At 62.1% G+C, this 57281-nt stretch carries 53 protein-coding genes and 2 tRNA genes (1 of these 55 running past the window's edge); 35 read left to right on the plus strand and 20 right to left on the minus strand.

The window, feature by feature from the left end:
• From G3572_RS00810 to G3572_RS00825, 4 genes are all read left to right on the plus strand, one after another.
• On the plus strand, positions 1-735 hold the 3' portion of the coding sequence (locus tag G3572_RS00810; protein WP_164608778.1) for a DUF3422 family protein. Its footprint begins 549 nt before the window's first position; 735 of the gene's 1284 nt are visible here — the last part of the coding sequence; its start codon lies beyond the left edge, outside the window; the stop codon is at positions 733-735.
• Between the two features lie 109 nt (positions 736-844).
• Entirely contained in the window at positions 845-2815 is a 1971-nt protein-coding gene (locus G3572_RS00815; protein ID WP_164608779.1) for a heme lyase CcmF/NrfE family subunit, read from the plus strand.
• 4 nt (positions 2816-2819) lie between these two features.
• Positions 2820-3281, plus strand: a complete 462-nt coding sequence (locus G3572_RS00820; RefSeq protein WP_164608780.1) for a cytochrome c-type biogenesis protein — start codon at positions 2820-2822, stop codon at positions 3279-3281.
• Positions 3282-3349: 68 nt separating this feature from the next.
• The gene (locus G3572_RS00825; RefSeq protein WP_164608781.1) at positions 3350-4126 is read left to right on the plus strand and encodes an enoyl-CoA hydratase-related protein; all 777 of its coding nucleotides are present in this window, start codon (positions 3350-3352) and stop codon (positions 4124-4126) included.
• A gap of 44 nt (positions 4127-4170) precedes the next feature.
• On the opposite strand, the gene G3572_RS00830 is transcribed toward G3572_RS00825, so the two are convergent.
• The 6 genes from G3572_RS00830 to G3572_RS00855 form a co-directional block, all read right to left on the minus strand.
• A complete protein-coding gene (locus tag G3572_RS00830; protein WP_164608782.1) occupies positions 4171-4560 on the minus strand; it encodes a hypothetical protein in 390 nt (129 codons plus the stop codon).
• Complete coding sequence (ilvN, locus tag G3572_RS00835) at positions 4560-5120, minus strand: acetolactate synthase small subunit (RefSeq protein WP_164608786.1); 561 nt, start codon at positions 5118-5120, stop codon at positions 4560-4562. Before ilvN ends, G3572_RS00830 begins: the two co-directional genes overlap by 1 nt.
• Positions 5121-5207: 87 nt before the next feature.
• Positions 5208-6962 (minus strand): acetolactate synthase 3 large subunit, encoded by a 1755-nt coding sequence (locus tag G3572_RS00840; RefSeq protein WP_164608788.1) that lies wholly within the window; start codon positions 6960-6962, stop codon positions 5208-5210.
• A 404-nt stretch (positions 6963-7366) separates the two neighbouring features.
• A complete protein-coding gene (locus G3572_RS00845; RefSeq protein ID WP_164608789.1) occupies positions 7367-8281 on the minus strand; it encodes a calcium/sodium antiporter in 915 nt (304 codons plus the stop codon).
• A 187-nt stretch (positions 8282-8468) separates the two neighbouring features.
• On the minus strand, positions 8469-9119 hold the full coding sequence (locus G3572_RS00850; RefSeq protein ID WP_164608791.1) for a response regulator transcription factor: 651 nt from the start codon (positions 9117-9119) through the stop codon (positions 8469-8471).
• A complete protein-coding gene (locus tag G3572_RS00855; RefSeq protein ID WP_164608793.1) occupies positions 9116-10516 on the minus strand; it encodes a cache domain-containing protein in 1401 nt (466 codons plus the stop codon). Before G3572_RS00855 ends, G3572_RS00850 begins: the two co-directional genes overlap by 4 nt.
• A gap of 220 nt (positions 10517-10736) precedes the next feature.
• Between G3572_RS00855 and G3572_RS00860 the strand changes: the two genes are divergently transcribed.
• The 24 genes from G3572_RS00860 to G3572_RS00975 all read left to right on the plus strand — a co-directional run bounded on the left by G3572_RS00860 (position 10737) and on the right by G3572_RS00975 (position 33884).
• Entirely contained in the window at positions 10737-11822 is a 1086-nt protein-coding gene (locus G3572_RS00860) for a TRAP transporter substrate-binding protein (protein WP_164608795.1), read from the plus strand.
• A 101-nt stretch (positions 11823-11923) separates the two neighbouring features.
• Positions 11924-12871 (plus strand): TRAP transporter small permease subunit, encoded by a 948-nt coding sequence (locus G3572_RS00865; protein WP_164608796.1) that lies wholly within the window; start codon positions 11924-11926, stop codon positions 12869-12871.
• A 15-nt stretch (positions 12872-12886) separates the two neighbouring features.
• Positions 12887-15238 carry a TRAP transporter large permease gene (locus tag G3572_RS00870; protein WP_164608797.1) on the plus strand — a complete coding sequence of 784 codons (2352 nt, stop codon included), beginning with the start codon at positions 12887-12889 and terminating at the stop codon, positions 15236-15238.
• A 140-nt stretch (positions 15239-15378) separates the two neighbouring features.
• Positions 15379-16164 (plus strand): ThuA domain-containing protein, encoded by a 786-nt coding sequence (locus tag G3572_RS00875; RefSeq protein WP_164608799.1) that lies wholly within the window; start codon positions 15379-15381, stop codon positions 16162-16164.
• Positions 16161-17213 carry a Gfo/Idh/MocA family protein gene (locus tag G3572_RS22345; protein ID WP_354003972.1) on the plus strand — a complete coding sequence of 351 codons (1053 nt, stop codon included), beginning with the start codon at positions 16161-16163 and terminating at the stop codon, positions 17211-17213. Before G3572_RS00875 ends, G3572_RS22345 begins: the two co-directional genes overlap by 4 nt.
• A 147-nt stretch (positions 17214-17360) precedes the next feature.
• Entirely contained in the window at positions 17361-18620 is a 1260-nt protein-coding gene (fabF, locus tag G3572_RS00885) for a beta-ketoacyl-ACP synthase II (RefSeq protein WP_164608800.1), read from the plus strand.
• Between the two features lie 3 nt (positions 18621-18623).
• A complete protein-coding gene (gene mltG, locus G3572_RS00890; RefSeq protein WP_164608801.1) occupies positions 18624-19802 on the plus strand; it encodes an endolytic transglycosylase MltG in 1179 nt (392 codons plus the stop codon).
• A 207-nt stretch (positions 19803-20009) separates the two neighbouring features.
• Positions 20010-20345 carry a hypothetical protein gene (locus tag G3572_RS00895; protein WP_164608802.1) on the plus strand — a complete coding sequence of 112 codons (336 nt, stop codon included), beginning with the start codon at positions 20010-20012 and terminating at the stop codon, positions 20343-20345.
• On the plus strand, positions 20296-21639 hold the full coding sequence (locus tag G3572_RS00900; protein WP_164608804.1) for a DNA-packaging protein: 1344 nt from the start codon (positions 20296-20298) through the stop codon (positions 21637-21639). The genes G3572_RS00895 and G3572_RS00900 overlap by 50 nt, the downstream gene beginning before the upstream one ends.
• 53 nt (positions 21640-21692) lie before the next feature.
• Positions 21693-22883 carry a phage portal protein gene (locus G3572_RS00905; RefSeq protein WP_164608806.1) on the plus strand — a complete coding sequence of 397 codons (1191 nt, stop codon included), beginning with the start codon at positions 21693-21695 and terminating at the stop codon, positions 22881-22883.
• A complete protein-coding gene (locus G3572_RS00910; protein WP_164608808.1) occupies positions 22880-23122 on the plus strand; it encodes a GTA head formation protein, RCAP_rcc01685 family in 243 nt (80 codons plus the stop codon). Before G3572_RS00905 ends, G3572_RS00910 begins: the two co-directional genes overlap by 4 nt.
• A 4-nt stretch (positions 23123-23126) precedes the next feature.
• Positions 23127-23675 (plus strand): HK97 family phage prohead protease, encoded by a 549-nt coding sequence (locus G3572_RS00915; RefSeq protein ID WP_164608810.1) that lies wholly within the window; start codon positions 23127-23129, stop codon positions 23673-23675.
• A gap of 34 nt (positions 23676-23709) precedes the next feature.
• Entirely contained in the window at positions 23710-24906 is a 1197-nt protein-coding gene (locus tag G3572_RS00920) for a phage major capsid protein (protein ID WP_164608811.1), read from the plus strand.
• 154 nt (positions 24907-25060) lie between these two features.
• Complete coding sequence (locus G3572_RS00925; RefSeq protein ID WP_164609868.1) at positions 25061-25663, plus strand: head-tail connector protein; 603 nt, start codon at positions 25061-25063, stop codon at positions 25661-25663.
• The gene (locus tag G3572_RS00930) at positions 25660-25998 is read left to right on the plus strand and encodes a head-tail adaptor protein (RefSeq protein ID WP_164608812.1); all 339 of its coding nucleotides are present in this window, start codon (positions 25660-25662) and stop codon (positions 25996-25998) included. Before G3572_RS00925 ends, G3572_RS00930 begins: the two co-directional genes overlap by 4 nt.
• Positions 25995-26393: a DUF3168 domain-containing protein gene (locus G3572_RS00935; protein WP_164608813.1), complete on the plus strand. Its 399-nt coding sequence runs from the start codon at positions 25995-25997 to the stop codon at positions 26391-26393. The genes G3572_RS00930 and G3572_RS00935 overlap by 4 nt, the downstream gene beginning before the upstream one ends.
• Positions 26394-26425: 32 nt before the next feature.
• Entirely contained in the window at positions 26426-26839 is a 414-nt protein-coding gene (locus G3572_RS00940; RefSeq protein WP_164608814.1) for a phage major tail protein, TP901-1 family, read from the plus strand.
• The gene (locus G3572_RS00945; RefSeq protein ID WP_164608815.1) at positions 26839-27159 is read left to right on the plus strand and encodes a gene transfer agent family protein; all 321 of its coding nucleotides are present in this window, start codon (positions 26839-26841) and stop codon (positions 27157-27159) included. Before G3572_RS00940 ends, G3572_RS00945 begins: the two co-directional genes overlap by 1 nt.
• Positions 27156-27395 carry a rcc01693 family protein gene (locus G3572_RS00950; RefSeq protein ID WP_164608816.1) on the plus strand — a complete coding sequence of 80 codons (240 nt, stop codon included), beginning with the start codon at positions 27156-27158 and terminating at the stop codon, positions 27393-27395. Before G3572_RS00945 ends, G3572_RS00950 begins: the two co-directional genes overlap by 4 nt.
• Positions 27352-28005, plus strand: a complete 654-nt coding sequence (locus G3572_RS00955; RefSeq protein ID WP_164608817.1) for an RcGTA-type gene transfer agent tail tape measure protein — start codon at positions 27352-27354, stop codon at positions 28003-28005. Before G3572_RS00950 ends, G3572_RS00955 begins: the two co-directional genes overlap by 44 nt.
• An 11-nt stretch (positions 28006-28016) precedes the next feature.
• Positions 28017-28649 carry a DUF2460 domain-containing protein gene (locus G3572_RS00960; RefSeq protein ID WP_164608818.1) on the plus strand — a complete coding sequence of 211 codons (633 nt, stop codon included), beginning with the start codon at positions 28017-28019 and terminating at the stop codon, positions 28647-28649.
• Positions 28649-29509, plus strand: a complete 861-nt coding sequence (locus tag G3572_RS00965; protein WP_164608819.1) for a phage/gene transfer agent baseplate hub protein — start codon at positions 28649-28651, stop codon at positions 29507-29509. The genes G3572_RS00960 and G3572_RS00965 overlap by 1 nt, the downstream gene beginning before the upstream one ends.
• Before the next feature lie 55 nt (positions 29510-29564).
• Positions 29565-29993 carry an NlpC/P60 family protein gene (locus G3572_RS00970; protein ID WP_164608820.1) on the plus strand — a complete coding sequence of 143 codons (429 nt, stop codon included), beginning with the start codon at positions 29565-29567 and terminating at the stop codon, positions 29991-29993.
• A complete protein-coding gene (locus G3572_RS00975) occupies positions 29994-33884 on the plus strand; it encodes a baseplate multidomain protein megatron (RefSeq protein WP_164608821.1) in 3891 nt (1296 codons plus the stop codon).
• A 5-nt stretch (positions 33885-33889) separates the two neighbouring features.
• On the opposite strand, the gene G3572_RS00980 is transcribed toward G3572_RS00975, so the two are convergent.
• The 5 genes from G3572_RS00980 to epmA all read right to left on the minus strand — a co-directional run bounded on the left by G3572_RS00980 (position 33890) and on the right by epmA (position 41159).
• The gene (locus G3572_RS00980; RefSeq protein WP_164608822.1) at positions 33890-37306 is read right to left on the minus strand and encodes an error-prone DNA polymerase; all 3417 of its coding nucleotides are present in this window, start codon (positions 37304-37306) and stop codon (positions 33890-33892) included.
• Positions 37303-38715, minus strand: coding sequence for a Y-family DNA polymerase (locus G3572_RS00985; protein ID WP_435530942.1), 1413 nt, complete (start codon positions 38713-38715; stop codon positions 37303-37305). The genes G3572_RS00980 and G3572_RS00985 overlap by 4 nt, the downstream gene beginning before the upstream one ends.
• Before the next feature lie 22 nt (positions 38716-38737).
• The gene (locus G3572_RS00990; protein ID WP_164608824.1) at positions 38738-39334 is read right to left on the minus strand and encodes an ImuA family protein; all 597 of its coding nucleotides are present in this window, start codon (positions 39332-39334) and stop codon (positions 38738-38740) included.
• Entirely contained in the window at positions 39318-39998 is a 681-nt protein-coding gene (locus tag G3572_RS00995; RefSeq protein WP_164608825.1) for an SOS response-associated peptidase, read from the minus strand. The genes G3572_RS00990 and G3572_RS00995 overlap by 17 nt, the downstream gene beginning before the upstream one ends.
• Positions 39999-40118: 120 nt before the next feature.
• On the minus strand, positions 40119-41159 hold the full coding sequence (gene epmA / locus G3572_RS01000; RefSeq protein ID WP_164608826.1) for an EF-P lysine aminoacylase EpmA: 1041 nt from the start codon (positions 41157-41159) through the stop codon (positions 40119-40121).
• Positions 41160-41298: 139 nt separating this feature from the next.
• Here epmA and efp point away from each other — a divergent pair, with 139 nt between their 5' ends.
• Positions 41299-41865, plus strand: a complete 567-nt coding sequence (efp, locus tag G3572_RS01005; protein WP_100198035.1) for an elongation factor P — start codon at positions 41299-41301, stop codon at positions 41863-41865.
• Between the two features lie 89 nt (positions 41866-41954).
• Here efp and G3572_RS01010 read toward each other — a convergent pair whose 3' ends face one another.
• Together G3572_RS01010 and G3572_RS01015 are read right to left on the minus strand one after the other, a co-directional pair.
• The gene (locus G3572_RS01010; protein ID WP_164608827.1) at positions 41955-44579 is read right to left on the minus strand and encodes a methyl-accepting chemotaxis protein; all 2625 of its coding nucleotides are present in this window, start codon (positions 44577-44579) and stop codon (positions 41955-41957) included.
• Positions 44580-44629: 50 nt separating this feature from the next.
• On the minus strand, positions 44630-45202 hold the full coding sequence (locus G3572_RS01015) for a PDC sensor domain-containing protein (protein WP_164608828.1): 573 nt from the start codon (positions 45200-45202) through the stop codon (positions 44630-44632).
• A 186-nt stretch (positions 45203-45388) separates the two neighbouring features.
• Here G3572_RS01015 and tgt point away from each other — a divergent pair, with 186 nt between their 5' ends.
• The 6 genes from tgt to G3572_RS01045 all read left to right on the plus strand — a co-directional run bounded on the left by tgt (position 45389) and on the right by G3572_RS01045 (position 50882).
• On the plus strand, positions 45389-46519 hold the full coding sequence (gene tgt, locus G3572_RS01020) for a tRNA guanosine(34) transglycosylase Tgt (RefSeq protein ID WP_164608829.1): 1131 nt from the start codon (positions 45389-45391) through the stop codon (positions 46517-46519).
• A gap of 246 nt (positions 46520-46765) precedes the next feature.
• Positions 46766-47356, plus strand: coding sequence for a hypothetical protein (locus G3572_RS01025; RefSeq protein ID WP_164608830.1), 591 nt, complete (start codon positions 46766-46768; stop codon positions 47354-47356).
• 224 nt (positions 47357-47580) lie between these two features.
• Positions 47581-49989: an endopeptidase La gene (gene lon / locus G3572_RS01030; protein ID WP_164608831.1), complete on the plus strand. Its 2409-nt coding sequence runs from the start codon at positions 47581-47583 to the stop codon at positions 49987-49989.
• A gap of 178 nt (positions 49990-50167) precedes the next feature.
• Positions 50168-50572: an HU family DNA-binding protein gene (locus tag G3572_RS01035; RefSeq protein WP_164608832.1), complete on the plus strand. Its 405-nt coding sequence runs from the start codon at positions 50168-50170 to the stop codon at positions 50570-50572.
• A gap of 13 nt (positions 50573-50585) precedes the next feature.
• Positions 50586-50660, plus strand: a tRNA-Val gene (locus tag G3572_RS01040).
• A gap of 146 nt (positions 50661-50806) precedes the next feature.
• A tRNA-Val gene (locus G3572_RS01045) sits at positions 50807-50882 on the plus strand.
• Positions 50883-51000: 118 nt separating this feature from the next.
• Here the strand turns inward: G3572_RS01045 and uxuA are convergent.
• The 7 genes from uxuA to G3572_RS01080 are packed head-to-tail and all read right to left on the minus strand — an operon-like array spanning position 51001 to position 57238.
• Positions 51001-52161, minus strand: a complete 1161-nt coding sequence (uxuA, locus tag G3572_RS01050) for a mannonate dehydratase (RefSeq protein WP_164608833.1) — start codon at positions 52159-52161, stop codon at positions 51001-51003.
• The gene (locus tag G3572_RS01055) at positions 52158-53582 is read right to left on the minus strand and encodes a mannitol dehydrogenase family protein (protein ID WP_164608834.1); all 1425 of its coding nucleotides are present in this window, start codon (positions 53580-53582) and stop codon (positions 52158-52160) included. The genes uxuA and G3572_RS01055 overlap by 4 nt, the downstream gene beginning before the upstream one ends.
• The gene (kduD, locus tag G3572_RS01060; RefSeq protein ID WP_164608835.1) at positions 53560-54282 is read right to left on the minus strand and encodes a 2-dehydro-3-deoxy-D-gluconate 5-dehydrogenase KduD; all 723 of its coding nucleotides are present in this window, start codon (positions 54280-54282) and stop codon (positions 53560-53562) included. Before kduD ends, G3572_RS01055 begins: the two co-directional genes overlap by 23 nt.
• The gene (gene kduI / locus G3572_RS01065; protein WP_164608836.1) at positions 54279-55103 is read right to left on the minus strand and encodes a 5-dehydro-4-deoxy-D-glucuronate isomerase; all 825 of its coding nucleotides are present in this window, start codon (positions 55101-55103) and stop codon (positions 54279-54281) included. Before kduI ends, kduD begins: the two co-directional genes overlap by 4 nt.
• Before the next feature lie 11 nt (positions 55104-55114).
• Complete coding sequence (locus G3572_RS01070) at positions 55115-55423, minus strand: cupin domain-containing protein (protein WP_164608837.1); 309 nt, start codon at positions 55421-55423, stop codon at positions 55115-55117.
• Between the two features lie 7 nt (positions 55424-55430).
• The gene (locus G3572_RS01075; RefSeq protein WP_164608838.1) at positions 55431-56711 is read right to left on the minus strand and encodes a TRAP transporter large permease; all 1281 of its coding nucleotides are present in this window, start codon (positions 56709-56711) and stop codon (positions 55431-55433) included.
• Positions 56711-57238 carry a TRAP transporter small permease gene (locus G3572_RS01080; RefSeq protein ID WP_164608839.1) on the minus strand — a complete coding sequence of 176 codons (528 nt, stop codon included), beginning with the start codon at positions 57236-57238 and terminating at the stop codon, positions 56711-56713. Before G3572_RS01080 ends, G3572_RS01075 begins: the two co-directional genes overlap by 1 nt.
• Positions 57239-57281 lie beyond the last annotated feature (43 nt).

A 57281-nucleotide genomic window follows, 5' to 3' on the forward strand; every position in this document is an offset into this window, starting at 1 on the left:
GTGTTCGTGCGGCCCGGCACCTCGCCGCGCCGGGTGGGGCGGATCGTGCAGCGGTTGTGCGAGGTAGAGACATATCGCGCGATGTCGATGCTGGGTCTGGTGCGGGTGCGGCATCTGAACGGGCGGCTGAACGCGCTGGACCCGCGGCTTTCGGCGCTGGTGACGGCGCTGGATGGCAACGAGCGCAGCGCCGAGGCGATGCTGCATGACCTGCTGGCCATCTCGGCGGAGCTGGAAAGCCTGTCGGTGAAATACACCTTCCGCTTCGGGGCGACGGCGGCCTATGAGGCCATCGTGAACCAGCGGATCGAGGTGATGCGCGAGGCGCGGATCAACGGGCGCCAGACCTTTGCCGAGTTCATGATGCGCCGCTATGATCCTGCGATGCGCACGGTGAAATCGGCCGAAAGCCGGTTGCGCAGCATGGCGGAGCGGGCGGCACGGGCGGCGGAACTGCTCAGCACGCGGGTGGATGTGGACCGCTCCGCGCAGAACCAGAAGCTGCTGGAAAGCATGGACCGCCGCGCGGATGTGCAGCTGCGCTTACAGCGCACGGTGGAAGGGCTGTCGACGGTGGCGATCAGCTATTACGCGATCAACCTTGCCAGCTATGCGATCTATCCGGTGACCGAGGCCTGGGGCATCTCGAAGGGGATGGGCACGGCGGTGCTGACGCCGGTTGTGCTGCTGGCGGTCTGGCTGATGGTGCGGCGTATCCGGCATCATCTGGATTGAACCGGCCCCGCGCGGCCCTGCAAAACTGTGACCGCGACACGGGCGCGCATCCCATAGCGCCGGATGCGGTTTGGGCCTATGATCTGCACAGCAGCTTGGGAGAGATCGCATGATCGTCGAGTTTGGTCATTTTGCCTTGGTTCTGGCGTTGGCGGTTGCCCTGGTGCAGACCGTGGTGCCGATGTGGGGAGCCTACCGCCGCGATCCCGCCCTGATGGCGGTGGCGGAGCCTGCGGCAATGATCCAGTTCGTTCTTGTCCTGGCAAGCTTTGCGGCGCTGACCTATGCCTTTGTGATGTCGGACTTTTCGCTGAGTCTGGTGGTGCAGAATTCGCACACTCTCAAGCCCATGCTCTACAAGGTGTCGGGTGTCTGGGGCAACCATGAGGGGTCTTTGCTGCTCTGGGTGGTGATCCTTGCGCTGTTCGGGGCCTGCGCGGCGTGGTTTGGCGGCAATCTGCCGCCGACGCTGCGCGCGCGGGTGATTGCGGTGCAGGGGTCCATCGGCGTGGCTTTTCTTCTGTTCATGCTGTTTACCTCGAATCCGTTCCTGCGGCTGGCGGTGCCGCCCTTGGACGGGATGGACCTGAACCCGCTGCTGCAAGACCCCGGCTTGGCCTTTCACCCGCCGTTCCTCTATCTGGGCTATGTCGGGCTGAGCATGGCGTTTTCCTTTGCGGTCGCCGCGCTGATCGAGGGGCGGGTGGATGCCGCATGGGGTCGCTGGGTGCGTCCGTGGACGCTGGCGGCATGGGTGTTCCTGACCATCGGCATCGCGCTAGGGTCCTGGTGGGCCTATTACGAGCTTGGCTGGGGCGGGTTCTGGTTCTGGGACCCGGTGGAGAACGCGTCCTTCATGCCGTGGCTGCTGGCGGCGGCGCTGCTGCATTCCGCCATCGTGGTCGAAAAGCGCGAGAGCCTGAAGGCGTGGACGATCCTGCTGGCGATCATGGCTTTTGGCTTTTCGCTGATCGGCACCTTCATCGTGCGGTCAGGGGTGATCACATCTGTGCATTCCTTCGCCAATGACCCCGAGCGCGGGGTGTTCATTCTGATGATCCTCGGCGTGTTCATGGGCGGCGCGCTGACGCTGTTCGCCTTCCGTGCGGGGGCGATGGAGGCCAAGGGCATCTTTGCGATGGTCAGCCGCGAGTCGGCGCTGGTGGCGAACAACCTGCTGCTCTCGGTGGCGGCCTTTGTGGTGTTCATCGGCACCATCTGGCCGCTGCTCGCCGAGCTGTTCTTTGACCGCAAGCTGAGCGTGGGCGAGCCGTTCTTCAACGCGGCGTTTTCGCCCTTTGCGGTGGCGCTGGCGCTGATCCTGCCGGTGGGTGCGATGATGCCGTGGAAGCGAGGCGAGATCCTGCGCGCCTTTCGCCCCCTGATGCCGGTGGCAGTTCTGGCCTTTGCGCTGGCCGCCCTTGTCTGGTCGATGCAGACAGGACGCACGGCGCTCGGGCCGGTGGGCGTGGGCCTCGGGATCTGGGTGGTGCTGGGCGCGGTGGTCGATCTGTGGAGCCGCACGGGGCGCGGGCCGCTGGCGGGACGTCTGGCCCGTCTCGGGCGCCTGCCGCGCGCCGACTGGGGCAAGGGGACAGCGCATATCGGCCTTGGCATCACGGTGTTTGCGGTCTGCGCCATGCTGGCGTGGAAGACCGAGGATATCCGCATCGTGCAAGAGGGTGGCAGCTATCCCCTGGGGCCTTACGAGGTGACACTCGATTCCGTCGATGAGGTGCAGGGGCCGAATTACATCAGCACCATGGCCACGATGACGGTGCGGCGTGACGGCGCCGTGGTGGCCCGGCTGACCCCCGAGAAGCGCGTCTATCCGGTGCAGAACATGCCCACCACAGAGGCGGCGATCGATTACGGTTTCCTGCGCGACATCTATCTGGTGATTGGCGATCCGCAGGCCAATGGCGGCTATGCGGTGCGCTCCTATATCGAGCCCTTTGCCAATTGGCTTTGGGCGGGCTGCCTGATCATGTCCTTGGGCGGGCTGCTGAGCCTGACCGACCGGCGCTACCGCGTGGCGGCGGGGGCGAGCCGCCGCACCGCTGCGGTTCCGGCGGAGTGAGGGGATGAAACACCTCCTCCTTGCCGCGCTCATGGCCTTTGTGCCGCTGTCCCCTGTCTTTGCGGTGCAGCCCGACGAGGTGCTGGCCGACCCGGCGCTGGAGGCGCGGGCGCGCGCCATCAGCCGCGATCTGCGCTGCCCTGTCTGTCAGGGGGAATCGATTGACGATTCCAATGCCCCGATCAGCCGCGACCTGCGGCTTGTGGTGCGCGAGCGGATCATGGCCGGAGACAGCGACGCCGAGGTGATCGATTTCGTCGTCAGCCGTTACGGCGAATTCGTGCTGTTCAACCCGCGCGCCGAAGGGGCCAACCTGATCCTTTGGCTGGCAGGGCCGGCGGTTCTGCTGCTGGGGGGCATCGGTGCCTTTGGCTATATCCGGCGGCGCGGGCAGGCCGGCGGCGCGGCGGCGGTGCCGCTCAGCCCCGAAGAACAGGCGCGACTGCGCGATCTTATGGGCAAGTGACGCGGCGTTTGGCCTTTTCTTGCCATCCGGTGCGGATAGTCTGACGCGCAGGCGTTGAGGGGGACCCGATGGACTATCAGACGATCAGCGTGACCGAAGCCGGTGGGGTGGCAACACTGACCCTCGACCGGCCCGAGGTGATGAATGCACTTTCCAGCCAGATGCGTGCCGAACTGCTTGACGCGCTGCGCCATGCAGGGCGATCGGCCCGCGTGATCGTGCTGACGGGGGCAGGGCGCGCCTTTTGCTCGGGCCAGGATCTGGGCGACCGCGCCAAGATTGCCGAGATCGACTTGGAGCGCACGCTGCGCGACGAGTATGAGCCGCTCTTGCGCGCGATCATGGATTGCCCGGTGCCAACCATCGCGGCGGTGAACGGGGCGGCGGCAGGGGCGGGGGCCAATCTGGCGCTGGCCTGCGATGTGGTGATCGCGGCGCAAAGCGCCAGCTTCATCCAGGCCTTCACCCGCATCGGGCTGATGCCGGATGCGGGCGGCACCTATTGGCTGCCGCGTCAGGTCGGTTTTGCCCGCGCGATGGGGGCGATGCTGTTTGCCGACAAGATCACGGCGGCGCAGGCGGCGGACTGGGGGATGATCTGGGAGGCGGTGCCGGACGAGGCCTTCGCCGACCATATCGCGGCCCGCGCCGGGGCCTTGGCCAAGGGGCCGACGGTGGCCTATCGCGGGGTCAAGCAGGCGCTGCGGCAAAGCTATGCCAATGATCTGGAGGCGCAACTGGCGCTAGAGGCGCGCCTGCAGGGGGCCTGCGGGCGGACGCGCGATTTCATGGAGGGCGTGGTGGCCTTCCTCGACAAGCGCCCGGCCGCGTTCGAAGGACGCTGAAAGGCAGCCCCCGGCGCGGCGGACGCGCGGGGGCTTCCTTCGGGTCAGCCGCCGTTGCCCTGCGGCTGCGGTGCGGGGCAGGGTTGCAGCAGACGGATGCCGCGTTCGGTCATGATGACCACGACCTCGGACGCTTCCTCGCCCTCCACCCCCAGCAGGGGCGCGCGGGCGGCCAGAACCCGCCCAACGGGTTCGGACATGCCCTCTTCGGTCATGGTGCCTTCAAACAGCAGCACATTCAGGCCGCGCACGCTCTGCGGATCGTCAAGGCGGATCGCCCCACCTTCGCCGCCCGGAAAGTAGCTTTCGCGGTCATAGCGTGCTTCGGCATATGCGCCGCATTGCTCGGGCTTGCCGTAATCGGCATAGGGCTGCGCGACAAGCGGCGTGGCGCAGAGGGCGGCGGCGGCGGCCGAGAGGACCAGCGCCCGCATCACGCGCCCCGCGCCAGCGCGGCGACGCCGGTGCGCGCAATCTCGCGCAGGCCCAAGGGGCGCATCAATTCGGCAAAGCTGTCGATCTTCTCGGGCGTGCCGGTCATCTCGAACACAAAGGATTCCAGCGTGCTGTCCACCACATGCGCGCGGAAGATCTCGGCCAGCCGCAGCGCCTCGATCCGGTGTTCGCCCTTGCCCGCCACCTTGAACAGCGCCAGTTCGCGCTGCACCGAAGGGCCTTCCTCGGTCAGGTCATGCACCTCGTGCACCGGCACGATGCGCGCCAGTTGCGCCTTGATCTGCGCGATGATCTGCGGCGTGCCGCGCGTCACGATGGTGATGCGGCTCAGATGGCCGGTGTGATCGGTCTCGGCGACGGTCAGGCTTTCGATGTTATAGCCGCGTCCCGAGAACAGCCCGATCACCCGCGCCAGAACCCCCGGCTCGTTGTCGACGATCACGGCCAGCGTGTGGCTCTCGATCACCTCGGCATAGGGATCGCGCAGGTCATAGGCGGAATGGCTGGTCGAGCCGGTTTTGATATTGAGCGGCGACATGGGCCTGCCCTTTCATCTGTTCATAAATATCCTGGGGGTCCGGGGGCAAAGCCCCCGGGAGTTCAGCAAAAGATCACGCGGCAGGCTTCACACCAACACCGCGCCCTTCGCCCCGATCACGCCTTGCGTATCGGCATCGCCGAGCAGCATCTCGTTGTGCGGCTTGCCTGACGGGATCATCGGGAAGCAGTTCTCGTGCTTTTCAACCAGGCAATCAAAGATCACCGGACCGTCATAGCGGATCATCTCCATGATCGCATCGTCGAGGTCTTTTGGATCATCGACCTTGATGCCCTTGCAGCCGAAGGCCTCGGCCAGTTTCACGAAATCGGGCAGGGATTCCGACCAGCTTTGGCTATACCGCTCGCCATGCAGCAATTCCTGCCACTGGCGCACCATGCCGAGGCGTTCGTTGTTCAGGATGAACTGCTTCACCGGCGCGCGGAACTGCATGGCGGTGCCCATTTCCTGCATGTTCATCAGCCAGCTTGCCTCGCCCGCCACGTTGATCACCAGCGCGTCGGGATGGGCGATCTGCACGCCGATGGAGGCGGGCAGGCCATAGCCCATGGTGCCGAGCCCGCCCGAGGTCATCCAGCGGTTCGGGTCCTCGAACCCGAGGAACTGCGCCGCCCACATCTGGTGCTGGCCCACTTCGGTGGTGATGTAGCGGTCCATGCCCTTGGTCAGCGCCTCGAGCCGTTCCAGCGCGTATTGCGGTTTGATGATGCTGGTCGAGTTCTTGTAGGTCAGGCATTTCACCGCCCGCCATTCGTTGATCTGCGTCCACCATTTGGCCAGACCGGCCTTGTTCACCTTGCGCCCGCGCGATTTCCAGATGCGCAGCAGGTCTTCCAGCACATGGCCCACATCGCCGAGGATCGGCACGTCGACACGCACCACCTTGTTGATGGAGGAGGCGTCGATGTCGATATGCGCCTTGCGCGAATTGGGGCTGAAATCCTTGATGCGGCCGGTGATGCGGTCGTCAAAGCGGGCGCCGATGTTGATCATCAGATCGCAGCCGTGCATGGCAAGGTTGGCTTCATAGAGCCCGTGCATCCCCAGCATGCCCAGCCAGTTCTTTCCGCTTGCCGGATAGGCGCCGAGCCCCATCAGGGTGGAGGTGACGGGAAAGCCGGTGGCCTCGGCCAGTTCGCGCAGGAGCTGGCTGGCGGCGGGGCCGGAGTTGATGACGCCGCCCCCCGTATAGAGGATCGGGCGTTCCGCGGTCTCGATCATCTCGACCAGACGGGTGATCTGGTCGATGTCGCCCTTCAGCTTGGGCTGGTAATGGCTGGTCTTGATCTTTTCCTTCACCGTGTAATCGGCGGTGGCGAATTGCACGTCCTTGGGAATGTCGATCAGCACCGGGCCGGGGCGGCCCGAGCGCGCGACGTGGAAGGCCTGATGGATAGTGGCCGAGAGGTTGGCGGTGTCTTTCACCAGCCAGTTCATCTTGGTGCAGGGGCGGGTGATGCCCACCGTGTCGGCCTCCTGGAAGCCGTCGGTGCCGATCATGAAGGTGGGCACCTGACCCGTCAGCACCACAAGCGGGATGGAATCCATCAGCGCGTCGACCAGGCCGGTCACGGCGTTGGTGGCACCGGGGCCGGAGGTCACCAGCGCCACGCCCACCTTGCCGGTGGACCGCGCATAGCCTTCGGCCATGTGGATGGCGCCCTGTTCGTGGCGGACAAGGATGTGGCGGATGTCGTTTTGCTGAAAGATCTCGTCGTAGATCGGCAGGACCGCGCCGCCGGGATAGCCAAAGACCACTTCAACGCCTTGATCCTTCAGCGCCTGCACCACCATCCGGGCACCCGTCATCGCCTGTGTCATCGTCCGTTTCTCCGCCTGTGCCAGTCTTGCCTAATCTGTCTGTCGCAACAAAAAGCCCCCGGGGTTTCCGGGGGCGCATGGGAACCTGTTATGGTCAACCGTTACCGGCCCATGCGCCAAAAACCCCCAAGTACGAGAATGTGCAGCATCGCCGCCCCCTCCAAACCTTCCGCTGGGCAAACTATGGCGGCATCTGGGGGGCGTCAACCGCAAAAAACTGAATAATCTGTCGCAAGGGGTGGCTATTTTTGATTTTTTCTTACGTTTGCGTGATAGTCGCGGCAACTTATGAAAAAGAACGCTGCGTTTTGGCCTCTGCCGCGCAAAGGTGAGTCGCAAGGAAAGCCCCGCCGGTGCGGGGCACGGGCGGGGCGAGGGGGGCTTGGGTGGCGCTGCGCGTTCGGTCAGGCCATGATGAGGGCGACATAGCCTGCGTAGATCGCGAGGAGCGCCACACCGGCAAGGCGGGGGATGCCCTTGAGCAGCACCGCGAAAAGCACCAGCAGCAGGGCGGTTCCCGCCACCCAGGGCATGTCAGCGCTGGCAAAGCGCGGATCGGCGGGGATGGGCAGGATCAGCGCGGTGATGCCGAGGATCGAGAAGATGTTGAAGATGTTCGAGCCGATCACGTTGCCGACCGCGATCTCGGTCTGTTTGCGGAAGGCGGCGATCACGCTTGTCGCCAGTTCGGGCAGGCTGGTGCCGACTGCGACGACCGTCAGGCCGATCACCGCCTCGGAGACGCCGAAGGTGCGGGCGATCTCGGTGGCGCTGTCGACCAGAAGCCGCGCGCCGATCACCAGAACGATAAGCCCGCCGATCGTCTGCGCGATGGAGATGGGCATCGAGGACGGCGGTTCGGCATCAAGATCGGGTTCCTCCTTGCCGAGGAAAAAGGCCATGCCCATGAACACGGCCAGACCGGCCAGCAGGATCACCCCGTCAAGGCGCGAGATTGACCCGTCGAGCAGCATGATCCAGAGCGCGGCGGTGGCGACCACCATCACCCCCAGATCGCGCCAGACCTTGCGCAAGGGGATCATCAGCGCGGCGATGGCTGCCGAGGTGCCGAGGATCAAGAGGATATTGGCGACGTTCGATCCCAGCACATTGCCGATGGCGATGGCGGGCTGGCCGGCCATTGCGGCCTGTATGGACACCAGAAGCTCGGGCGCCGAGGTGCCGAAGCCCACGATGGTCAGGCCGATGACCATGGGGGAAAGGTTGAAGTGACGCGCAATGTTCGATGCGCCGCGCACCAGATATTCGCCGCCGAGGAACAGGGCGACGAGCCCGATGCAAAACAGAAGATAGGTCAAGGTTATGTCCCCGTTGGAGGCTGTCAGCCGCAATGTGATCCTGGCATGACTTTGGTGCGCCTGCCCGAAATGCAAGGGGCGGGCGGGGAAACATGCGCGCGAAATCCAGATTTAACGGGCGGTGTGGCCGGAAGGGCAAAGGCAGGAGAGGCGCCCTCGCGGGCGGGGGGCGGCGCTTGCGGCCCGGTCAGCGGCCATGCCCGGTGCCTTGCAGCACGCCATGTTCCATCGCATAGCGCGTCAGCCCCGCGGTGGAGGCGATGCCGAGCTTGCGCTTTATGTTCTTGCGATGCGTCTCCACGGTGCGCACCGAGATGTCGAGGGTCAGCGCGACCTCTTTGTTGGACTGGCCGCGCGCGAGTTCGAGGAGGATGGTCTGCTCGCGGCTGGTCAGCGGCTCGCGCGCGCCGTCCGGCACGGGTTTGAGGCTTTTGCTGGCCCCCGTGCACAGATAGCGGCGCCCCTGCATCACGGTATCTATCGCGTGCTTCACCTCTTCGGTCGGCACGTCCTTGAGCAGATAGCCCATCGCGCCGTGGCTGAGGGCGGTGGAGATGTATTCGCGGCTGTCATGCATCGACAGGATCAGGATGCGGGTGTCGGGACGGCTTTCGAGGATGATCTCTGTCGCGGTCAGCCCGCCGACCTGCGGCATGTTGAGATCGAGAAGGATGACATCGGGGTCAAGCTCGGCCACGCGGTCGATGGCCTGACGCCCGTTGCACAGCGTGCCGACGACAAGGATGTCATCATAGGTTTCCAGAATAGCACGTATGCCTGCGGCCACCATCGGGTGATCGTCCACGATCAGGACGCGGGTCTGGCTGGGTTCGGTCATCCTTGCGCCTCTGCGGTTTCGGTGGGGGGGAGCATGTGGGAGAGCGGCACCTGCGCTTCGATCAGGGTGCCGGTGCGGGTTGACAGGATGCGCAGCGTGCCGTCAAGCCGCTCCATCCGTTCGGCCATGTTGCGCAGCCCCAGCCCCTCGCGGCGGGTGGCGGGCATGCCGTGGCCGTTGTCCTCGATGCGCACGACAGCGCCGGTCTTGGTGCCGCGCACCAGCATCTTGACGCGGGTTGCACCCGAGTGGCGCTCGATATTGGTCAGCGCCTCTTGGGCGATGCGGTAGAGGGCGATCTTGGCCTCGGAATCAAGGCGGTTGCGGAAGGGGTTGGTGACATAATCCACCGTGATGCCCGTGCGCCCGCCAAATTCTTCGGCGAGCGATTGCAGGGCGGGGCCAAGGCCCAGATCGTCGAGCACGCCGGGGCGCAGGTCGCGGCTGATCCGGCGCACCTCCTGGATGGCCCCGTTCAGGTTGTCGATGCCCTGGTCGATGCTTTCCCCCGCGCGGGCATCGCCGATCGAGAGGCGGCGGCGCGCGAGTTCTAGGGTGTAGCGCACGCCGACCAGAATCTGGCTGATGCTGTCATGCAGTTCGCGGGCAACGCGGCCGCGTTCTTCCTCTTGCGTGTCGAAGATGCGCTGGGTGAGCGCCTTGAGCTTCTGGTCGGCCAGACGCCGCTCGCGCAGGTTCAGGAACAGACCCGAGAGGAACACGGCCAGAACGGCGGCGGCGGTGATGGCGCCGATGTAGACGAAGGTGCGGGAGACGCGGGCCTCGGTTTCGGCGCGGGCGGCGGCAACAGAAGTGAGCACATCGTCGATGAACACGCCGGTGCCGATGGCCCAGCGCCAGTCTTGCAGGCCGATCACATAGGTGATCATGCGCCCTTCGGTGCCGGTCGACGGTTTTGGCCAGACATAGCTGTGAAATCCGGCGCCCTGACGCGCGAGTTCGATCAGGCGGTCGACCACGGGGGTGCCTTCCGAATCGTGCAGGCCCGCCCAGCCCCGTTCGATCAGCCATGTCTGGCGGGGGCTGACGATGTTGCGTCCGTCATAATCGTAGACGAAGAAGAACCCTTCGGTGCCATAGGTCATCGCCGCAAGGATCTGGGCGACGCGGGTCTTGGCGTCTTCGTCATCGGGCAGCGCATTGCCGTAGATCGGGCCAAAGGCGGTGCGGGCGATCGAGAGGTAATTCTTGAGTTCGGCGCGTTTGGTGGCGACAAGCTGAGCCTCGAGCATGGCGATCTCGCGCTCGGACATCTCGCGTGCTTCGCGCGATACCAGAAACGACAGCATGGCCATGGCCAGCACCAGCGGAAGCGTGGCCAGCAGAAAGACCTTTTGCCCATAGCTGAGTCTGAATCTGCGGGCGGGGTCGTTCATGCCGGTTCTCGCTTGCCTGCGGGCCAGAGTGCGGGCGGATCGCGCCGCGGTCAATCGCGGCGGTGCAGCACACGGGCCCGTGAGGTGAAAATTTTGCGGCTGACGCAGGGGCAAATGCGTATTTGTCGGTATTTTCGCGCTTTCGATGTCACGCTAACGTGAGCCCGTGAGGATGGGTGAGGCCATCCGAAGCCAATCAACCACTGGGAGGAGAGTGCCGATGGATCGTCGTTCCTTTTTGACGAAAGCTGCGCTGGGGGGCGCGACTGCCGCTGCCGCGACCACGCTGGCCGCGCCGATGTATGCGCAGGGCAACCGCACGCTGACGCTGGTCACCACATGGGGTCGCGGATTGGCCGGGGTGCATGACAGCGCCCAGCGCTGCGCCGACATGATCACCGCGCTGACCGACGGGCAGCTGACGGTGGACCTGAAGGCGGCGGGCGAACTGGTGGGCGCGTTCGAGGTGTTCGATGCCGTGACCTCGGGTCAGGCCGACATGTATCATGGCGCGGACTATTATTTCGTGGGCCAGCATCCGGCCTATGCATTCTTCACCGCCGTGCCTTTCGGCATGACCGCGCAGGAACTGGCGAACTGGTATTACCACAATGGCGGCATGGAGCTGCATGACGAGCTGGGCCAGATCTTCGGCATCAAGTCCTTCCTTGCGGGCAATACGGGCGCGCAGGGGGGCGGCTGGTTCCGCAAGGAGATCAACGGTCCCGAGGATTTCCAGGGGCTGAAGTTCCGCATGCCAGGTCTGGGCGGGCTGGCGCTGGGCAAGATGGGCGCGAGCGTGCAGAACATTCCGGGCTCGGAAGTCTATCAGGCGCTGTCCTCGGGGGCGATCGACGGCACCGAATGGATCGGGCCTTGGGCGGACGAGAAGCTGGGCCTGCAGGAGATCACCAAGATCTATTACCCCGCAGGCTTCCACGAACCGGGCGCGGGCCTGTCGCTGGCCACCAACCGCGATGTCTATGAGAGCCTGACGCCGACGCAGCAGAAGATCATCGAGATTGTCGCGGGCGACGGGCACCAGTGGAACCTGGCGCAGTTCCTGACGCAGAACGGCGCGGCGCTGGCCCGGTTGCAGGCAGCCGGCGTGCGCACGATGGAATTCCCCGACTCGGTCTGGGATGCCTTCGGTGCTGCCAGCCAGGCGGTGCATGACGAGAACATGGGCGACGAGATTTACAAGAAGGTCTACGACAGCGCGATGGCCTCGATGCGCGCGTCGTCGTCCTGGCTGAAGATCTCGGACGGGACCTATACCGCGCAGCGCGACCGCGTGCTGGGTTGAGCGCGGGCGCTGGCGGGAGACATCCTGCCGGCGCTGTGCTTTGTGGCTGACCCCGGGGGGATCCTCCCCCCGGACCCCTCTGGGATATTTTCAGACAGAAAATGAGGGGGGTGGATGTGACGGGGGGCGACGTGCTGGACGCAATCGGTTGGGTGATCGGCAATATTGGCATGGCCTTTGTCAACTTCGGGGTGGCGCTGGCCAATCCGGGGATGTGGCTGAACTGGTCGGACCGCGAGGCGCTGGCGCGGTTCATCTATTACGGGGCCTCGGTCGAGTTTTTCTTTGTGGTGTTCACCGCATTTCTGGTGCTGACCGTAATCGGTATGGCAGTGCGGCCGTTTTTGTGGGGCATGGTGCGCGGGCTGGAGGCGATGGCCAACGGGATCGGGCGCTTTGTGGCATGGTTCGGGCTGCTTATGGTGCTCCAGCAGATCGTCATCATCTTCTTGCAGCGCATTTTCCGCGTGGCGGTGCTGGAGTTCGGGCCGTTCGCGCCTTTCGGCTATCCGCTGTTGCCCGGCCCGTCCTTCGCGCGCGATCTGTCGTGGTGGTCGGAAGAATTGAAGCTGTATAACGCGATGATCGTCTGCCTGTGCGTGACCTATACCTTTGTGCAGGGTGGTCATGTGCGCGTCGATCTTTTCTATTCCAGTGTGCGCTTTCGCACCAAACGCCTGATCGATATGGCGGGCTGCCTGTTGTTCATGATGCCTGCGGCGGTGCTGACGTGGCTCTACTCGTGGTTTTTCATGTGGCGCTCGCTGGTCACGCCGAAGGTGTCGGCCAGTGACAAGCTGGACTCCTTGCTGGCCAAGGCGCGCATCTTCAAATGGAATGTCGAGACCATCGCGTTTTCACCAAACGGGTTCGACGCGTATTTCCTGTTCAAGCTGCTGATGATCGCCTTTTGCGCGCTGGTGTTCCTGCATGCCTGGGCCTTCTTGTGGCGATCTTGGCTCGAGTTCGTGGAAGGGCCTGCCGCAGAGGGGCGCTATCTGGACAGGGATGCGCCGGGCAGCAGCACTGACGATCTGCAAACGCGATAAGGGACGGGGATTGCCATGCTTTTTGGTCTGGACGGCGTCGAAGTCGGTCTGATTATCGTGTTCCTGTGCCTGTTTGGCGGGATCATTTCCGGCTTTCCGGTGGCCTTTGCGATCGGTGGGGCCGGGATCATCGGCTTTGGCATCATCGCGGCGCTCGATTCGGCTGGGGTGCTGGTGCATCAGGCCATCGACACGGGATCGGAGGCCTATCGGGCGCTGGTGGCGCAGGGGGTGGCGGCCATCGACATCACTACCTTCCGCTATCCGGATCTGCCACGGGTGGAGGTGGCGCTGTTTCCGGGCGGCTGGGAACTGGCGATGGACCGCAACCTGTCTTTCATCGTCAACCGGATGAACGAGCGGGTCATCGCGGGGGCGTCCATCGAGACGTTGCTGGCGGTGCTGATGTTCGTGATGATGGGCATCGTGCTGGAGCGGTCGAAGATTGCCAATGACCTGCTGACGACGATGGCGCGGGTGTTCGGGCCGTTGCCGGGGGGGCTGGCGGTTTCGGTCGTGGTGGTGGGCGCGTTTCTGGCGGCTTCGACCGGCATCGTGGGCGCCACGGTGGTGACGATGGGGCTTTTGAGCCTGCCCACCATGCTGCGGGCGGGGTATAGCCCGCAACTGGCGACGGGGGTGATCGCGGCAAGCGGCACCCTGGGCCAGATCATTCCGCCGTCGATCGTGATCGTGCTTCTGGGCACGATGGCGGGGGATCTTTATGCCTCGGGTCAGGAGGTGCGGGCGCAGGCGGCGGGGTGCACGGATGCGCTGACCTATCTGGGCAAGGCTGCCGTGGTGTCGGTCGGCACGCTGTTTCAGGCGGCGATCCTGCCGGGGCTGATGCTGGCGTTTCTGTATGCGGCCTATGCCTTCGGCTTTGCGGTGGCCAATCCGTCAAAAGCGCCTGCCATTCAGGTCAGCCACGGCGGCGGCCAGATCATCACCCGGCGCGAGGCGACCACATGGTTTCTGATGGTGCCGGCGGCGCTGATCGGCGGGTTCCTGATGCTGGCGCAGGTCAACCTGATCGGCTCGCAGGACATGACGGTGGACAGTTTCAGCGAGGCCGGGCAGGCCGCATCCTTGCGCACCAATGTGAGCGAGCAGTGCCGCGCCAGCATGATCGCGCTGCACGGGCAGGAGCGGTGGGATGCGGCGGTGGCCGAGCAGGCGGCGATTGCCGAGGCGGGCGGGGCCGTGCAGGCGCGCGCCCTGACCCCCGAGGAGCGGGCGGCGGCGCGGATCGAGCGCGAGGCCAGCCGCGCGCCGGTTGGCTCGGGCGTGGCGGTGTTGCTGCTGCTGGCGGCGCTGACGCTGACCACGGCGCGCGGTCTGGCGCCGATGGCAGACCATCGCCCGGTGTGGGTGGGTCTGGGCGGGGTGGCGCTGGCCCTCGTGGTGGATGCGCTGTTCATCGGGCCGCTGATGTCGCCGGGGATAAGCCTGCTGTGGCTGGCGCTGCCCTTTGCGCTGGTGATCTGGGGCATATGGGCGGCGCTGCCGATGCTGCTGCAAAGCGATATCGTGCGGGTGGTGTTCCCGCCTCTGGTGCTGGTGGTGGCCGTGCTTGGCTCGATCCTCGGCGGGATCACCAACCCCACTCCGGCTGCGGCACTGGGCGCGGGCGGGGCGCTGCTGCTGGCGGCCTATCGGCGGCTGAAGGACAGCGGGCGCAGTCCGAAAATAATCACGGGGGCATCCTTTGCACTGGTCATCATGCTGCTTGTGGGGGTGAACTTTGATCTGCGGCTGGGTCTTGGCACCACCACGACCGAGCAGGTGATTGCCTTCTGGGTGGCGATGGCGGCCTATAGCTTTACGATGTTCGGTATCCTTTACGCCTGCTGGGTGCTGTGGCGCGGGGCGGTGCTGACCTCGGTGGTGCGGGAGACCGCGAAGATCACCAGCATGGTCTTTGCCATCCTGATCGGCAGCCAGATTCTGAACCTTGTTCTGATCAGCTTTGGCGGCGAGCATTACATCCAGAGCTTTTTGCGCAGCTTCGACAATGAGTTGACGGCGTTCCTGATCGTGATGCTGGTGCTGTTCATCCTCGGCTTCGTGCTCGATTTCCTCGAGATCATCTATATCGTGGTGCCGATTGTCGGGCCGGTGATCTATGGCGGCACGTTTGACCCGAGCTGGGTGACCATCATGATCACGGTGAACCTGCAGACCAGCTTCCTCACACCGCCCTTCGGTTTCGCGCTGTTCTATCTGCGCGGGGTTGCGCCCAAGGAGGTGACGACGCGCCACATCTATACGGGGGTGATCCCGTTTGTGCTGATCCAGATGGGGGCGCTGTTACTGCTGTATTTCGCGCCGTGGATCGTGACGATCGTGCCGAACCTGCTCGGCTGACTTCGGCGCGGCGGAAAGCTGCGGCGGCTGATTGTCGCCTTGCGCTTTGGCATGTGGCCTTCCCCGTGCGGATCACTCTGCCAAAGCGCTTTGGCTTGTGTTAGGCAGCATCCGTTAGCGCAATCAAGGAGGGAATCGCCATGGCGATCCGGGTGACGGTGTGGGGCGAGAACGTCCATGAGCGGAAGAACAAGGTCGTGGCCGATATTTACCCTGCGGGCATGCATACGGCGATTGCCGATGCCTTGAACCGCGATGCGGGCATTCGCGCCTCGACCGTGACGCTGCAAGACCCCGAGCACGGGATGACCGCAGAAAAGCTGGCCGAAACCGATGTGCTGATCTGGTGGGGCCATGCGGCGCATGGGGATGTGGCCGACGAGGTGGTGGAACGCGTTTGCAATGCCGTCTGGTCGGGCATGGGGGCGATCTTCCTGCATTCGGCGCATTTCGCCAAGCCGTTCAAGCGGCTGATGGGCGCGCCCTGCAACCTGACATGGCGTGAGGCGGGCGAGCGCGAGCGGATCTGGCTGACCAGCCGCAGCCACCCGATTGCAGCCGGGCTGCCCGATCATTTCGAGCTTGAGAACGAAGAAATGTATGGCGAGCCCTTTGGCGTGCCCGAACCGATGGAGACGGTGTTCGTTTCGTGGTTCCAGGGCGGCGAGGTGTTCCGCTCGGGCCTGACCTACAAGCGGGGGGCGGGGTCGGTCTTCTATTTCCGTCCGGGGCATGAAACCTATCCGACCTATCACGACGCCAATGTGCAGCGCGTGATCCTGAATGCGGTGAAATGGGCGCATAACCCTGCGGCGCGACTGGCCGATGCCTCGGCTGCGCCGAATGTGCCGGTGGATCAGGCGCTGGAGCCGATCACCGAGCGCGGCCCGCGGCTGCACCATGACGGCGAGGAGGGGTTCCGGTGACGATACGGCTTCTTATCCTTGGCACCGGGGGCATGGCGGCGAACCATGCCGAGGGCTTTTCGGCAATAGTTGGCGTCGAGCTGGTGGCGGGGGTCGATACCCGTCCGGCGCAGCTTGCCGCGTTTTGCGAGACGCATGGTATCGCGCAGGGCTTTGCTTCGGTGGCCGATGCCATCGCATGGGGGCAATTCGATGCGGTCACCAATGTGACACCGGATGCGGCGCATTTCGCCACCACCATGCCGATGCTGGCGGCGGGCAAGCATGTCTTGTGCGAAAAGCCGCTGGCAACCAATGCTGCCGATGCCGAGGCGATGGCCGCGGCGGCGGCGGGGGCGGGCGTCGTGAATATGGTGAACCTGAGCTATCGCAACGGTGCCGCGCTGCAAAAGGCGGCCCAGATGGTGGCGGAGGGGGCGATCGGCCGCGTGCGGCACTTCGAGGCGTCTTACCTGCAAAGCTGGCTGACGCAGCCGGCTTGGGGCCAATGGTCGGAGCAGCCGCAATGGCTGTGGCGGCTGTCCACCGCGCATGGATCGAAGGGCGTGCTGGGGGATGTGGGCATCCATATCCTCGATTTCGCCACCTTCATCGCCGGAGAGGCGGCGGTGGATGTCTCGGCGCGGCTGGCGACCTTTGACAAGGCGCCGGGCGGGCAGATCGGCGAATACACGCTGGATGCCAATGACAGTGCCACGATGCAGATCCGCCTCGCGGGCGGGGCTTTGGGGGTGGTGCATGCCACGCGCTTTGCCACCGGCCATCTGAACGATCTGCGCTTGCGGATCTATGGCGATCTGGGCGGGCTGGAGGTCGGTTTTGAAAACAAGGTCAGCCATTTGCGCGCCTGTATCGGTGCCGACCGTCTGACGGCGACTTGGGCCGATGTCGACTGCCCCGAGACGCCCTCGGTTTACGAGCGTTTCATCGCGGCCATTCGGGGCGAGGCTCCGGCGATTCCGGACTTTGCGCGCGGGGCCATGTTGCAGCGTCTGCTGGACCGCGCCGAGGAAAGCGCGCAGCGCGGTGGGCTGGTGCTGACGGTCTGATATTTTCTGTCTTCAGATATCCCGGGGGGCGGGGGGCTGGCCCCCCGTTTTCCGCCGCCGTGCCCCATGTGACCGCCCCGGCGGTTGCGCTGAACCTGACCCGCGTGTATCACGCGGCAAAGCCTTATCGTGCCGAGGAGACAACATATGCGTCGGGTCGTTGTGACGGGTCTGGGGATGGTGACACCGCTTGCCTGCGGGGTCGAAGAGACCTGGAGCCGGTTGTTGGCCGGGCAGTCCGGCGCGGGGCCGATTACCCGCTTTGATCCCGTGAATGTGGTCACGCAATATGCCTGCGAGATCCCGCTGGGCGATGGCAGCAATGGCACCTTCAACCCCGATGACTGGATGGAGCCGAAAGACCGCCGCAAGGTGGATGATTTCATCCTTTATGGCATGGCCGCCGCAACGCAAGCGGTTCGCGATTCCGGCTGGGTGCCTGCCACCGAGGATGAGCGCGAGCGGACGGGCGTGATGATCGGCTCGGGCATCGGCGGCTTGTCGTCGATTGCTGAAACGGCTGTTCTTATCAAGGAGAAGGGGCCGAAGCGTGTCTCGCCCTTCTTCATTCCCGGTGCGCTGATCAACCTTGTTTCGGGGCAGGTCAGCATCCGTTTCGGTTTCAAGGGGCCGAACCATGCGGTGGTGACGGCCTGTTCCACGGGCGCGCATGCCATTGGCGATGCGGCGCGGCTTATCATGCTGGGGGATGCCGATGTGATGGTGGCAGGCGGGGCGGAAAGCCCGATCAGCGAGATCGGGATTGCAGGGTTCAACGCCTGCAAGGCGCTGTCGACCAAGCGGGCCGATGATCCGGCCAAGGCCAGCCGCCCCTATGACGCCGACCGCGACGGGTTCGTGATGGGCGAAGGCGCGGGCGTGGTGGTGCTGGAAGAATACGAGCATGCCAAGGCGCGCGGCGCAAAGATCTATGCCGAAGTGCTTGGCTATGGTCTGTCGGGCGATGCCTATCACATCACCGCCCCGTCCGAGGATGGCGATGGCGGCTATCGCAGCATGGCGGCGGCGCTGAAGCGGGCGGGGCTGACGCCCGCGGATATCGATTACATCAACGCGCATGGCACCAGCACCATGGCCGACACGATCGAGCTTGGCGCGGTCGAGCGGCTGATGGGCGATGCGGCGGCGGGGGCCACGATGTCTTCGACCAAGTCGAGCATCGGGCATCTTCTGGGCGCGGCGGGCGCGGTCGAGGCGATTTTCTGCATTCTGGCGATCCGCGATCAGGTGGCACCGCCGACGATCAATCTGGACAATCCGGCGGTGACGCCAAAGCTGGACCTTGCGCCGAATGTCGCGCGGCATCGCAAGATCGATGTGGCCTTGTCAAATTCCTTCGGCTTTGGCGGCACCAATGCCAGCCTCGTTGTCGGCAAGGTGCGCTGAGATATGTGGCGCTCTATCGCCTCCAACGCGCTGACCTTGTTCATTGTGCTGCTGGTGATGGCGGCGGGGCTTCTGGCTTGGGGGCGCGAAGCCTATCGCGGGCCGGGGCCATTGACCGAGGCCATCTGTTTCCGGGTGGAGCGCGGGGCGTCGCTGAGTTCGGTGAGCAGGGCGCTGGAGGCGCAGGGGGCGGTTTCGGATGCGCGGATTTTCAGGATCGGCGCGGATTATTCCGACAAGGCGCAGCTTTTGAAGTTCGGCAGCTATCTGATCCCTCCGGGGGCGTCGATGGTGGATGTGCTCAATTCGCTGACAGTCGGGGGGCAATCGACCTGCGGGCGCGAGGTGAACTTCCGCATCGGGGTGAACAGCGCCGATGTGGTGCTGCGCGAGCTGGATGCCGCCAGCAACCGCTATGTCGAGGTGGCCAAGTTCGACCCTGCGGTGGAGGCGAAGCCGCAGGCCTATGTCGATGTGATCGAGGAGTCGGACCTGCGTTTCCGCGTGACGCTGGCGGAGGGCGTGACAAGCTGGCAGGTGGTCGAAGCGCTCAAACGCGCGGATTTCCTGACCGGCGAGATTGCCGCGGTGCCGCCCGAGGGAAGCCTTGCGCCCGACAGCTATGAGGTGGACAAGGGCTCTGACCGGGGGGCCTTGCTGGCCCGCATGGCGGCGGCGCAGCAGCAGATTCTGGCCGCGCTCTGGGCCAGCCGTGCCGATGGTCTGCCCTATGCCTCGCCCGAGGAGGCGTTGATCATGGCCTCCATCGTCGAGAAGGAAACGGGCGTCGCGGAAGAGCGCCGGCAGGTGGCGAGTGTTTTCGTGAACCGGCTGGAGCGGGGCATGCGGCTGCAGACCGACCCGACGGTGATCTATGGCATCACGATGGGGCAGGGCGTTCTGGGGCGCGGTATCCGGCAGAGCGAGTTGCGGCGCGCGACGCCCTATAACACCTATGTCATCGACGGCTTGCCGCCGACGCCGATTGCCAACCCGGGCCGGTTGAGCATCGAGGCTGCGCTGAACCCCGACACCACGGACTACATCTTCTTTGTGGCCGATGGCACAGGCGGGCACGCCTTTGCGGTGACCTTGCAAGAGCACAATGCGAATGTGGCCCGCTGGCGCGAGATCGAGCGGCAGCGCGGGCAAGAGGGGCAGACCGGGGTGCAGGGGGAATAGGCGCGGCGCCGAGTGGTTAGCAACTGGTTAACGCTGCGCACGCTAAGTCACTGGTATTGCTGATTTTTCGGCTTGACTTTCCGCGCGGTCCCATGTAGTGATTGTGACATGCTAGAAGAAGTGTCGAGAGCGGCGGGGTAACACCCTTGGCCGCTCTTTTTCATTTCTGCTCGTCCGGAGGGATAGCGAGGCGGGTGGCAGCACAGCATGACAATCAACTTCAAGGCAATTGACGCAGAAAAAACTGAAGCGCCACAGAACCTGTTGTGGGTGGCCGAGCGGCAACTGGAGCGGGCCGTCGTTACGTTTCAGCAGATGATCGACGCGGTTGAAACCGGACGGTTTGACCAGTTGGCCGAAGCCAAGAAGGTCACGGACACGCTGACGGGCTTTGTCCGGCTCTATATGGATGAGAGGAACAAAGTTGAAAAACTCCGCAAAACTCTTGCCGGGGCTGTCGGAACCGGCGAGCTCGACTTTGCAGCCGCGCGCGATGAGATCGGGCGGCGTCTGGCTCTCCTCCGCGACGCCGGAGGTGATTGACAGCTTTCTGAACGGGCTTTCGAGCGAGGCGCTGCTGGCCTTGCCGTGGATGTTCGAATTCTGGGCGCTGCCGCACCAGTTGCCGCCAGAGGGGGCGTGGAAGAGCTGGGTCATCATGGGGGGGCGCGGTGCGGGAAAGACGCGGGCGGGCGCCGAATGGGTGCGGGCGCAGGTGGAAGGCGCGCGCCCCCTCGACCTCGGCCGCGCCAGCCGCGTGGCCTTGGTGGCCGAGACGGTCGATCAGGCGCGGGAAGTGATGGTGTTTGGCGACAGCGGGATTCTGGCCTGTTCGCCCCCCGATCGCCGCCCCGAATGGAATGCGACGCGGCGGATGCTGACCTGGCCGAACGGGGCCACCGCGCAGTGCTTTTCGGCGCATGATCCTGACAGCTTGCGGGGACCGCAGTTTGATGCGGCTTGGGTGGATGAACTGGCCAAGTGGAAGAAGGCGCAGCAGACATGGGACCAGTTGCAGTTTGCGCTCCGTCTGGGACCCAACCCGCAGCAGGTGGTGACAACGACGCCGCAGAACATTCCGGTTCTCAAGGCTATCTTGAAAAACCCCTCCACGGTGATGACCCACGCACCCACCGATGCCAACCGCGCCTATCTGGCGAAATCCTTCCTCGAGGAGGTGCAGAGCCGCTATGGCGGGCAGCGGCTGGGGCGGCAGGAGCTGGAGGGGGAGCTGATCGAGGATATCGACGGCGCTTTGTGGACGGTCGGCATGCTGGAGGCCGCGCGGGGACCGTCGCCGGAGCGGCTGAGCCGGATCGTGGTGGCGGTGGACCCGCCGGTGACCGCGAAGGCCAGTTCGGATGAATGCGGCATTGTGGTGGTGGGGGTGTTGTCCGAAGGGAACCCGCGTGACTGGCGGGCGGTGGTGCTGGAAGATGCCAGCATCAGCGGCACCCCCACCGACTGGGCCAAGGCCGCCGTGGCCGCCTACGAGCGCCACGGGGCTGACCGGATGGTGGCCGAGGTCAATCAGGGCGGCGACATGGTGGAACAGATGATCCGCCAGCAGGGCGCGCTGGTATCTTATCGGGGCGTCTCTGCGACGCGGGGCAAGAGCCTGCGCGCCGAGCCCGTGGCGGCCCTGTATGAGCAGGGACGGGTGGTTCACAGCGCCTATTTTCGCAAACTTGAGGACCAGATGTGCCTGATGACCCGTACCGGCTTCAAGGGAGAGGGCAGCCCTGACCGGGTCGATGCCTTGGTCTGGGCGCTGCATGAGGCGATGATCGGACCCGCAAAGAGCTTTGGCGGCGATCCGCGGATGCGGGTGCTGTAGCGCCGCAAGGGCGCACGTCGGGGTGTTCCCGGAACAACGGAGATCAGAAAAACATGGTGTTCAACTTTCTGCGGCGGGGCGAGGTTTTGCCCGCGCCCTCTGCCGTCATGGAGAAAAAGGCGAGCGCCACCGGGCGCATTGCCGCGTGGGGAAGCGCGGGCCGTGTGAAGTGGAGCCCGCGCGATGCGGTGTCGCTGACGCGCACGGGATTTTTGACCAATCCGGTGGGCTTCCGGGCGGTCAAGCTGGTGGCCGAAGCCGCTGCGGCGCTGCCCCTGGTTTGCCAGGATACCGAGCGGCGGTTTGACCAGCATCCGGTGCTGGCGCTGATCAGCCGGCCCAACAGCGCACAGGGGCGCGCCGAGTTTCTGGAAGCCGTCTATGGCCAGTTCCTTCTGAGCGGAAATGCCTATCTGGAGGCGGTTCCGGGCGCAGGGGCAATGCCGGCCGAATTGCATGTGCTGCGATCAGACCGGATGGCGCTGGTGCCGGGGGCGGATGGCTGGCCGGTGGCCTATGACTACACTGTCGGCGGACGCGCGCACCGGTTTGACATGCGCGGCGCGATGAAGCCGATCTGCCATCTGAAGGCGTTTCACCCGCAGGATGATCATTACGGGCTGTCGCCCATGCAGGCGGCAGCGGTGGCGGTGGATGTTCACAACGCGGCAAGTGCATGGTCGAAAGCGCTTTTGGACAATGCGGCGCGACCTTCGGGCGCGATTGTCTACAAAGGGGTGGACGGGCAGGCGTCTTTGTCGAGCGACCAGTATGACCGGCTGGTGGGCGAGATCGAGGCCAACCACCAAGGCGCGCGCAATGCCGGGCGGCCGATGCTGCTGGAAGGCGGGCTGGACTGGAAGCCGATGGGGTTTTCGCCCAGTGACATGGAATTCCAGAAAACCAAGGAAGCGGCGGCGCGGGAGATCTCGATTGCCTTTGGCATCCCGCCGATGCTGCTGGGGATTCCGGGTGATGCGACCTATGCGAATTACCAGGAGGCGAACCGCGCCTTTTACCGGCTGACCGTGTTGCCGCTGGCCGCCAAGGTGATGGCGGATGTCAGTCACTGGCTGGCGGGTTTTGCCACCGAGGCGGTGGAGCTGAAGGTCGATCTGGACCAGATTCCGGCGCTTGCCGCCGAGCGTGACCAGCAATGGGCGCGGGTCGGGGCGGCGGATTTTCTGACCGTCGCCGAAAAGCGCCGCCTGCTGGGCCTGCCTGCGGTGTCTGACGACACATGACGATCCGAAAGCCCGGAGGGTCACGCTTTTTATACGACAGTTTCGATGCGGCGGCGGCGCGGATTGAAGCCAATGAACGGGTGGCCGAGGAGCGTTGGGCGGCGCTGGAGTTTCGTCTCGGCCAGATCGACGCGGTGCTGGAACGCTTGGAAAAGCGCATCTGGCTGGGCGTCTACGGGGTTGCGGCCTTTCTGCTGGCGCAGGGGGCCGAGGCCATTCTTCAGGCGGCGATGAGGTGAAGGGATGAAGGATTATGGCGCGCCGGAGCGGAAGTATCTGCGACCGGAGCAGGGTTTGACCGTGACCGATGGTCGGGTCGTCGAAGGTTATGCCAGCCTTTTCGGCGTGAAGGATCAGGGCGGCGATGTGGTGCAGGCGGGGGCTTACCGGGCCTCGCTGTCGCGGTTGATGGCCAAGGGCGGCAAGGTCAAGATGCTGTGGCAGCATGATCCGGCCGAGCCGATTGGCGTCTGGGACGAGGTACGCGAGGATGCGCTTGGCCTGTGGGTCAAGGGGCGCATCCTGACGGAGGTCAGTCGGGGCCGCGAGGCGGCGGCCCTGTTGGCGGCGGGGGCGATTGACGGCCTGTCGATCGGCTATCGCACGGTGAAGGCGGAACGTGACGGCAAGGGCCAGCGGCTTTTGTCGGAACTGGAGCTTTGGGAAGTGTCCTTGGTGACCTTTCCGATGCTTTCCGAAGCGCGGGTGCAGGCGAAATCTGAAGATGACGCACACTGGCGGCAACTGGCGCAGGTCTTCGAGGACGCGCGCCGACAACTGGCCGAGCGGTAACGCCCCGGCTTTCGTTCAAACATCAGGAGTGACGATGACCGAGAGAAAGGCTCGGGCCGGGGAAGATTTGCCCACGGCCCAGAATTCGGGGGCGGAGATCAAGTCCGCGGTGACCGGGTTCATGAACGAACTCAAAATTTTTCAGGCTGAAGTGAAGAAATCGCTGCAAAATCAGGAAGAGCGACTGACCATGTTGAACCAAAAGACGATGACCTATGGCCGTCCGGCCCTGTCGGCTGCCGCAGAGCAGGACGCGCCGCACCAGAAGGCCTTTGACGCCTATCTGCGCTCGGGCGACGATGACGGGCTGCGGGGGCTGGTGCTGGAGGGCAAGGCGCTCAACACCGCTGTGGCGGCGGATGGTGGCTATCTGGTGGACCCGCAAACGGCGGACACGATCCGCTCGCTGCTGGTGTCGACCTCGTCGCTGCGCTCGGTGGCCAATGTGGTGCAGGTCGAAGCCACGTCCTTTGACGTGCTGATCGACCGGTCCGAGGTCGGATCGGGATGGGCCACCGAAACGGCGTCGCAGGCGGAAACCGCGACGCCGGCCATCGAGCGCATTTCGATCAAGTTGCACGAGTTGTCGGCGATGCCGAAAGCGAGCCAGCGCCTGCTGGATGACAGCGCCTTTGATGTCGAGGGCTGGCTTGCGGGCAAGATCGCGACGCGCTTTATCCGCGCCGAGGCAGCGGCCTTTGTGAGCGGAGACGGCGTTGACAAGCCGCGCGGGATCATGCTGCCGCCGAAGGTGCCGAATGCCTCGTGGGCCTGGGGCTCGTTGGGCTATGTGCCGACGGGCGCGACGGCCGATTTTGCCTCGACCAATGCGGCCGATTGCATCGTCAATCTGGTCTATGCGCTGGGCGCCAATTACCGTGCGAACGGCACCTTCGTGATGAATTCGAAAACCGCCGGAGCCGTGCGCAAGATGAAGGATGCCGATGGCCGCTTCATGTGGTCGGACGGGCTGCAGGCCGGCGAGCCGTCGCGTCTGATGGGCTATCCTGTGCTGATCTGCGAGGACATGCCGGACGTGGCCGCCAATGCCCATCCGATTGCCTTTGGCGATTTCGCCTCGGGTTACACCATTGCCGAGCGCCCCGATCTGCGCATCCTTCGCGATCCGTTCAGCGCCAAGCCGCATGTGCTGTTCTATGCCAACAAGCGCGTCGGCGGCGATATCACGGATTTTGCGGCGATCAAACTGTTGAAAGTTGCGGTCTCGTAAGACCCCGGCTGCGGCCAGCCCGTACGAGCGGGCTGGTCTGATTTCAGGCGCGCGCCGGGAAAACCCATGCCGTCTAGCTGCTCCCCCCTCCGACCGAGCGGTGTGGGGTGCGCGCCTGAACCTTTCAATATGGCGGGGCAATCGGAGAGAGATGATGATTTTGACCGAGCAGACCGTGGTGCCGCTGGCTGTCCTGCCGATACAGGCCATGAAAGATCATCTGCGGCTGGGCAGCGGTTTTGCCGATGACGGCATGCAAGATGGTCTTATTGCGGCGCATCTGCGGGCTTCCATGGCCATGATTGAAGGGCGCACGGGAAAGGCGCTGCTTGCCCGCCGCTTTCTGCTGCGCCTGAGCCGATGGCGCGAGGATCGGGGTGCGCAGTCCCTGCCGATGGCCCCGGTTTTGTCGCTGGCATCGGTGACCTTGCGCGATGCGGCAGGAACGCCGACGGTTGTCAATCCGGGCAGCTATTCTCTGGAGCCCGACATGTCGCGGCCCCGGTTGCGTGGCGTTGGTTGCCATCTGCCGCCCATTCCTGAGGATGGGGCGGCAGAGATTCTGTTTGATGCAGGGTTCGGGCCGGCGTGGAGCGACGTCCCCGCTGATCTGGCGCAGGCGGTGCTGTTGCTGGCGGCAGAGTTCTACGAGGTGCGCCATTCCGGCGGAGCCGGCGCTGCGGCCTTGCCGCTGACGGTTCAGGCCCTGATCGAGCGCTGGCGCACGGTGCGGGTCTTGGGCGGAGGCAGCGCATGACGCCCATTCATTTGAACCGGCTTCTGACCTTGGAAGAGCGGGTCACAGTTCCTGACGGGGCGGGCGGGTTTTCCTTTTCTTGGCAGGCAGTTGGCGCGCTTTGGGCCGAGATTGTGCCGGGAACGGGACGCAGCGTGGCAGGCGAAGAAACCACTGCGGCCAAGGTTCCTTATCGTATCACCTTGCGGGGGGCGCCCGTCGGCTCGGCGCGCAGGCCGCGTCCGGGCCAGCGTTTGACCCAAGGCGGGCGGATTTTTCAGGTGCTTGCGGTGACCGAGCGCGACGCGGCCGGTCACTATCTGACCTGCGTTGCACATGAGGAGACCGCGACATGAGCTATCGCGCGGCAGCGGCCTTGCAGGCGGCGATTTACGGTGTGTTGTCAACGGCCCCGGCGCTGGCAGGCGTGCTGGTCTTTGATGCCACGCCCCCTGCAGAGAATGCGGGCACTTTTGTGCTGATCGGACCCGAAGAGGTGCTCGACCAATCCGACAAGACGGGATTTGGCGCGGAACATCGGATTGCCGTCAGCGTGATCAGCGATGCGAGCGGATTTCTGACCGCCAAGACCTTGGCTGGCCACGTGACCGACTGTCTGACCGGGGCAAGGCCCGAACTTGGCACAGGTCGGGTTGTCGGAATCCGCTTCGTCAAGGCGGTGGCCAAAAGACTGGCAGATGGCGACACGCGGCGGATTGATCTGACGTTTCGCGTCAGGATCGATCTGTAACCCTTTTGAAAATACGGGATTGGAGAAGCAGCATGGCTGTGCAGAACGGAAGAGATCTGCTGTTGAAGCTGGATCTGACGGGCGATGGCACTTTTGAAACCGTGGCAGGTCTTCGGGCCACGCGGATCAGTTTCAACGCCGAAACTGTGGATGTGACAAGCCTCGAGAGCACGGGGGGCTGGCGGGAACTTCTGGGCGGAGCCGGTGTAAAATCGGCCTCGATTTCCGGGTCGGGCGTGTTTCGCGATGCCAATACGGATGAGCGCGCCCGTCAGATTTTCTTCGACGGCGAGGTGCCGAATTTTCAGGTGATCATCCCCGATTTCGGCGTGGTCGAGGGGGCGTTCATGATCACCTCGATCGAATATGCCGGCAGTCATAATGGCGAGGCGACCTATGAAATGTCCTTGGCTTCGGCGGGCGCGCTCAGTTTTGTGGCGCTGTGATGGTGAACCCATGGAGGGGTGAGGTCGCGCTGCTGCTGGACGGGCGTCGCCATGTCGCGAAGTTGACGCTTGGGGCGCTGGCGGAACTTGAAGACACGCTGGCGGCAGGTTCGCTGATCGATCTGGTGCAGCGATTTGAGGCGGGCCGCTTTTCATCGCGCGACGTGGTGGCGCTGCTGGTGGCGGGACTGCGTGGTGGCGGCTGGGAGGGGACGGCAGCGGATTTGCGGACGGTTGAGATCGGGGGGGGGCCTATGGAGGCGGCCCGCGTTGCGGCGGAATTGCTGGCGCGGGCTTTTGCCCTGCCTGGCGAGACATGAGCGGCATCGACTGGCCCGGATTGATCCGGGTGGGTTTGCATCGCTTGGGTCTGCAACCGGAAGCATTCTGGCGGCTGACGCCTGTGGAACTGAGGGTGATGCTTGGGGCTGACGTGGTCACCCCGCCGCTGACCCGCGCGCGGCTGGCAGAACTGTCTGCCGCGTTTCCCGATATATCCAAGGAGACGGACAATGGCGCAGATCGAAGACCTGGCGGATCAGGTTGCGGCGCTTGAGGCGACGCTGGGCGCATCTTCGGCGATGGTCGGAGCCTTCGAGGGCGAGTTGTCGCGGATGCAGACAACGATGATGTTTGCCGGACGTGAGGTAAACACCCTTGCCACCGGCATCGGTAACGGGCTGCGCCGCGCGTTCGACGGGTTGATCTTTGACGGGATGAAGTTGTCCGACGCGCTGCGGACGGTCGCGCAATCCATGATCAACGGCGTCTATAGCGCCGCGATGCGGCCGGTTCAGGGCGCGGTTGGCGGATTGGTCGCGCAGGGGATCAATTCGGTCATGGGCAATCTGATGCCGTTCAAGGATGGAGGGGCCTTTGCGCAAGGCCGGATCATGCCCTTTGCCAAGGGCGGCGTTGTGACAGGTCCGACCAGTTTTCCGATGCGGTCCGGTCTTGGGCTGATGGGCGAGGCTGGCCCCGAAGCCATTATGCCCCTGACGCGCGGTGCCGATGGCAGGCTTGGTGTGCAGGCGGCGGGAGGCGTGCGTCCTGTCACGGTGGTGATGAACATCCAAACCCCTGACGTGCAGGGATTTCAGCGTAGCCAGAGCCAGATCGCGGCGCAGGCCAGCCGTGCTTTGGCACGGGGCCAACGAAACAGATAAGGACAAAGCGCATGGCGTTTCACGAGATCAGATTCCCGACCAATCTGAGCTTTGGCTCTTTAGGGGGACCAGAGCGGCGGACTGAAGTGGTGATGTTGGCCAGCGGTCACGAAGAGCGCAACACGCCTTGGGCACATTCCCGCCGCCGCTACGAGGCCGGAGCAGGACTGCGGACACTGGATGACATCGAAGCCTTGATCGCGTTTTTCGAAGCGCGGCGCGGCAGAATGTACGGGTTTCGCTGGAAGGACTGGGCTGATTTCAAGTCTTGCGTGCCGTCACTGAAACCGAGCCCGATTGATCAGGTGATTGGCACGGGGGACGGGGTGCGGACGGTGTTTTCCCTGAGCAAAACCTACCGGTCTGGAAACGAGACTTACGATCGGCGCATCACCAAGCCGGTCGCTGGCACGGTTCTGGTTGCCGTGGCCAGAGATCCGAAGATCGAGGGCGATGAGTTTACAGTGAACACAACGACGGGCGAGATCACTTTTGTCGTGCCGCCCGATCTGGGCGTGCCGGTTTTTGCTGGCTTCGAGTTCGACGTGCCGGTGCGGTTTGATACCGACATGATCATGACGTCAATTGCATCATTTCAGGCAGGCGAAGTGCCTGATGTTCCGGTGGTGGAGGTGCGGATCTGATGCAGAATGCATTGCTTGAGCATCTGAAAACCGGGTCCACCACCCTGTGCCGGGCTTGGCTGGTGCGGCGCAAAGATGGCGTGACGCTCGGCTTTACCGATCATGACTGCGACCTTGTATTCGATGGCGTGGCCTATACGGCAAAAAGTGGTCTGACGGCGGGGGCGTTGGAAAAGACGACGGGACTTGCGGTTGACAATACCGAGGTGACTGGCGCGCTGTCTGATGCCTCGGTGCGTGAGGAAGATATTCTGGCCGGCCGTTACGATGGAGCCGAGGTCACGACATTTCTTGTGAACTGGGCGAATGTATCTGAACGTTCGGTGCTGTTTCGTGGCAGCTTTGGCGAGATCACCCGTAGCCAGGGGGCGTTTCGGGTCGAATTGCGCGGGCTGAGCGAGAGCCTGAATGTCAAAAGGGGCCGTATCTATCATGCGGCTTGCGGGGCGGTGCTCGGTGATCGGAATTGCAAGGTTGACCTGTCGACACCGCAGATGTCTGTCGTCGCGCCGCTGGTTGCATCGCGTGACGGGCGGACCCTTGTCTTTTCCATCTTGCCCGCCTTCGAGGAGGGCTGGTTTGCCGACGGTTATGTGACGATCGAGACGGGTTCAGGTCAGGGGCAGGTTGGCCGTATCAAGGTTGACAGACTCGCGGCCCAAGAGCGACGTATCGAGCTCTGGCATGCATTTGCTGTGCCACCTGCGGCGGGCGACCAGATGTCGCTGGTGGCAGGATGCGACAGGCGTGCCTCTACCTGCCAATCAAAGTTTGATAACTTTCTCAACTTTCGCGGCTTTCCGCATATTCCCGGCGAGGACTGGTTGCGATCAAACCCAAGCCGACAAGGGCGGAGGTGACCAGGTGCCTCAATTCTATTGCCTTGAACCTGCCGCGGATGATCCCTTTGCCGAGATGATCGTGGCGGAAGCCCGCAAATGGATTGGCACGCCCTATCGGCATCAGTTTTCGGCCTGCGATGCCGGTACCGATTGCCTGGGATTGATTAGGGGTGTTTGGCGCGCCGTGATCGGGCCGGAGCCTGTCCGTCCGCCGCCATATTCCGAGGATTGGGCGGAGCCTTCGGGCGACGAGGTGTTGATGCAGGCGGCATGCCGGTACCTTCTGCCCAAGCAAGGGCGCGGTCTGGCCAAAGGCAATGTTTTGCTGTTTCGAATGAAAGAGGGAGCCATCGCAAAGCACCTTGGCATCCTCTCTGACGACGGACCGCGCACCCGATTCATTCATGCCTATACCGGACATGGAGTGGTCGAGACGTCCCTTTCCGGACCTTGGCTGCGTCGCGTGGCAGCGGTCTACAGTTTTCCTCATAAGGCGGAATAAATGGCGACCATCCTCTTTGCCGCGGCGGGGGCCGCAGTAGGTTCCGGCTTTGGCGGAACGGTTCTTGGCCTGTCGGGTGCCGCCATTGGCAAGGCCGTTGGGGCAACTCTTGGGCGGGCTATAGACCAAAGGATCTTGGGGTCCGGGTCTGATCCGGTAGAAGTTGGGCGGATCGACCGATTTCATATCATGGGCGCCAGTGAAGGCGCGCCGATTGCCAAATTCTGGGGGCGGATGCGGGTCGCGGGGCAGGTGATCTGGGCGTCCCCCTTTCAAGAATCCCGTCAGAGTTCCGGTGGAAAGGGCGCGCCTTCGCCAAAGACGGTACAATATGCCTATTCTGTCAGTCTTGCCATCGCCTTGGGCGAGGGGGAAATACTCGGAATAGGCCGAATTTGGGCGGATGGCGATGAGATATCTCCCAAATCGCTGAATATTCGCACCTATCACGGCACTGAAGATCAACTTCCCGATCCCTTGCTCGAGGCTTTTGTCGGCGACTTGGCCCCCGCGTATCGCGGCACCGCCTATGTTGTTATTGAAAGCCTTGATCTGGGGGCGTTTGGCAATCGCGTTCCGCAATTCAGTTTTGAAGTCATGCGCCGAGCCCAAGGCCAAAGTGCTGACAAAGTCTCGGACCTGCAAGATGCCATCCGCGCCGTTGCTCTGATTCCGGGGACAGGTGAGTATTCTCTTGCCTCCCAGAAGGTGCGCTTTGATCGCGATCTGGGGTTGTCCCGCACGTTGAACGTCAATTCACCAAGTGGCGACGCCGACCTCATTGCATCTTTGAACCAGCTTGATCAGGAACTGCCCAACTGTGGTGCAGTATCGCTCGTTGTGTCTTGGTTTGGTAATGATTTGCGCTGTGGCGCCTGTGAAATACGACCGAAAGTTGAGCAGAAGATCGAGGATGCCGCGGCTATGCCTTGGCGCTCTGGCGGCATATCTCGAGCCGCTGCCCAAGAGGTGCCGCGCGTCGACGGGGCTTCCATTTATGGGGGCACACCCTCTGACGCAAGCGTGATCGAGTCCATCGTGACGCTTCGGAATATGGGTAAATCAGTGATGTTTTATCCCTTTATCTTGATGGATCAGATCGAGGGAAATGCACTTCCTGACCCCTATTCCGAAAGCATGTCGCAGCCGAAATTGCCTTGGCGCGGCCGCATCACGCTTGCCAAGGCACCGGGCCGTAGTGGCAGTTCCGATCAAACCGAGGGTGCTGTCGGCGAAGTTACCGCATTTTTTGGAACGGCCAGCCCTAGCCAGTTTTCCATCGCGAACGGCGAAATGGTTTTTGCTGGCGCGGATGAATGGCGACACCGGAGATTCATTCTGCACAACGCGTATCTTTGCAAACTGGCGGGGGGGGTGGAATCCTTCTGCATCGGCTCCGAGATGCGTGGACTGACGCAAATTAGAGGGCCAAACCATGTCTTTCCGGCAGTTGAAGCACTTGTCAGTCTTGCCGCCGATGTGCGGTCCATTCTTGGCCCGGACGTCAAGATAAGCTATGCCGCTGACTGGAGCGAATACTTCGGCTTTAGCAGTGGCGAAAATCTATATTTTCACCTCGATCCACTCTGGGCGGACAGCAATATAGATTTTGTTGGTATCGACAATTATATGCCGATTTCCGATTGGCGGGACGGTGGTGACCATGCGGATATTGGTTGGAGGTCGATATATAATATCGATTATCTGAAGGCAAATATTTCTGGCGGGGAAGGCTTTGATTGGTATTATGATAGCGAAGAAGGTGTAAAGCACCAACGCAGACTTCCGATCAAAGACTCTGCCTATGATGAAGACTGGGTTTTCCGCTATAAGGATCTGAAGTCATGGTGGTCATCTCCCCATCACAATAGAATATCCGGTGTGCGGCAGCCTTTTTCTTCGCAATGGGTTCCGCGCTCCAAGCCGATCAGGTTTACCGAGTATGGCTGTGCTGCGATCGATAAGGGAACCAACGAACCAAACAAGTTTCTTGATCTGCGTTCGTCCGAATCAGCTGTACCAAGATCTTCCTTGGGCACTAATGATGACCTTATTCAGATGCAGTATTTCAGGGCGATGTATGAATATTGGTCTGATCTTGAAAACAATCCTGCATCTGAAATCTATGACGGGAGAATGCTGGATACTGCCCATTGCTATGCTTGGGCATGGGATGCGCGCCCCTTTCCGGATTTTCCAAGAAATACAGCGGTCTGGTCTGACGGTCAAAGTTATGAACGTGGGCATTGGCTTAATGGTCGGGCTACGGCTGTTCCTGTTGATCGGCTTTGCGTCGAGATTTGTGATGACGCCGGATTGCAATCGATCGACACGAGACGTCTTTATGGTGCCTTGCCCGGGTATCTTATGGCTGATAGCCAGTCGGGGCGATCTGTTCTTCAACCATTGTCTTCGGCCTTCGGCTTTGATTGTTTTGAAATCCAGGGCTTGCTGAGTTTTCAATCGCGGTTGGCGGCAAAGGCGACTTATATCCAAAAGGACTGCCTTGTCGTGCAAAAGGACGGCGACGCTGGATATGAGGTGGCAAAAGGCGCGGTGTCGGACGCGGTTGCACGGATTCGCTTCTCCTATTTGGGTGGAGATGGTAGTTTTTCTGCATCTGTTGCTGAGTCAATTTATCCTGGCGAGCCTCGCTCTTCTGTTATTGAGGCGGAGTTTTCGATGAATCTGCCAGATGGCTTTGCCAAAGAGATTGCAGATAGATGGCTGATTGAGGCTCGGCTATCACAGGATCAGATCAGTCTGAATATTCCTATTTCTCAGATGGATCTAGTAGCTGGGTCTATTGTGAATTTTGATGGGCTATCCTATCGTATCGACCATATTGAATTGACTGATATTGTTTCAGTCAAGGCGGTTCGTGTTGATGCTGTCGAGGGTGGAAGGCGTCAGGTCTCTGGTTATCAAAGAACTTGGAAAAATCATATCGAGGCGCCTCCTGTTTTTCGGCTTTGGATGGATCTTCCTGTAATCTCGTCCCGGCAGATCCAGCATGCGCCATTCTTGGCCATGACGTCAGATCCCTGGTCTGGACCAGGTTTGCTTTGGTCATCAAGCGAAGATGCGCGATATTCTCTTAACTCTCGATTCGAGCAGCCATCCATCATCGGTAGAACTCTTTCTGATCTCCCTTCGTCCGGCTCGGGAATCATTGATCGCGGCCCACCTCTTATTGTTGATTTTTCAAAGGGCGAGGTGGAGTCGATATCGCTTCATGCGATGTTTTCTGGCGGAAATATGGTTGCGATTGGCGATGGTAGCCCCGAGAACTGGGAGGTTTTCCAGTTCTCGAATGCTGAATTCATCTCTCGTGGTCGTTATGCTTTGTCTATGCGCTTGAGAGGATTGGCGGGTAGTAATGTTTTCTGCTCCACGTGGCCATCCGGAAGTTATGTGGTGCTTCTCAACGAGAGGGTGCAGCAAATTTCCCACATGGATGAGCAGTTGAACGTACCGCATCATTATCGTATTTCAAGGCAGAATGATGTTGCGCTCATGGAGTCTGGACCGCATGATGTTATAGCCTTTAGGGGGATCGGTTTGCGGCCCCTGTCGGTTTGTCATCTCTCTTATCGTGAAGACAGTGCGCAGGATCATCATTTTAGCTGGCTGCGTCGCACTCGGGTCGGGGGTGACAGTTGGGACAGTTATGAGGTGCCCTTGTCCGAAGATCGAGAGGTTTATTCTGTCACTGTAAAGTCCTTGCTTGGAGATGTCAGAAGAAATTTCACCGTTCATATAGAAAAGTTTGTCTACACTTCAGAAATGCGTGCACAGGATGAAGTGTTAAATGGCTATCGTCTTTCGGTATCGCAACTATCCACGCGATATGGTGCGGGGCCAGAACGTGATTTGGTGGTTGGCGGCTAGATTTCTTAATGGAAATCCCTGCTGGGAAACAGCTTTCGAGCTTGTTTTCGAGGATGGCGGGCGGTGGATTGCCCTCTGGTTATGACGGGTCGCTTAACTTCATCGGCGCGCCCGTCATTTGATGCAATAAGAATTGGTCGGCCAAGGGTCATCAGCAGCATCGACATGTCTTCGACATGCTCGGCGATCACATGGATAACTGGTCCATCGCGTTGCACGCGGCCCCTCACTTTGAGAAGACGGCCCGCGATCACCGCTTTACGGAAAGTTTGGTACACCTTTTGCCAGATTACAATATTTGCGGTGCCGGTTTCATCTTCCAGTGTCAGAAAAATTACCCCAGATGCAGTTCCGGGACGTTGTCGGGTAATGACAAGGCCGGCGACTATTACGTGCTTTTTTATGCGAGGCAAATCGCTATGGGTGGTACACCCGCTCAGTCGTGCTCGTAATATTTCCATCGGATGGGCACGCAAGGATAGGCGCAAGGTGAGGTAATCCTCGATAACCTCTTGCCCTAGGGTCATGGGGAGGAGGGTAACCGGAGGCTCTTGCTCGCCCTCGCCGTCGAGGCCGAACAGAGGCAAGGGATTAGGGGTACGAAATGCCTTCGCCGCCCAAAATGCGCTGCGTCTGCTTAAACCAAGGGATGAAAAAGCGTCTGCCTCTGCCAGTTTCCCTAAGCTCTCTGGCTGAACTGCCGCCCGTCGCCACAGGCTTTCAACATCAGGATAGCCATTTCCACGTGCCGCGACGATCCAATCAGCGTCTTCTTTGCATATACCCCTGATTTGGCGGAATCCCAGACGCAAAGCCAACGCGCCGTCGGGGCGCATTTCCAAAGTGCAATCCCATGTCGAGTGATTGACGGAAACCGGTCTGACCTCGATGCCACAATCTGATGCGTCACGCACCAGTTGGGCGGGCGCGTAAAACCCCATGGGTTGACTGTTCAGCAGCGCGCAGGTGAAGGCGGCCTGATGATGGCATTTGAGCCAGGCCGATATGTAAACCAGCCGTGCAAAGCTGGCGGCATGCGACTCTGGAAAACCGTAGCTGCCAAATCCCTCAATCTGGGCGAAACAGCGGGCCGCGAAATCCGTGCTGTAGCCGCGTGAAAGCATTCCCGAGATAAAGCGGTCACGGAAACTTCCGATTGTTCCCATCCGCTTGAACGTCGCCAGCGATCGACGCAGTCGATCTGCTTCGGATGGTGTAAAGCCTGCGGCGACCACGGCGATCTGCATGGCCTGCTCTTGAAACAATGGTACACCATAGGTCCTGCCCAGCACTTCCATCATGGCAGAGCCCAGATCTTCCACCTGTTCTTTGCCTTGGCGGCGGTTGATGAAGGGATGCACCATTCCCCCTTGGATGGGGCCGGGTCGGACTATGGCCACTTCGCAAACCAGATCGTAGAATTCACGCGGCCGCATACGGGGCAGAAAGTTCAATTGCGCGCGGCTTTCCACCTGAAAAACGCCAATCGCGTCGGCGCGGCACAACATGTCATAGACAGCGGGATCCTCGCTTGGAATGTTGGCCAGTGTCAGGTTCAGTCCGCGATGTTCAGCCAGCAGGTGAAACGCTTTGCGGATACAAGTCAGCATGCCGAGTGCGAGAATATCCACCTTCAGCAAGCCAAGCGCGTCAATGTCATCCTTGTCCCATTCGATGACAGTGCGATCTTCCATCGCGGCATTCTCGATGGGGCAAAGCTCATCCAGCCGTCCTTGGGTTATGACAAATCCCCCGACATGCTGCGACAGATGACGCGGAAATCCGATGATTTCCGAGATCAACTGCATGGTCAGCATCATCCGTTGATCGGTTGGGTCCAGTCCCGCGTCCCGCATCCTGTCCTGGCCGGGTGCGGAAGAGGACCACCCCCAGATTTGCCCCGATAGTCTTGCAATCACGTCCTGAGACAGGCCCATCACCTTACCCACCTCACGGATGGCAGCGCGGCTACGAAAATGGATCACGGTCGCCGTCAGGCCTGCACGTTCGCGCCCATAGCGTTCATAAATCCACTGGATCACCTCTTCCCGGCGTTCATGCTCGAAATCGACGTCAATATCGGGTGGCTCGCCCCGCTCCTTCGAGATGAAGCGTTCAAAGATCAGCGTAATGGACTCGGGCGGCACCTCTGTAATCCCCAGAAGGTAGCATACCACGGAATTCGCGGCCGAGCCGCGTCCTTGGCACAGAATGCCGCGCGATCTGGCAAAGGCTACAATATCATAAACCGTCAAGAAATAAGGTGCGTATTCCACCTCGCGTATAAGGTTAAGCTCCTTTTCGACGCGGGCGATGATCTTGGGCGGGGCTCCGTCGGGATAGCGCCAGTGCAGCCCGTCGCGCGTCAGTCGCTCCAGCCGTATCTGGGCCGGTTCGCCATCCTGTGCCTCATCGGGGTATTGATAGCGAAGGTCACTCAGTCGAAACGCACAGGCATTGGCAATCTCGACAGTGCGGCGCAGTGCGGCCGGATAGCGATGAAACAGCCGTGCCATCTCGGCCCCGGATTTCAGCCGATGCTCACCGTTGGTCAGGCGGTTCTGGCCGATCGAGTCGATGGTGCAGCCAAGGCGCAAGCAGGTCAGCACGTCTGCGAGCGGACGGCGTGCGGCACGGTGCATCAGCACATTTCCCACCGCCACCAAAGGCAGTGCCATGTCTTGCGCAAGGGCCGCGAGGTGATCAAGCCGCGGTTGATCGCGACCATCATAGAGAGGGGCTGCGCCCAGAAAGCATTGGCCGGGAAAGCTGCGTCCCATGCGCGCCATGTCCGCGCAAATTTTGCGGTCTTGCCTGACGTCGGCTTCCAGCAGGTCTGGGGGCAGGGCGATCAGGATAAGTCCCGTGCCGCCTTCTTGAAGATCATCGCGCGTCAGATGGCATCCGCCCTTGGGCGCCCGCCGCTTACCCAAAGACAACAGCCGGGTCAGCCTCGACCATCCCGCCACATTGGTCGGCAAGGCCAACCATTCGACATCAGAATCGGTCAAAACCAGCCGGGCGCCGGGAATAAGCCGGGGCAGGGGCGCATCCGGCAAGACTGTAGCCTGCGCTGCGCCGGTGCAATGCGATATGGTCTGGCGGCTGGAATGGTCGACGACATGCCGTGACCGGATACTGGGCCCGTCCTGCACAGTCTGGCGGCTTGCGATGGTTTCATCCCTTTGCCGCGCCAGCTCTTTCAGAGCAGAGAACGCACGCACCACCCCCGCCACCGAGTTGCGGTCCGTGATAGCAATGGCGGTCAGACCAAGTTCTGCAGCCCGCGCCACAAGTTCCTCTGGATGTGATGCCCCTGTCAGAAAGGTGAAATTCGATGTCACGCAGAGTTCGGCATAAGGCTGGCTGAGATGATCGCGAAACGTCTCAGGCGCATGCCGGTCGGGATATACGGGCGTCATACAAATTCCCCTTGCACACACCAGTTTTGCGCCTGCATCGGGGGGTGCCACGCGGGCATCTGTGGCGTGTGAAACAGCCATAACCGCGGACCTTCCCGTGTTTCGATCCGCCAGTAGTCACGCAGCCCGCTGCGCCATTCAGGATCGTCAAACCACCATTCCGGGGTGATCCGTTCGGGGCCATGTGCGCGCAAGGTGGTAAATTGCATGCGGCGCCAGCGAAAGCGCGCGGGCGGGTGGCCAGAAGCGTGGGTGACAGGTTCAGGGGGGAAAATCGTCGCGGGCCGGGCCGGGCCGCGCCTTGGGGGCGAGGGTCGCGCTTCGGACCATGCGGCAGCGGTCAGATGATGGCTGCGTTCTGGAATCTTGCTCTCGGTGGCGGCAATCCGTAGCACCCTGTCAAATCCGACGCGATTGCCAAGGCGCGAAATCAGATCGGCCATGGCATCTTGATTGCGCACAGTGGGGCCGCTGCCGATCTGCTCGGGCGGCATCGGTTCGGTCACAGAGGCATACAGACGCATCGCATCAATCCCATACCCCGCGTCGACCTCTTCTACGCCCTTGGTAAACAGGGCTGCGATACGAGCAGGGTCCCGCATCGGGCGGGCCAGACCGATCTCTACCTCTGCTGTGCCATGATCCACCCGTCGCAATTCCAATCGCAGGCGGCGCGCACCCTGATGGTGCTGCGCCAAGCTCGCACAGAGCCTCTCTAGCAGACGGCCAAGCCCCGCCATCACATCGGATTGTAGCCCGATGGGTTCGGGAAGGGTCAGGCGCACACCAAAATGCGGTGGTTCTGCCCCTGCGGAAACCGGTTCGGGCTGATGGCCCAGAAGTTGATCGAGGCGCAGTAGCAGTCCCGCGCCAAAACGGCGCGCAAGCGGCGCTCGGGGCTGGGCAATCACATCACCGATGCGAGACAAGCCCACACGCGCCAGACCTTCGGCAGCGGCATGGTCTATCCGCAAGGCTGAAACCGGCAGATGCGCGGCACCTTGGGCCAGCATGCCATCGGGAATGATCCCGCCACCATGTCGGGCCAGTGCATAGGCGGCACCGCGCGTGCCTGCAATGGCGCTGACGGCTGTCAGTCCGACGCGTTCGAGTCTGGCATGCAGATCATCCCGCAGCTCTGCCTCGCCGCCAAACAGATGCGCCACCCCGGTGATGTCCGCGATCAGCCCGTCCGTGCCCTCGCTGCCCACCATTGGCGCATAACGGCCAACCCACCGCCGAAGCCCGGTAAGAGTTGCCGCTTCGCGTGCCAGATTGGCCGGTCGTGTGTACAGATCGGGATAGATCGCGCGGGCATCGGCCAAGGACATACCCCGATGCAGCCCCCGCTGTTCGGCAGCACGGTTCAGGCAATGCAGATGATCGGCATTGCCTGAGCGATGGACCAAGGCAAATGGACCCTCAATCGGCTTAATCCGCAGACTCGCATCGCTCGCCAGTCTCTGAAACCATATCGAAAGCAGCCGACGCACCATGCCAGTTCAACACCCAACTTCCTGCTGTTCCTTTTTTGTTCTTATTAAGGTTCCAGCAATGCAAAGTCGAGTCAGCATTTGTCGCAGCCTTGGGCGTGCAGTGCCACCGGGTTTCGGTGGCAGAGCTGCCCTGACCGGCGCGGATAAGCATCAGTCCGGTGGTTTGTCCTGCCTCGGCGGCCAATTGCAAACGACGACCTGCGGTCAGCGACAAGACCTGCTGGGGCTCGGCGATGACCAACCCGACCGGAGCAGCACGCAAGGACTCCTCAACACACCACAAAAGATCCGTCTCGCTCTTGGGGGTAATCAGAAGCAAGCGTTCAGACAGACCGTCGGGCAAACCGCGCAGCATGGGCCGCTGCGGTTCATGCGCGGGCAGTATCCAAATTACGGTGCCAGTGTGGCGCAAGGTCTGAAACAGCGCAAAGGCCCGCCGCCCCAAACCTTCAGCCTCATGCACGCGGGCCTTGGTCAAGGCAAATGGGTCGGCGGGGGCTTGGCGGTGGGCAAGGTCACGCAGAATGGTCATCTGCTTCCTCTATCACGATATCCAACTCGCCATCCGGCAAGGGGCGTTGCAATTCCAGGGCCTGCTCTATCGGCGCGGTCATCCAGATGCGCCATTCTTCGGGGCGTACCAGAATGACCGGCATGGCCTTTGGGTGCACCCGCTCCACCTCGCGGTTGGGGGCGCAGGTGAGAAAACCGAAGGCATCCACCGTCACCTCGCCTTCTTTGAGCTTGCGCACCGATGTCCAATCGGTGCGGATGCCGGCAAAGAACCCCAACGGCTCTTCCTGACCCAGTGCAAACCAAACCGGTTTGCCTTTGCCGGGGCCGGGTCGGCTGTCAGGTTCGGCAAAGCGGGTAAACGGCACAAGACAGCGATGGCCCACCCCCAGCCAGCGCCGCCAGTGCGGTGAGGCAAGATTGCGGATATTGGTCACGCCCGGGTCTGTGCGTTTGCCGGCCAGAAACTGCGGCGGTGTTGGCATGCCCCAGCGGGCCATCGACAATTGCCAGCCGCCTTCTGCCCCATGCCGCAAGATCGGAGCCGGATAATCCGGCCAGATCGCGGGCAGCGGCGGCAGGTTGCCGGTCAGGTCTGCCACATTCTCGCCGACCTGAACGACGGGATCGAACAGATGGCGCATCGCGTCCTGGCTTTTGGTCTGAGAGTATAGGTTGCACATGACAAAGGTCCGGAATCGGGACCTCAAGGGTGCGAACATTCAGGGAACTTGTCCAGCTGTCAGTTGCTCCCCACCTGTTTGTGATCCTTCGGGGATGCATCGGTCTGGAAGGCTCCGGCTTCAGGCAACCGGAGTCCACAGCACCCCGTCAATGCGCGAAACCCCTGTTGCCAGCATCACCAGCCGGTCAAAACCCATGGCACAGCCGCTGGCTTCGGGCATATGGGCAAGGGCAGACAGGAAGTCTTCGTCCAGTGGATAGCGCTCGCCGTAAAGACGCGCCTTCTCTTCCATCTCGGACTGGAATCGACGGCGCTGCTCTGCCGGATCGGTCAATTCGCCAAAACCGTTCGCGAGTTCCACTCCGCAGGCATAAAGCTCGAACCGCTCCGCCTCGCGCGGATCATCGGGGCAGGGGCGGGCCAGTGCCGCCTCGACCACCGGATACCGGTCCAGCAGGGTGGGGCGACCGTGGCCCAGATGCGGCTCCACCCGCTCGGCCAGCAGGCGGCTGAACACATCCGACCATGTGTCCCCCTCGGCCACGCGCACCCCTGCGCCCTCGGCCTGACGTGCCAGCGCATCGCGATCCGCCGCGCCTTGCGCTGTCAGCGTCGAGAGCAGGTCCACACCGGCATGGCGCCGCATCGCTTCGGCAACCGACAGCCGCTCGGGCGCGGCCATCGGATCGCATGTCGCGTTGCGAAACCGCAGCAGGCTGGTTCCCGTCACTTGTGCCGCGCGCTGCAGAAAGCCGATACAATCCGCCATCAGGCTCGTGTAATCCTGTCCCACGCGATACCATTCCAGCATGGTGAATTCGGGGCTGTGCAAGGCGCCACGTTCGCGGTTGCGCCACACATGGGCAAAGGCATGAATGCGCGTCTCTCCCGCCGCCAGCAGTTTCTTCATCGCAAATTCGGGGCTGGTGTGCAGATACATACGGCGCGCCTCGCCGTCATTGCCGATCGCCTGCGTGCCAAAGGCGTGCAGATGCGTCTCATTGCCGGGGCTGATCTGCAGGCAGGCCGGGTCCACCTCCACAAAATCCTCGCCTGCCAGATAGGCCCGCAGCGCGGCCTGAATTCGGTTGCGCGCCAGAAGCACCGGACGGCGGTCGGCGTGATGGGGGGGACTCCACCAGATATGGTTGTCCGGCATGCTCAGATATCTCCCGTCCTTTTGCTGCGCGTCTTTTTGCGTCCTCTGCGTTGAAATTTCCATTCAGATGCGATAGGCGCGCTGTCAATCGGTGCCGGGGCTATCCTTCGGCCTCACAAACCACAAGGAAAACCTGACCGTGAAAGTCATCGCATCCTCGCTGCGCAAGGGCAATGTTGTTGAAATGGATGGCAAGCTTTATGCCGTTCTGAAGGCTGAGAATTTTCACCCCGGCAAGGGCACGCCCACGACCAGCGTCGACATGCGCCGCATTTCGGACGGTGTGAAGGTGTCCGAGCGCTGGCGCACGACCGAAATGGTCGAAAAGGCCACGGTGGATGAGCGTGAATATGATTTCCTTTATGAAGACGGCGAAGGTTTCCACTTCATGGAGCCCAATACCTATGAGCAGATTGCGGTTTCTCCGGATGTGATCGGCGATGACAAGGTATTCCTGACCGACGGGATCAAGGTTTATCTGCGCACGTTCGAAGGTGTGGCAATTGCGATCGAACTTCCGCAGCGCGTGATTGTCGAGATCAGCGAGACAGAGCCGGTGGTGAAAGGGCAGACCGCATCGTCCTCCTACAAGCCTGCGATCTGTTCAAATGGCCTGCGGGTCATGGTGCCGCCACATATCGGCGCAGGAACGCGTATCGAAATCAACACCGAGGATTATTCCTACGTGGGCCGCGCCAAGGACTGAACGGCGCAGGCTGTTTCAGGCCTTCCTGCCGCGACGGATCATCTGACAAGAAATCCCGGCCTCAAGGGCCGGGATTTTTTTTATTGTGGCTAGAAATCCTCCCAGTCGTCACTCGGCTTGGTCTGGGCGGCAAAGGCCGCGCGGGGGGCGCCAGACTTGCGGGAGGAATGAAAGGCGACCGGGGCCGCTTTCGCCTCTGCCTTGGGCGGTCCCCAGGATTGCGCCGTGCGGCTCAGACCTCGGCGCGGGTTGCGCTCGGCAGGTTCGGTGGCGTGCAATGTGAAGCGCTGGGTGGTGTCGGTCAGGGTTGACGCCGCCCTGTTCAGGGACTGCGACGCGGCAGAGGTTTCTTCAAACATGGCGGCATTTTGCTGCGTCACCTGATCCAGATGCTTTACGGCAGTGTTCAACTCGGCGATGCCGTTGGACTGCTCGCGTGCCGAGCCGGCGATGTCGGACACCAGGCTGTGAATTTCACCCACCGCCGACTGAATTCCCGTCAGGCTGCGTCCAGCCTCTGCCACCAGACTGACGCCGCGCTTGACCTGATCGGAGGACGCGGTGATCAGACCAGCGATTTCGCGCGCGGCTTCCGACGAGCGCTGGGCAAGATCGCGCACTTCCGAGGCGACGACAGCAAAACCACGTCCGGCTTCCCCGGCGCGGGCTGCTTCCACCCCGGCATTGAGGGCCAGCAGGTTCGTCTGAAAGGCGATTTCATCGATCACAGAGGTAATGCGCGAAATCTTGGACGAGCTTTGCTCGATCTCTCCCATCGCGGACACGGCCTCACGCACCACGCGGCCCGAGGTCTCGGCATTCTGCTTGGCCTCCTCGACCTTGGTATTGGCGTGATTTGCCACTTCGGCGGTGGACTTGACCGAGGTGGTCATCTGATCCAGCGCGGCAGAAGTTTGCTCCAGCGTTGCCGCTTGCTGCTCGGTACGGCGGCTCAGGTTTTCTGCGGCGCTGCTGATGTCGCCCACCTCACCCCGGATTGCAGCCGAGCTTTCAACGACGTCGGCCATGGCGGCGCGCAGGCGATCGGTCGCGTCATTGAAGTCGGTGCGCAGACCTTCGTAGCGGCTGTCAAACTGGTCATGCAACGTGGCTGTCAAATCCCCGGTCGACAGTTTCGCCAGTGCTGCCCGCAGCGCGTCAACCACCTTGGTCTGCGCCGCCTCCATCTCACGGCGCGCCTCTTCGGCGTCACGCTCCGCCATCTTTTGCCGGGTGACATCCGAAGCCAGCAGCAGATAGGACTGCACCACATCATTGTCGTCTTTTATAGGCGTGAGCCGCGCCTCCAGCAACGCGTGTCCGTTTGGCAGTGTCAGCCGCAGTAGTCCGACAACCGTCTCGCCCATCTTGACCGCTGACCACAGATCGCCGGCAGCAGGGTCGTCGAAGGCCAGTAGCGTGCGGAAGTCCCACCCAGCCACCGCGCCGGGAGGCACAGCAAGAAGGGACGCAAAACGATCATTCGCGGAGTCGATCACACCCGATTTCGACACTTCGGCGCGCAACTGACCCGCATCAATGGCGGAAAGCACGGCGGCATTGCGGCGGATCTGGGTCGTGATGCGCCATTCCAGCACGTAACCTGTAAGCGAGCCATCGGCGGCCTGAATTGGGGCAGTCGCCACCTCCACCATGTCGCGGCCCCGCGTAAAGCCAATGGTCTGCGAGCGGAGGGTGCCTTTCAAATGGGCCAATCCGGCAAGCGCAGGATCAAGGCCAAGAACCGGTCGACCGACCATCTGTCCTGTACTTCCCGGTGCAATGGCGAAATGTGTGGCCAGCAACGTTTCGGCGGCCGGGTTTGCAAACAGGATACGAAATTCGGGGTCGGTGATCACCAAGGCAGCAGAGGCCCCTTCGAACCCCGATCCTTTGAACATGCCGACGCGCGTGGTTTCCACCGAGGCGGCAAGGTCAGAGCGGAAGCGCTCAAGCGCGCGGGCGATATCACCGATCTCGTCGCCAGCGGACTGACCGGGCACGTCAACCGTGTAATCCCCGGCGGCAACCTGACCCACTGCGGCATTCAGATTGCGCAGCGGCGCAGAGATGAACATGCGAAACAGAAAAGCCGCGATCAGCAGCATTCCGGCAAAAATGGCCATGCCCATCAGCAGATTGGTGCGCGATGTCTGGCTCAACTCGTTCACGATCACATGATCGCTCCACCGGGTCACGATCACACCCACGATGTCATTGGCGCCGCCGGCATAGATCGGATGGGCGACGATCAGGCCAGAGGCGTCGATCATCAGCTCTTCCTCGTGCGACGGCGCCCGGTTTTGTGCTGCCCATGTCGTCACGTCTTGCAGCAGCATCCTGCCAAGCTGCAGCGATGCGTCATCGCCCGTCTGCACACCATTTGTCGCGCGTGAAAAGACGCTGCCATCCAGTCGCAACATGACGATTTCGGCCAGTTCATCACCGACCATATCGAACAGGTTCTGCTCGATCAGTTGGGCAGCCTCGGGCTTGTTGAACCGGATCGCACCGCCGCTGGCGTGGCCTGTCATATTGGTGATGGTTGCTGCGGTATACGTCAGTTCCGCATGCAGGATCTCGCTGTTGGACGTGGTGTTGTGATAGGTCATGGCTGCGGCAACGATCGCCACAGTCAGGGCAGTGATGGCCGTGGCCTTCAGAAAGATCGAGCGCAGGCGAAAGGTTGCGCGAGCGGGCAGGGTCAAGGGCATCGAGACAATCCTCGGGTTCTACAGCCGCGCAGAAGGCGGCGGTGCGGGTGTCAGAGGTTTTCTGCGTTCAGCGCGACGGTGACGGCGCCAATCACCGCGCCATCGGCCGGGTCGGTCAGGGAGAAAGACACCTGAATCTGATACATCTGGGTGCTTTCATCGAACTCGACGTCGCTGACATGAATGGCCTCGGCGCCTTTCGGAAAGGTTTCGGTGAACTTTGCCTCATCGCCCTGCCAGTAGTCGGAGGTTGCCGCAGAAGCGGCGACATTGAGGCCAAGGGCATCCATGACAAACACTTCCGTCATCAAGCCCGTCGAGGCTTCGACGGCGGCGCGCAACAGATCGGAGGGGACCGTTTGCACGACGCTGTCGACGACCGGATGCACCGACTTGCCCAGTTCCGCCCTCCACGTCATGTCCAGCGCATCGATGTCGGTTTGGGACAAGCCGTCGTGGCGCAGGTTCTGGTCCCGCACTGCGGCAATGAGGACGGGGTCGGCCGCCCAGCTTGCCATCGCCTCTAGCGCATAGGTGCGGGCCTTGGCGGCGGGGTTACCCGCATCGGTGGCATGGGCGGGCAGGGTGCTGGCACAAAGCAGCAAGGCAGCAAGTTGACGCATGATGGTTTCCCTTTCGAAAGACCCGGAACGGAGGGTGACCGGAGCAGTTAACGCCACGGGGCTTGCTGACCCCTTAACGACCAAGGCATGCTTAAACTTCTCGCAATTTATCCAGGCCGCATCCGGCTCTTGGATTCGCGGCTGGATCGGGTATTGCGACCGCTGATGCAGAAAAAGGGTCGGGAAATGGCGCAAATGTTCGGCTTCAGCGTGGAGGCAACCGATGGTTCAGCCCGCAAGGGAGTGATCCGCACGCCGCGTGGCGAGATCCGCACCCCGGCCTTCATGCCGGTCGGCACGGCGGCGACGGTAAAGGCGATGCTTCCCGGCTCGGTCAGGGAAACCGGGGCCGATATTCTTCTGGGAAACACCTATCACCTGATGCTGCGCCCGACGGCCGAACGCATCGCGCGTCTGGGTGGCTTGCACCGGTTCATGAACTGGGAGCGGCCCATCCTGACCGATTCCGGCGGATTTCAGGTGATGAGTCTGGCGTCCTTGCGCAAGCTGACGGAAGAGGGCGTGCGCTTTTCCAGTCATATCGACGGGTCCAAGCACATGCTCAGCCCCGAGCGCAGCATGGAAATTCAAAAGCTGCTCGGCTCGGATATCGTGATGTGCTTTGATGAATGTCCCGCATTGCCTGCCACCGAGGCCGAGGTGGCAAGGTCGATGGCGCTGTCGATGCGCTGGGCGCAGCGCTCTCGCGATGCGTTCGGCGATCGTCCGGGCCATGCCCTGTTCGGCATCATGCAGGGGGGGGTGACCCGAGATCTGCGCGAAGAGTCGGCCAAGGCCCTGACAGAAATCGGCTTTGACGGCTATGCGGTGGGCGGCCTTGCCGTGGGCGAGGGGCAAGAGGCGATGTTCGGGGTTCTCGATTACGCACCGGGTTTTCTTCCGCAGGACAAGCCGCGCTATCTGATGGGGGTCGGCAAACCCGATGACATCGTCGGCGCGGTCGAACGCGGGATCGACATGATGGATTGCGTGCTGCCCTCGCGTTCGGGGCGGACCGGGCAGGCATGGACGCGGCGCGGGCAGGTCAACATCAAGAACGCGCGGCATCAGGACGACCCGCGCCCGCTGGACGAAGATTGCACCTGTCCTGCCTGCCGCGGCTATAGCCGCGCCTATCTGCATCATGTGTTCAAGGCACAAGAGATGATTTCCGGCATGCTGCTGACCTGGCACAACCTGCATTACTATCAGGAACTCATGCAGGGGCTGCGTGATGCCATCGGTTCGGGGCAACTTGCAGCCTTCGTTGCCAACTTCCACGCCCAGCGCCAAGCCGGGGATATCGAACCGATCTAAGGTGTCAGCTTCCTGCATTTTCCGGCAACGCTGCAAAGATCACAACGTATGGTTGACGCGCAGGGTGGGCTTTTTCGCGGGAATTGCTGGATGTTTTTCTCTCTGGTCATGAAAAAATATGCCGGATTCCAAAGGATTGACGCATGATCAGCCGGAAAAATGGCCAGAATGTAAACTTTCGCGCGCATTTTTTGCAGCGCGCTGATAAGCTACCCGTGCAGCGCCCTGCATGGACGGACAAGAAGTTTGAAATTCCTACATTGTTTTTGTGTGGTCGACTCGTCGCTCCGCATCCTCTGGGTTGGCGGAGACTGGGATGACTTTGCGCTCGCCAATGGTGGCAGCGCGATTCTGGCCAACGACGTACTTTCCAAACGGCTGAGCGATTACATCACCGACATTACGACGGCGGACACTGTGGCGCAAATGGTGCAGGCGGTGATCGAGACCAAGGGAACACTGCGGATGGATTATCGCTGTGATGCACCGCATGAACTGCGGCGCATCCGTCTGACCATCAAGCCGATGAAGGAAGATCGCGCCATCATGGTGCATGAACTGCGCGATGCCGTGCATCTGGACCCGCCGATGGATCCGTGGTTCTTCGATCCGGCGTCGCTGAATCTGAAGTGTTCGATGTGCGGGCAGGTCTATCTGCCCGGCAAGGCATGGGAGGATCCGACCGAGCCCGGCCGGCGGCACCCCGGATTGGTAAGCTATACTGTCTGCCCCACCTGTGTGGGCCAGATTGCGGCCGCCATCAACGATATCGGTGATGGCGCGGCAGCCGCCGATGTGGGGGCATCCAACCCTCTGTCCGGCTTTAACAAGGGCTGAACGGAACAGGCCGGATTGAGGAAAAATCCGAGCCGCATTGTGACTTGCTGTCACCCCGCGCAAGGCGCAGAATGGTGACAATTGGATGGCTCGGCCTTCCCACAAGGTTGCCCCGGTTGACAGCCCATCATCGACCCCCCAGATAGAGGGGCCGAAGAGGGGAAGGTCGGGATGCTGCCGATGATCGGGGCCGTGACCTTCCTGCCGTGATAAGGATACTCGAAATGAGCGAGCAATTTCCCAACAGCTACCCGGTTCTGCCGCTGCGCGACATCGTGGTGTTTCCACACATGATCGTTCCGTTGTTCGTCGGTCGGGAAAAGTCGGTTCGGGCGTTGGAAGAAGTCATGCAGGATGACAAGCAAATCCTGCTCTCCAGCCAGATTGACCCCACCGTAGACGATCCTGCCACCGATGGCATCTACCGCGTTGGCGTTCTGGCCAATGTGCTGCAACTGCTTAAACTGCCCGACGGTACCGTAAAAGTGCTGGTCGAAGGCAAGACCCGTGTCAAAATCACGGAGTTCGTCGAAAATCCTGGCTTCTTTGAAGCAAAAGTGATGCCGTTGACCGAAACGCCCGGCGATGCCTCTGCGGTCGAGGCGATGCTGCGCGCGGTGGCGGATGAATTCGAACGCTACGCCAAGATCAAGAAGAACATCCCCGAAGAGGCGCTTGCCGCTGTTTCGGAAACGCGCGAACCCGCACGGCTTGCCGATCTGGTGTCGGGCCACCTTGGCGTGGAAGTCGCGCAAAAGCAGGCCCTTCTTGAAACGCTGGACGTGTCCGAACGGCTGGAAAAGGTCTACGGCCACATGCAGGGCGAGATGAGCGTTCTGCAGGTCGAAAAGAAGATCAAGTCCCGCGTCAAGACGCAGATGGAAAAGACCCAGCGGGAGTATTACCTCAACGAACAGATGAAGGCGATCCAGCGCGAACTGGGCGACGGCGAGGACGGCCAGAACGAGATCGCCGAACTCGAGGCGCGGATCGCCGCCACCAAACTGTCGAAAGAGGCCCGCGAAAAGGCCGATGCCGAGGTCAAGAAGCTCAAATCCATGAGCCCGATGAGCGCGGAGGCAACGGTGGTGCGCAACTACCTTGACTGGCTCTTGGGTGTTCCCTGGGAAGTGAAATCGCGCGTCAAGAAAGACCTTGGCGCTGCGCAAAAGGTGCTGGACGCCGATCACTACGGGCTGGAAAAGGTCAAGGAACGCATCGTCGAATATCTGGCGGTGCAGGCGCGATCCACCAAGCTGAAGGGGCCGATCCTGTGCCTTGTCGGACCTCCGGGCGTGGGTAAAACCTCGCTGGGCCGCTCGGTCGCCAAGGCCACGGGGCGGGAGTTCATCCGCATCTCGCTGGGCGGGGTGCGCGACGAATCCGAAATCCGCGGCCACCGGCGCACCTATATCGGCTCGATGCCGGGCAAGATCATCCAAAGCCTCAAGAAGGCCAAGACCAGCAATCCGCTGATCTTGCTGGATGAGATTGACAAGATGGGTCAAGACTTCCGCGGTGATCCGGCTTCCGCCTTGCTCGAGGTGCTGGACCCCGAACAGAACTCGACCTTCGTCGATCACTATCTCGAGGTCGAGTATGACCTGTCGAACGTGATGTTCATCACCACGGCCAACAGCTACAACATGCCGGGACCGCTGCTGGACCGGATGGAGATCATCCCGCTTGCCGGCTACACCGAGGATGAAAAGCGCGAGATCGCGCGAGGGCACCTGCTGCCCAAGCAGATCGCGGCCAACGGTCTGAAAAAGACGGAGTTTTCGGTTGATGACGCCGCCCTGACCCACGTGATCCGCTATTACACGCGCGAAGCCGGGGTGCGGAATCTCGAGCGCGAGATCGCAAAACTGGCGCGCAAGGCGGTGACAGAGATCCTCAAGGGCAAGGCAAAGTCCGTCTCGGTGGATGAGGCCAAGGTTGAGGAATATCTTGGTGTTCAGCGCCATCGCTACGGGCTTGCCGAGCTCGAAGATCAGGTGGGCGTCGTTACCGGTTTGGCATGGACGTCGGTCGGCGGCGATCTGCTGCACATCGAAGCGCTGAAACTGCCCGGCAAGGGGCGGATGAAGACGACCGGGAAACTGGGCGATGTGATGAAGGAATCGATCGATGCGGCTGCCTCTTACGTCCGCTCGATCAGCCCCCAGATCGGGGTGAAACCGCCCAAGTTTGAAACGATGGACATTCACGTTCACGTTCCGGACGGGGCAACGCCCAAGGACGGGCCATCCGCTGGCCTTGCGATGGTCACCTCTATCGTCTCGGTCCTCACAGGTATTCCTGTGCGCCGCGACATCGCCATGACTGGCGAGGTCAGTCTGCGCGGCAATGCGATGCCCATTGGCGGGTTGAAAGAAAAGCTGCTGGCGGCCCTGCGAGGCGGCATCAAGACGGTGCTGATCCCCAAGGAGAACGAGAAGGATCTGGCGGAGATTCCGGACAACGTGAAGGAAGGTCTGACCATCATTCCCGTCAACCATGTCCGCGAGGTTCTGGCTGCTGCCTTGGTCCGTCAGCCCGAGCCTGTCGAATGGGACGAGGCGGCGGAAGAAGCTGCAGCAGCGGCGCGCCGTGCGGCGGATGTCAATCCGCAGGTGCCAACCGCGCATTGATTGCGCCGCACAATAACGACGGAAAGCGCCCCATGCAGGGCGCTTTTTTCATGGAGATTTCCCCGCCAGAGAGTTGATTTTCCTAAGTATACAATCTGCAAATCTCGGTGGCATTATCGCGATTTCGTGATTAATCTATCGAAAGCGTATTCGCGTCCCCGACACAATGGAGTTGTCAATGTCCAGCAAGCCCACATCAAAACCTGGTCCCAAGGGCATTCCGGCCCCCAAGCCCAAGGTCGTGGCTGAGACTGCAGCCGAAGGCGATGAACCCGCATCCGCAGCAGCCGGCACGGCGCGCGCAGGGTCGCTGAAGCTGCGTCAGCTGGTGGACCGTGTGGTGGAAACGACGGGGGCCAAGAAAAAGGGCGTGAAAGATATCGTCGAGGCGACACTGGCCGCCTTGGGCGATGCGCTTGCCAAGGGTGAAGAGCTTAATCTGCCCGGCGTCGGCAAGGTCCGCGTTGCAAAATCGGTGGATCGCGAAGGCCGTTCGATGATGACGTTGAAAGTGCGCGGAAGTGGCACTCCAAAACCGAAACAGCCCAAAGAGGCTCTTGCAGACGCTGAAGAAGCCGTCTAAGAGACAGGCCATCGGGCGATTAGCTCAGCGGTAGAGCGCTTCGTTCACATCGAAGATGTCAGCGGTTCAAATCCGTTATCGCCCACCATCATTCCGCTTCGGCGCAAAGACGGCCCTGAAAAGGGTCGTATTTTTGCTTTGGCGCAGCAGGGCAGGACCAGTGAAAAGAAGCGGGTTGCGGGGCGCGATGCGGGCTTGAAAGCCCCTCGCTAAGGCGTTACACGATGCGCCATCGGGTGATTAGCTCAGTTGGTAGAGCGCTTCGTTTACACCGAAGATGTCGGGAGTTCGAGTCTCTCATCACCCACCATAAATACGCCGAATCAATGTCTTGTGCGCCGATGCCTATGCTGCGTCGGCGGTCTTTGCTGTTATGGGATGGGCGGATGTAAGGCCAAGCCGCCGTTTGGCGGGCTTGGCCTTGGGTGTCATGCCGCTTGGTAGCGCAGACCCGCGATCACGCCGCGCAGTTCCGCCAGACCGCGCAGGCGGCCGACAAGCGGGTAACCGGGATGCGTGCCGCGTGCTGCATCATCCAGCAGTTCATGCCCGTGATCCGGGCGGAAGGGGATCGTCCGCCCCGACGATTTGCCTTCCGCAAGCAGGGCTGCGATCACCGCGACCATATCGGTGTCGCCCTCCAGATGCGCCGCTTCCTCAAAGCTGCCATCGGGGTCTTTGCGCACATTGCGAAGATGCGCGAAGTGGACGCGCGGGGCAAAGCGGCGCGCCATCGCGGGCAAATCATTGACCGGATTGGCGCCGAGCGAGCCGGTGCAGAAGGTCAGTCCATTGGCCGGTGTGTCCACCGCGCCAAGGATAAACGCGATGTCATCTGCATCCGAGACAATCCGCGGCAGCCCCAGAATGTCGCGCGGGGGATCATCCGGATGAACACAGAGCGTCATGCCCAGATCTTCGGCCGCCGGCACAACTTCCTCGAGGAAGCGTTTGTAATGGCTGCGCAAAGCGCTGCGGTCCAGTCCGTCATATCCCTCTAGGGCGCGTTTGAGTCCGGCAATGTCATAGCGGTCATAGGCGCCGGGCAGGCCGGACATGATGGCGTGCAGCAAACCCTCCTTGTCCGTCTCTGTCGCCTGCTGGTGCCAGATCGCGGCCTTCTGCAGCGCCTCGGCGGTGTAATCGTCTTCGGCTTCGGCCCGTCCCAGCATGTAGAGTTCAAAAGCCGCCATTTTCGAGGCCTCGAACCGAAGACAAGACCCGCCCCTCGCCACGGGGGCGGTCAGGTCGGTGCGGGTCCAGTCGAGCAGCGGCATGAAGTTGTAGCAGATGTTGGTCACACCCTCGGCTGCCAGATTGGCCATCGACTGGCGGTAATTGGCAAACAGCGTGCCCAGATCACCGTTCCCGCGCTTGATGCGCTCATGGATCGGCAGGCTCTCTACCACCACCCAGTCAAAGCCTGCCGCTTCGATCTCGGCCTTGCGCGCGGCAATCACTTCGCGGGGCCAGACCTCGCCATAGGGGATTTCATGCAGGGCTGTGACAATGCCGCGCGCACCCGTCTGGGCGATCTCGGGCAGCGAGATGCGGTCAAAGGGCCCATACCAGCGCCAGCTTTCGATCATTGCACGGCCTCCATCGCGGCTTTGGCTCCTTGGGTCAGCAAGGCCGCATGGGCCTTGCGCAGAGGGCTTTCCAGCGCTTGCGCCAAACGCTGTGGAAACACAGCCTGCAGCGCCAGAAGCGCGCCTACCGGATCGTCCGAGCAGGCAGCCAGCCGCAACTCGGGTGCGAGCGGGTCTTTGACCTCAATCGGTTGTCCCGCCAGATCGGTGCCGCGCACATAGACCATCCACGCTGCCACCGCCAACATCAGGCCAGGGCAGGGGCGGGCGGCGCCGAGGTTGGTCTCCAGCGTGCCAAGGATGCGCTGGGGCAACTTCTGGCTGCCATCCATCGCGATCTGCCATGTCCGGTGGCGAATGCCCGGATTGGAATAGCGCGCGCGCAAGGCATCTGCATACTCTGCCAGATTGACCCCCTCGGGCGGCTGCAGCGCCGGAATGATCTCTCGCGTCCAGAGGCGCTGCACAAACCTGTCCAGCACCGGATCGGCCATGCAGTCGGCAATCGTCTCATGCCCGGCGAGATAGCCCAGATAGGCCAGCGAGGAATGGGTGCCGTTCAGCATCCGCAGCTTCATATGTTCATATTCGGTGACATCGCGCACCATCTGCACGCCCACTGCGGCCAGATCGGGGCGCGCGCCGCCCACGAAATCATCTTCGACCACCCATTGCCGGAAGGGTTCGTGAAGCACCGGCGCGGCATCATGTGCGCCGATCAGCGCCTCCAGGCGGGCCAGATCTTCCGGTTTGGTCGCAGGCACGATGCAGTCGACCATCGTCGACGGGAACCGCCCCTCGGTCTCTATCCATGCGGCAAGGTCGGGGTCCAGCGCTCGGGCAAGGGCCAGAACCACGCCGCGCACCACCTGCCCGTTGTTCGGCAGGTTGTCACAGGTCAGCACAGTGAAGGGGGCAAGGCCCCGCGCTTGGCGCAAAGCCAAGGCACGCACCAGAAAGCCGGGGGCCGACACCGGAAGCGGATGGGCCAGATCCTGCACGATATCGGGATGCGCCATGTTGAGCCGTCCGGTTGACGGCGCGTGGCAATAGCCCTTCTCTGTGACGGTCAGGCTGACGATGCGCACGCCCGGATCGGCCATCGCTTCAAGCACGGCACCGGGGTTTTCGCGGGCGACGAGAACATCTTGCACCGATTGCACATGGCGCAGCATCTCTCCCTCTGGCCCCAGTTCCAACGCCATATAGGTGCCGCCCTGCGGGGTCAGCTGATCGCGCATAGTCGCCGATTGCAGCGAAACGCCAAGGATGCCCCAATCACCGCCCGACAGCGACATCGCCTCTTCTATGTAGACGGCCCCGTGGGCGCGAAAGAAGGCGCCAAGGCCAAGATGGACGATGCCCACCGGCACGCGCGGTGCGCTTCGGCTCAGGCGGTTAACGGGCAAGCCAGCCTCCATCTACATTCAGCACGGCGCCGTGGATATAGGCGGCGGCTGGCGAGGCCAGGAAAACAGCGGCCTCGCCGATATCTTCGGCGCGGCCCCAGCGGCCTGCCGGGATCCGGTCCAGAATGGCCTTGCTGCGATCGGGGTCGGCACGCAGGGCCTCCGTATTGTTCGTCTCGATATAGCCGGGTGCGATGGCATTCACGTTGATGCCCTTTGCCGCCCATTCATTGGCCAGAAGTTTTGTGATTCCCGCCACCCCGTGCTTGGACGCGGTATAGGACGGGACGCGGATACCACCCTGAAACGACAAGAGTGATGCGATGTTCACAATCTTGCCGCCCCCTTGCGCCAAGGCCGCCTTGGCAAAGGCCTGGCAGGTGAAAAACACCGCCTTGAGGTTCACGTCGATCACCGCATCCCAGTCTTCTTCGGTGAAGTCGACGGAATCTGCCCGCCGGATAATGCCGGCGTTGTTCACCAGAATATCGATGCGCCGCGCGGAAAACACATCCCGCGCCGCCATCGGATCGGCGAAATCAAGGCGCAATTCCTCGCCGCCGGTCATCGCCACGGTTTGCGCGCAAGACGAGCGTCCAGCGGCGATCACATGCGCGCCTGCGCGGGCCATCGCGGCGGCAATCGCCTGACCGATTCCGGTATTGGCTCCGGTCACAAGCGCGGTCTGGCCGGAAAGGGAAAAAGGGTTCACCGCAAATCCTCCATCTTCACCATTTCCACATCGCGGTAATCGACGTTGTCACCTGCCATCGCCCAGATGAAGCTGTAGCTCGCCGTGCCTGCACCGCAATGGATCGACCACGGGGGCGAAATGGCGGCCTCCTCGTTGGCAATGACCAGATGCCGGGTCTCGTCAGGCTCGCCCATAAAGTGAAACACCCTCTGGCCTTGCGGGATGTCGAAATAGAGATACGCCTCCATCCGGCGGTCGTGCAGATGGGCAGGCATTGTGTTCCAGACGGACCCGCCGTGAAACTGGGTATAGCCCAGCACCAACTGGCACGAGGTCATCACCTCGGGGTGGATGAACTGGTTGATGGTTCGATGGTTCACCGTTTCCGGCGCGCCCAGCGTGACCTTTTTGGCATCCTCGAGCTTGATCAAACGGGCCGGATAGGCGTGATGCGCGGGGCAAGAGGTGATGTAGAACCGCCCGTGACCGGAAAAGGTGACAGGGCCCGCGCCCATCGGCAGATAGAGCACATCGCCCTTTGACAGCGCATGGCTTTGCCCGCCCGCTGTCACCACCCCGTCACCGCCGATGTTCACAACCCCCATCTCGCGCCGGTCCAGAATGCTGGCCGTGCCGCATTCCTTCACATGATCCAGCACCAGATCGGCCCCCGCAGGGACCGCGCCGCCCACGATCATTCGGTCGTAATGGGTGTAAAGCAGCCGGATCTGGCCCTCCTGAAACAAACCTTCGCCGTGGAAATGCGCCCGCAGGGCGGTTGTATCCATGCCCTTGGCTTCATTGGCGGAAATCGCCTGACGGGTCTCGACATAAAGCATAAGAAGTCCTTTCAGAGAAAATCGTCACGACGGGGAGCAAACCCATCGATCAGCGTGCCGGGTTCAAGGCAGATGCAGCCATGAACGGCATTGGAGGGAATGACAAACGCATCCCCCGCACCGACCTCGAATGTGCGCTCGGCCACGGTAAAGCGAAACCGTCCCGACCGCACAAAGGTAGATTGCACATGCGGATGCTGATGCGGCGCACCGATGGCCCCCTTGGCGCCAAAGTGAAACGCTACCGTCATCAATTCCGGGCTATCGGCCAGCACTTGCCGCGTTACGTCTTCGCCAGTTTGCACAACAGGATAGGTCATGACGGCCTCAACGGAACAGGGCAGGCAGCCACAAGGACAGCGCCGGAATGTAGGTGACAAGCATCAGCGTGCCGAAGGCCGCGCCATAGAACGGCCAGATCGTGCGCACCGCCTGCCAGACCGAAATTCTGCCCACGGCGCAGCCCACGAACAATACCGCGCCAACGGGGGGCGTGCACAGCCCGATGCCAAGGTTCAGCACAAGGATCACCCCGAAATGCACCGGATCGACGCCGAAGGCGGCCGCGACCGGCAAAAAGATCGGCGTCGTGATCACGATCAGCGGGCTCATATCCATGAAGGTGCCCAGCACCAGCAAGATGACATTGATCAGCAACAGCACCACGATCGGGTTCTCGCTGACGCTTTGCATCAGGCTGATCATCGCCGTCGGCACCTTGAGATAGGCCAGCAACCAGCCAAAGGCGGCCGCGCAGCCGATCACCAGCAGCACCATCGCCGTCGTGCGGACCGCCGCCTTGACCGCGCCCACGAAATCCGCCCAGCCCATCGTGCGATACGCCAGTGTTGTCACGCCCAAGGCATAGATCGCCGCGATGCACGAGGATTCTGAGGCCGTGAACACGCCCGATCGCACACCGCCAAAGATGATCCCGATCAGCAGCAGCCCCGGAATGGCGTTGATCAGCAGCAGGCCCAGCATCGACCAGCCCGGAAACGCCTCGGTCGGATAGCCTTTCCTTCGGGCAACATACCAGGCCGCCATCGCCAGCGACAGCGCCAGCAGCAGCCCCGGGATGATCCCTGCGGTGAACAGGTCGGCAATGGACAGCCGTCCACCCGCGGAGATCGAATAGATAATCATGTTGTGGCTGGGCGGCAGCATCAGTGCGATGATCGAACTGACGACGGTGATGTTGACAGCATAATCAACATCATAGCCGCGTTCCTTCATCTGCGGCACCATCAATCCGCCGATGGCCGAGGCATCCGCAGCGGCAGAGCCGGAAATGCCGCCGAACAGCACCGACGACGCGATGTTGACCTGTCCGAGGCCGCCCCGGAAATGCCCAACGGCTGCACCCGCCACAGCAATGAGACGCCGCGCAATGTCGCCGCGCACCATCACCTCACCCGCGAAGATGAAGAAGGGAATTGCCATAAGGGCAAAGACCGATACGCCGGAATTCAGCCGCTGGAACACCACAACGGGCGGCAGGCCCAGATAGACGACGGTGGCAAAGCTAGATACGCCCAGACAGAAGGCGACAGGCGTGCCGATCGCTAGCAAAACGACGAAGGTGCCGAAAAGGACCCAGAGTTCCATCACGCCACCTCATCCGCATCGGTTTCGCCAAAGCGCGCTGTCGGCAAGCCGGCCGCACGCCGCGCCAGCCGTTCGGCCGAAAAGATCACCATCAGCACTCCGCCGACCACGAGTGGCAGGAAATCGACTGCGCCCGTCACCCCGAGCGAGGGCAGGGTGATGCCGTAGGCCGACACCATCAACTGCCCGCCAAACCAGACCATGCCCGCCCCGAAGGCAGCAACGACCAGATCGGACAGGGAAAACAGCACCATCTTCACGCGGTGCGACACCAGATACAGCAGGATGTCAAAAGACAGGTGATACCCTTCGCGGATACCCACGGCCGCACCCAGAAAGATGAACCAGCCCATCAGGATCACCGCAGCGGGCTCGCTCCAGATGATCGAGTCGTTGAGCACATAGCGGAAAAAAACCTGCGCCCCGATGATGACGGTCATCATGACCAGCCCGGCCCCGGCGAGCCAAAGCGCGCCCTTCGCCACATATCCCAGCCAAACGGCCAGCCGTAACAATCCCGTCTGCATGAAGGCTCCACGCCGCGCGTTGCGGTCATTTTTCAGGTCATAA

The organism is Pseudotabrizicola algicola (assembly GCF_010915705.1).
Taxonomy (GTDB): Bacteria; Pseudomonadota; Alphaproteobacteria; order Rhodobacterales; family Rhodobacteraceae; genus Pseudotabrizicola; species Pseudotabrizicola algicola.

Bases quoted from the DNA above. Each gene is read 5' to 3' on its own strand.
- G3572_RS00995 (WP_164608825.1), bottom strand. From the start codon at position 39,998: ATGTGCAACCTATACTCTCAGACCAAAAGCCAGGACGCGATGCGCCAT.
- G3572_RS00875 (WP_164608799.1), top strand. From the start codon at position 15,379: ATGGCGATCCGGGTGACGGTGTGGGGCGAGAACGTCCATGAGCGGAAG.
- G3572_RS00905 (WP_164608806.1), top strand. From the start codon at position 21,693: ATGGTGTTCAACTTTCTGCGGCGGGGCGAGGTTTTGCCCGCGCCCTCT.
- fabF (WP_164608800.1), top strand. From the start codon at position 17,361: ATGCGTCGGGTCGTTGTGACGGGTCTGGGGATGGTGACACCGCTTGCC.
- G3572_RS01015 (WP_164608828.1), bottom strand. From the start codon at position 45,202: ATGCGTCAACTTGCTGCCTTGCTGCTTTGTGCCAGCACCCTGCCCGCC.
- G3572_RS00830 (WP_164608782.1), bottom strand. From the start codon at position 4,560: ATGCGGGCGCTGGTCCTCTCGGCCGCCGCCGCCGCCCTCTGCGCCACG.
- G3572_RS00865 (WP_164608796.1), top strand. From the start codon at position 11,924: ATGAGGGGGGTGGATGTGACGGGGGGCGACGTGCTGGACGCAATCGGT.
- mltG (WP_164608801.1), top strand. From the start codon at position 18,624: ATGTGGCGCTCTATCGCCTCCAACGCGCTGACCTTGTTCATTGTGCTG.
- G3572_RS00820 (WP_164608780.1), top strand. From the start codon at position 2,820: ATGAAACACCTCCTCCTTGCCGCGCTCATGGCCTTTGTGCCGCTGTCC.
- G3572_RS00950 (WP_164608816.1), top strand. From the start codon at position 27,156: ATGAGCGGCATCGACTGGCCCGGATTGATCCGGGTGGGTTTGCATCGC.
- G3572_RS00825 (WP_164608781.1), top strand. From the start codon at position 3,350: ATGGACTATCAGACGATCAGCGTGACCGAAGCCGGTGGGGTGGCAACA.
- G3572_RS00970 (WP_164608820.1), top strand. From the start codon at position 29,565: ATGATCGTGGCGGAAGCCCGCAAATGGATTGGCACGCCCTATCGGCAT.
- G3572_RS00815 (WP_164608779.1), top strand. From the start codon at position 845: ATGATCGTCGAGTTTGGTCATTTTGCCTTGGTTCTGGCGTTGGCGGTT.
- G3572_RS00860 (WP_164608795.1), top strand. From the start codon at position 10,737: ATGGATCGTCGTTCCTTTTTGACGAAAGCTGCGCTGGGGGGCGCGACT.
- G3572_RS00855 (WP_164608793.1), bottom strand. From the start codon at position 10,516: ATGAACGACCCCGCCCGCAGATTCAGACTCAGCTATGGGCAAAAGGTC.
- uxuA (WP_164608833.1), bottom strand. From the start codon at position 52,161: ATGATCGAAAGCTGGCGCTGGTATGGGCCCTTTGACCGCATCTCGCTG.
- G3572_RS00900 (WP_164608804.1), top strand. From the start codon at position 20,296: ATGAGATCGGGCGGCGTCTGGCTCTCCTCCGCGACGCCGGAGGTGATT.
- lon (WP_164608831.1), top strand. From the start codon at position 47,581: ATGAGCGAGCAATTTCCCAACAGCTACCCGGTTCTGCCGCTGCGCGAC.
- G3572_RS00955 (WP_164608817.1), top strand. From the start codon at position 27,352: ATGGCGCAGATCGAAGACCTGGCGGATCAGGTTGCGGCGCTTGAGGCG.
- G3572_RS01055 (WP_164608834.1), bottom strand. From the start codon at position 53,582: ATGGAGGCTGGCTTGCCCGTTAACCGCCTGAGCCGAAGCGCACCGCGC.
- G3572_RS00930 (WP_164608812.1), top strand. From the start codon at position 25,660: ATGACGCCCATTCATTTGAACCGGCTTCTGACCTTGGAAGAGCGGGTC.
- G3572_RS01075 (WP_164608838.1), bottom strand. From the start codon at position 56,711: ATGGAACTCTGGGTCCTTTTCGGCACCTTCGTCGTTTTGCTAGCGATC.
- G3572_RS00935 (WP_164608813.1), top strand. From the start codon at position 25,995: ATGAGCTATCGCGCGGCAGCGGCCTTGCAGGCGGCGATTTACGGTGTG.
- ilvN (WP_164608786.1), bottom strand. From the start codon at position 5,120: ATGTCGCCGCTCAATATCAAAACCGGCTCGACCAGCCATTCCGCCTAT.
- G3572_RS00990 (WP_164608824.1), bottom strand. From the start codon at position 39,334: ATGACCATTCTGCGTGACCTTGCCCACCGCCAAGCCCCCGCCGACCCA.
- G3572_RS01080 (WP_164608839.1), bottom strand. From the start codon at position 57,238: ATGCAGACGGGATTGTTACGGCTGGCCGTTTGGCTGGGATATGTGGCG.
- G3572_RS00965 (WP_164608819.1), top strand. From the start codon at position 28,649: ATGCAGAATGCATTGCTTGAGCATCTGAAAACCGGGTCCACCACCCTG.
- G3572_RS00895 (WP_164608802.1), top strand. From the start codon at position 20,010: ATGACAATCAACTTCAAGGCAATTGACGCAGAAAAAACTGAAGCGCCA.
- tgt (WP_164608829.1), top strand. From the start codon at position 45,389: ATGGCGCAAATGTTCGGCTTCAGCGTGGAGGCAACCGATGGTTCAGCC.
- G3572_RS00980 (WP_164608822.1), bottom strand. From the start codon at position 37,306: ATGACGCCCGTATATCCCGACCGGCATGCGCCTGAGACGTTTCGCGAT.
- G3572_RS01010 (WP_164608827.1), bottom strand. From the start codon at position 44,579: ATGCCCTTGACCCTGCCCGCTCGCGCAACCTTTCGCCTGCGCTCGATC.
- G3572_RS00975 (WP_164608821.1), top strand. From the start codon at position 29,994: ATGGCGACCATCCTCTTTGCCGCGGCGGGGGCCGCAGTAGGTTCCGGC.
- G3572_RS01070 (WP_164608837.1), bottom strand. From the start codon at position 55,423: ATGACCTATCCTGTTGTGCAAACTGGCGAAGACGTAACGCGGCAAGTG.
- G3572_RS00920 (WP_164608811.1), top strand. From the start codon at position 23,710: ATGACCGAGAGAAAGGCTCGGGCCGGGGAAGATTTGCCCACGGCCCAG.
- G3572_RS00870 (WP_164608797.1), top strand. From the start codon at position 12,887: ATGCTTTTTGGTCTGGACGGCGTCGAAGTCGGTCTGATTATCGTGTTC.
- epmA (WP_164608826.1), bottom strand. From the start codon at position 41,159: ATGCCGGACAACCATATCTGGTGGAGTCCCCCCCATCACGCCGACCGC.
- G3572_RS00940 (WP_164608814.1), top strand. From the start codon at position 26,426: ATGGCTGTGCAGAACGGAAGAGATCTGCTGTTGAAGCTGGATCTGACG.
- G3572_RS00915 (WP_164608810.1), top strand. From the start codon at position 23,127: ATGAAGGATTATGGCGCGCCGGAGCGGAAGTATCTGCGACCGGAGCAG.
- G3572_RS00960 (WP_164608818.1), top strand. From the start codon at position 28,017: ATGGCGTTTCACGAGATCAGATTCCCGACCAATCTGAGCTTTGGCTCT.
- G3572_RS00840 (WP_164608788.1), bottom strand. From the start codon at position 6,962: ATGACACAGGCGATGACGGGTGCCCGGATGGTGGTGCAGGCGCTGAAG.
- G3572_RS00925 (WP_164609868.1), top strand. From the start codon at position 25,061: ATGATTTTGACCGAGCAGACCGTGGTGCCGCTGGCTGTCCTGCCGATA.
- G3572_RS00945 (WP_164608815.1), top strand. From the start codon at position 26,839: ATGGTGAACCCATGGAGGGGTGAGGTCGCGCTGCTGCTGGACGGGCGT.
- G3572_RS00910 (WP_164608808.1), top strand. From the start codon at position 22,880: ATGACGATCCGAAAGCCCGGAGGGTCACGCTTTTTATACGACAGTTTC.
- kduI (WP_164608836.1), bottom strand. From the start codon at position 55,103: ATGCTTTATGTCGAGACCCGTCAGGCGATTTCCGCCAATGAAGCCAAG.
- G3572_RS00850 (WP_164608791.1), bottom strand. From the start codon at position 9,119: ATGACCGAACCCAGCCAGACCCGCGTCCTGATCGTGGACGATCACCCG.
- G3572_RS01035 (WP_164608832.1), top strand. From the start codon at position 50,168: ATGTCCAGCAAGCCCACATCAAAACCTGGTCCCAAGGGCATTCCGGCC.